Raw genomic sequence first — 57,671 nt, forward strand, 5'->3', positions numbered from 1 at the left:
CCAGATTATGGATGGGAGTGCTAAATAATTATGTCAGTCCCCCGCATAGTTGTTACACCGGGCGAACCGGCAGGAATTGGTCCGGATTTAATTCTGACCCTCGCCGAGCAAGCATGGCCTGTGGAACTGGTGATCATGGCCGATCCAGCTCTGTTGCAACAACGAGCCGACCTGCTGGGTAAAAACATTACCATCCGTTTCTACGATCCCGGTCAGCCCGCTAAGCCTCAGGCCGCCGGTGAGTTGACTGTTTGCTCAGTGCCGTTGCTTGTTCCTGCGACAGCCGGGGTACTGGATAAGCGAAATGGCAAATACGTTCTGGCCACTTTGCAGCGTGCCGCAGAAGGTTGCCTGAGTGGTGAATTTGCCGCTTTAGTGACAGGACCCGTGCATAAAGGCGTCATTAATGATGCCGGAGTCCCGTTCAGTGGACATACCGAATTCTTTGCCGAACAAGCCCGTGTAGCACAAGTCGTCATGATGCTGGCTACCAATGGCTTGCGGGTTGCCTTGGCCACCACGCATCAGCCGTTACGTGATGTGGCCGATGCGATTACACCTGACAGTTTGCAGCGAACCATAGAGATCCTGCAACACGACCTGCAAACCCAATTCGGTATCACAACGCCGCATATCTTGGTGTGCGGCCTGAACCCGCATGCCGGTGAAAGTGGCCATATGGGACGCGAAGAAATAGACGTGATCGAACCCGTGTTGGAAAAATTAAGAGCACAAGGTTACTCACTGGAAGGCCCTCTGCCGGCAGATACGCTTTTTCAGGAAAAATATCTCCAGCGTGCTGATGCCGTATTGGCCATGTATCACGATCAGGGTTTACCCGTACTCAAATACAAAGGTTTCGGCCAGGCTGTCAATATTACGCTGGGATTACCGTTTATTCGGACATCCGTCGACCATGGTACAGCCCTCGAACTAGCTGGCAGCGGGAAAAGCAATAACGGCAGTCTGCTGACTGCCTTACAACAAGCGATTTTAATGGTATCTCATAAGCAATGATTAACGACAAAGTTCATCTCGGTCACCATGCCCGTAAACGGTTTGGGCAAAATTTCCTGCACGATCAGTATACGATCGATTCCATCGTTTCTGCTATCGCGCCCCGTCAGAATGATGTCATGGTTGAAATCGGCCCCGGGCTCGGAGCCTTAACAGAACCTGTCTGCGATCAAATTGATAAATTGCATGTTGTTGAACTCGACCGTGATCTGGCCGCCCGCTTGCGGGAACATCCAAAACTAAAAGAAAAATTGATCGTCCATGAAGCCGACGCCATGAAGTTTAACTTCGATGAACTGGCACAACCCGGTCGTCCTTTGCGTATCTTCGGTAATTTGCCATATAACATTTCGACGCCACTGATTTTTCATCTGCTGGAAAAATCACAACATATCACTGATATGTATTTCATGTTGCAAAAGGAAGTCGTTGAACGGTTAGCTGCCGGTCCAAACAGCAAGGATTATGGCCGACTGACGGTGATGACACAGTATTATTGCCAGGTTGTCCCCGTGCTGGAAGTCGGGCCACATGCCTTTAAACCTGCGCCGAAAGTAGATTCTGCGGTCGTGCGTTTGGTGCCTTACCAACAGCGTCCTTACGAAGCATTGAATGTCGCCGATTTACATCGTGTCTGCCAGGAAGGATTCGGACAGCGCCGAAAAACCATTCGCAACAGCTTCCGCAATTTTATCACGGCCGAGCAGTTAGAAGAGTTGAAAATTGATCCAAACCTGCGTCCGGAAAACTTGACGTTGGCTCAATTTGTCAGTATTGCTAACTGGCTGACAACTCACCGTTGAGGATGCATCATGCCAAGCATACAGATCATGACACGGCCATTTTATATTGCTGAACAATCTGCACCTGAAGATGCTCAGTATGCTTTCGGTTATGAAATCACCATCACCAATCAAACCAATGAAGATGTACAACTCATGGATCGTCATTGGTTGATTAGTGATGCCAATGGTCAGCATACCGAAGTGCAAGGACAAGGCGTGATAGGCCAACAACCCGTCATTGCTGCAGGCCAGTCATATACATACCAGAGTGGTGTTTTATTGAAGACACCGTTTGGCTGTATGCATGGTAGTTATACATTCCACAATAAGCATAGTGAGCAATTGTTTGAGGTAACAATTGCCCCCTTCGCATTGGCAATTCCCAACTTGATTAACTAAATCAGATTTGGACATTCATGAACCCAAAGCAGAATAACTGCCTGACCTACCAAGTAGAGCGTTGATGTATGGCAACCTATTTTGTTGGCGACGTCCAGGGTTGTAATGATGAATTACAACAGTTACTGGCTTTAGCACAATTCAACCCCCGACAGGATGAACTCTGGTTAACAGGGGATTTGGTAGCACGTGGGCCAAAATCGCTGGAAGTATTACGATTCGTCTATGGATTGGGTGAGCGTGCGACGACAGTGCTGGGTAATCATGATCTCAACCTGTTGGCTGTTGCGGCTGGTCATGCCCAGCCCAAGAAAAAAGACAAAACTGAAAATATTCTGACTGCGCCAGATCGACAGGAGCTCATGGATTGGCTGCGCACACGACCAATGATGGTGGAACATCCGACCCTTCCAGTCATGATGACGCACGCCGGTCTTTCTCCACAATGGGATCTCGTAACAGCCCGTCATTGCGCTCGGGAAATTGAGATGCTACTGAGTAGTGATCAGGGAAACTGGCTGTTAGGACATATGTACGGTGAAGAACCATCCCATTGGGATCCCCGCCTGACCGGTCTACCTCGCTGGCGCTATATCATCAATAGCTTTACCCGTATGCGCTTCTGTCGTGCCGATGGCAGTCTTGAATTCAAATGCAAGGAATCGCCCGCTGACAAACCCGCTCAGCTAGCACCTTGGTTTGAGGTGAGAAAAGCAATGGAAGATGAACCGCATCTGGTATTTGGTCATTGGGCCGCCCTCATGGGGAAATGTCCATTGCCAACGATTAAAGCACTGGATACTGGCTGTGTTTGGGGAAATCAACTGACATTGTGGCGATGGGATGATAATGCCATGTTTAGTCTGAACTGCCCCGCCTATGCCAGCGGTGCTGAGTAAATAACAAAATGACCCGAACATGTCGGGTCATTGTCAATTAGCCTCGACGACGCTCCAGAGTTGCAAAACAATACGCATAAGGATTTTTTTCATCCGCCTGGTGTTTGTCTTCAGCAACCTGTTCCCAGTGGAATACCAAATAATCGGGAAACCAAGTATCTGCATCATCAACGGTTAACTCAATCTGCGTCAGATAAAGTCGATCCGCGAGCGGTAACGCCTCTTGATACAACTGTCCACCGCCAATGATCATAACCTCGGCTTCCTTATTCACCCGTTCTAAGGCGGCCTGCAGACTTTCAACACGTTCAACGCCGTCTGCTTGCCAGTCACTATTACGGGAGATCACAATATTCCGACGTCCCGGCAACGGGCGACCGATAGACTCAAAGGTTTTACGCCCCATGATTACGGGTTTGCCGAAAGTGACATTTTTAAAATGACGTAAATCAGCAGGCAAATGCCACGGCATCTGGTTACCCCGGCCGATGACGCGATTTTTTGCCATCGCCACAATTAAAGAGATCAACATAACGTTATACAATCGGCCTGTTTCGATAAATAAATAAAGAGGGTACTGCCAGCCCAAAACAAAGAGCAAACAAGATAAACAACGTTTTCAAACCATTCTCGATGCTGGCTTGCAATAACTTATCAGTCACGCCACCACTGTTCATGCTTAACACCGCAATAATGGTGTTAAATGCAAATTTACCGGGGATCATCGGAATAATGCTCGCAACAGTAAAAACAGGGCGTGGTGCTAACAAGCGACGAGAAACATAAACAAAAATTAAGCCAATCAGTGTAGTGGTAATAAAGGTCGCCCACTCAATCGGTATGCCAAAATGGATTTGCAACATCCGCAAGCTATGAGCAAAAGCCCCGCCAGCAGCGCAATATTTTAGCATGCGGGGCGGAACTGCAAAAATCATCGCAAAACCAACAGCCGGAATCGCGGACCAAAACGCATCAAATATGATTGCCCGTAACAATTCCATTATGGATTCCATCCCCATACGCCAGTTAATTTCATTGCCAGAACGATCCCGGCAGTAGCGCTTAATGTCAGTAATGTAGCCGTGCCCCAACGAGCCAGCCCCATATTAAAATAGCCCTTAACCATATCGAATAAAGCATTCACCAACGGAAACCCCGGAACCAGCAGCAAGACACAGGCCGCCATCGCCAGATACGGTTGTTCGCTCCAGTGATAGACAGTTGCCATACTGGCAATTGAGGTCGCAATAAATGCTGTTGTAGCAAAATTGATCAACGGGCTAAAATGACGATGCGCAATTTCCTGACGAACAAACATACCCACAGCAGATGCTGTGCAGGTAGTAAAAAATACTGGCCAATCGCCGCCAAATAACAAACTGAATGCACCACATGATAAACCAATCATAAACACTACTAACCAGCGGTTATATCGAAATGGTTTAATCTCGCTTAAGTGTTTATTGACATCGTCTGCTGTCGTCAGCAGCCGTTTTTCACACAGAATGCAGATCCGTTGGATAGCACACAGAACATGCATGTTAATACCCAACTCATGTATACGCCGTGTCGTAGTAATACAAGAACCATGATTTAGTGTTGTTAAAACAACAGCACTAGGGGAAATCGCCATTTCCACACTTTCAACACCCAATGCAGCGCCAACACGACATGTCGTTTGTTCTATCAAACGACTTTCAGCACCACACTGAGCCAGCATTTGTGCAGTTCTCACTAACACCCGGGTGATTTTGGTTTGTTCCTCCCGGGACAACAGCGCTCCTTGCTCCTGCATACCCTGATTCCTGCCTTCTATATTACTAAGTTAAATAACGCAGGCTCAGTTTATACCATTTTCGTATATCACCATGAACTAGATTTTGTCTCATTCGTTAGATCAGTTGCCAGAGTAATGCGCCTGATCAAACTATTGATATGCTCCATCTGTAATCCAGCCTGATAAACGAGCCACGCGTAACCATTTGCATTTAGATAAAAACTACTTTGCTCAGATAGTTTGAGCTGAATTTCCTTTTTATAATTAACAAGTAATTCTTGCCGTGATGGAGGTAATAAATCGCTAAAACCAGCACAAAATCGCGACAACTCATACATGTCCTGGCCTAATTCTCTGCCAGCAAATCCCAACGAAAATAGCTCGTGGATCACCAAGGCACTGCGGCTATTCTCCCAGCGCGTCTGAGCTAATAGTTCCAATAACAAGAGACAACGCGTTTGCGCAGCAACCAATTCCTCCAAAATATCACCATGATGACGCATCGATTTTGACTCGATCATGACGGATTTATGCAATGATCTTTGTCGCTGTATAGCACGCTCAACACCCTTCAACATATTGCGCGTCGCAAGTGGTTTAACCACATTAGGTGATAAATGGGCCTGCCAAATCTGTCCCATTCGTCTCAATGACTCAGCTAACTGCCAGCGCCATTCATTCCGAGCTCTCAGTGGCAACACAAAAAGTGAGACCAGTAATGCAATTATGCATCCCAGCAATATCGTTCCGGTTCGCCATAAGGCTTCATTGAATGATTGCCGGCCACCATCCAAAACCATGATCAGTGTAAAACCAGCAACCAGATAGGCATATCCCATTTTACTGGTTGCCCGATAGGCTGTTATTGCAATCCCCAGCATTGCCAGTAATGCAATCAATAGAGGGTTATGCGTCAGCAATAAGATAATAATGCCGTAACACGCCCCACTGATGGTTCCGATGATTCGCTCAATCGATTTTTCTAATGCACCACCGACCTGTGGCAATGTCAGCATGATGATGACAATAGTGACCGAGGTCCACGCAAAATAAGGAACAGGGAAAAAAGCATTAATAAGATGAGCAATCAACAATGCCAAACAAATTTTAATGACATGGATAATGCGGATATGGCGATATATAAACAGTGAAAATGGTGATGCGCTTGAGAATACGGACACTAATTACCTCAAAACAAAAATCCCTCACGATGTGAGGGATTATTATCATTCACGAGTATAGATTATTTCAACACCATCATCGTCGTCTTCGTCCCAATCATCATCGTCAAAATCATCTTCAACGATAGCCTGAGACAACTGTTTCTTATGGTAATCATCCCACATAAACTCAACAGCTTCGGGTGCTGCCGTAGGCTGCTCGATTTCTTTGGGCAATGATTCCAGAAATTCAGCCAGCTTATAACAAATAGGATCGGTACCATCTTTATTGAATGCTGAAATGCGGAACACTTCCCCACTCCAGTCCAATGCAGAGATCACGCGCTGGATCACCTCTTCAGCTTCATCTTCCAGCATCAGATCCATTTTGTTAAACACTAACCAACGCGGTTTCGCAGCCAGTTTCGGACTATATTTTTCCAACTCATGAATGATGACTTTGGCATTTTCCGCAGGATCAGATTCATCCATCGGGCAGATATCCACCAAATGAATTAATACACGACAACGTTCCAAGTGCTTCAGAAAGCGAATACCCAAACCAGCGCCTTCTGCCGCACCTTCAATCAGACCCGGAATATCAGCTACAACAAAAGAACGTTGCGAACCAACACGAACAACACCGAGATTTGGCACTAAGGTGGTAAATGGATAATCAGCTACTTTAGGTTTCGCTGCGGAAACAGCACGAATAAAGGTCGATTTTCCTGCGTTAGGCAAACCCAACATGCCCACATCCGCCAGCAGCAGCAACTCCATTTTCAGGTTCCGCTGCTCACCTTTAGTCCCCATGGTTTTCTGACGCGGTGCCCGGTTCACAGAACTTTTGAAACGCGTGTTACCCAATCCGTGAAAACCGCCTTTGGCAATCAACAAGCGATCACCATGCTTAGTCAAATCACCTAATACTTCACCGGTATCTTCATCAGTTGCTCGGGTACCAACAGGCACAGTCAATACCAGATCTTTACCTCGAGCTCCGGTACAATTAGCACCACGACCATTTTCACCACGTTGTGCCATATGAAAACGCTCAAAGCGATAGTCGATCAGCGTATTCAGGTTTTCATCAGCCAGCAAATAAACATCACCGCCATCACCACCATCACCACCGTCCGGCCCACCATTCGGTATATATTTTTCACGACGGAAGCTAACGCAACCATTACCACCGTCACCGGCTTCTACCCGGACCAGGACTTCATCAACAAATTTCATGACGTCAGGCTCCCCTGTCTGCTTCCTGTTACATTATAGAGAATAACCAACCATTGTTGGTCGCATTACAGCCATTCTCTTGAGAACAAACCCTACTCATAATGATATTCACAGAGAACAGAAGAGATCAGGCTTGTCAGAAATTGATATAACGCTGTGTTTAAATGCCGAAAATAACAAAGCCCCGCCAAACGGCAGGGCTTTTATGTCTGACAACTTTAAAATTATTCAGCTACGATGCTGACATATTTACGGTTGTTAGGACCTTTAACTTCAAACTTTACAGTACCAGTTGCAGTAGCAAACAGAGTGTGGTCTTTACCACAACCTACATTCGCACCAGCATGGAACTTAGTGCCACGTTGACGGACGATGATGTTACCTGCCAGTACACTCTCACCACCGAAACGTTTAACACCCAGGCGTTTGCTTTCAGAGTCACGGCCGTTACGGGAGGAACCGCCAGCTTTCTTATGTGCCATTTAAAAACTCTCCTGAATTACGCGTTGATACCAGTGATTTTCACTTCAGTGAACCACTGACGATGGCCCGCTTGTTTGCGGTGATGTTTACGACGACGGAACTTAACGATATGAACTTTATCGCCACGACCGTGTGCAACAACTTCTGCAACCACTTTACCACCAGCCACATATGGCGCGCCGACTTTAACGTCTTCACCATTAGCAACCATCAAAACTTTATCAAATTCAACGGCCGCACCAGTAGCAACTTCCAGTTTTTCCAGGCGCAGAACCTGACCTTCAGCTACACGATGCTGTTTTCCACCACTTAGGATAACCGCGTACATGTTTAAAACTCCGAATTCGGCATACAGCGTCTTTTGTATTTCTATAAACGCTGATGCACTTAAACTTAATGACAATGGCCGCGGATTCTACGCAAGTTATAGCCAATACGCAATAAGCAAATTACTATCTTGTGTAATTTCGCGCCATAGTGATGATGAGTATAGGCCAAATGTTACACTTGAAATTTGTTTCATGTAGAATTGATAACAATCTTTAGCCCGTACGTTAGCCAGAGAGCATATTAGAACGCACATGGATCAACAAGTTATCCGCACCCTTGCCGATGACGATATGCAAGCAGTAAATCAATTGATTTATCAACGTTTGCAATCGGACGTCGCCCTGGTTAATCAGCTCGCCTATTACATTATTAGCGGTGGTGGTAAACGTATACGACCTTTACTGGCCGTACTCTCTGCGAGAGCGGTTGGCTATGAAGGTAAGGCCCACACTCATCTGGCAACCATCATTGAATTTATCCATACCGCCACCTTATTACATGATGATGTTGTCGATGAATCAGAAATGCGCCGGGGACGGGATACCGCCAATCAATTATTCGGTAATGCAGCAAGTGTTTTGGTGGGTGATTTTTTGCATACCCGTGCATTTCAAATGATGGTAGAACTTGGCAATATGCGGGTTATGCAATTATTGTCTGACGCTACCAATTTGATTGCTGAAGGCGAAGTCATGCAATTAATGAATTGCAATGACCCGACGACCACGGAAGATAACTATCTGCAGGTTATTTACTGTAAAACGGCAAAATTATTTGAAGCAGCAACGCATTGTGCAGCAGTATTGGCCGGACAACCTGTTCATGTAGAAGAAGCCTTGCGTGATTATGGTAAATATCTGGGCACGGCATTCCAATTGATTGATGATGTAATGGATTACTCATCCAATAGCGAAACCATGGGCAAAAATATTGGTGATGACTTGTCCGAAGGAAAACCGACATTACCACTGATACATGCTATTGCCAAAGGATCGGCTGAACAGAAAAAGCGGATCGAACAAGCGATTACAGAAAGAAATGGCATGGAATATCTTAATGAAATACTCGATATTCTGCAGCAAACGAATGCGCTCGGCTATACCGTAGCAAGAGCCGAACAAGAGGCACAAAAAGCGATTGATGCTTTAGCAGTGCTACCAGAATCGACTTATAAATCAGCATTAAAGGCATTAGCCTCTCTCGCTGTTCATCGTCAAGCCTGATATTGCGATTATAATTGCTGATTTCTGTTTGGATTAATATCTAAAAAAATGCCGGTCATCGACCGGCATTTTTATTCTGAGTGATTAATCAATTAATCAGCAAACGGATGACGTAAGATCATCGTTTCGTCACGATCTGGTCCAGTTGAAATGATATCAATTGGTGTACCTGTGATGGCTTCGATACGATGAATATAGTTGATAGCAGCCTGAGGCAACTCCGCCATACTCTTCACACCAAACGTGTTTTCTTGCCAACCAGGCATTGATTCATAAACAGGAGTAACCAGTTCATAACCATCAGCGGCCATTGGCGGAATATCACGAATAATGCCATCTGCACCTTTATAGCCGACACAGATTTTTACTTCATCTAATCCATCCAGCACATCCAACTTAGTCAGACAGAAACCAGAAATGGAGTTGATCTGAATCGCACGCTTCATGGCAACCGCATCAAACCAGCCGCAACGACGTTTACGACCGGTAGTGGCACCGTATTCATGGCCTTTTGCACACAAACGTTCACCGATTTCATCAAACAATTCTGTCGGGAATGGACCGGCACCAACACGAGTGGTATAGGCTTTTGCAATACCCAGCACATATTCAACAAAACGGGGGCCGTAGCCCGAACCAGTAGCAACACCACCAGCCGTTGTGTTTGAGGAAGTTACATAAGGATAGGTACCATGATCAATATCCAGCAACGTCCCTTGTGCACCTTCAAACATGATTTTATCGCCACGTTTACGTGCCTGATCCAGCATTTCGGTAACGTCAACGACCATGGATGTCAGCAACGAAGCGTAGCCTTTCACTGCTTCTAACACTTCATCATAAGATACCGCTTCGGTACCGTAGAATTGTGTCAGTTGGAAGTTGTGATAGGTCATCACCTCTTTCAATTTCTCAGCGAAAGTATCCATGTTAAACAAATCGCCAACACGCAGACTGCGGCGAGCAACTTTGTCTTCATAAGCAGGACCGATACCACGACCAGTTGTACCAATTGCTTTATTTCCGCGAGCTAATTCACGCGCTTTATCTAAAGCAACATGATAAGGCAGGATCAGCGGACAAGCTTCACTTAAGTACAGGCGTTCACGGACAGGATAACCATTGCTTTCCAACTCATTCATCTCTTTTAACAGAGCATCAGGAGCAAGAACCACACCATTACCAATGATGCATTTGCAGTTATCGCGCAAAATGCCTGACGGAATAAGATGCAGAACGGTTTTTTTACCATTGATAACCAGGGTATGACCGGCGTTGTGTCCTCCCTGATAACGTACTACGAATTGGGCTTTGTCAGTCAGCAGATCGACAATTTTACCCTTCCCTTCGTCACCCCATTGGGTGCCCAAGATAACAACGCTTTGACCCATTTTTTTCTGTCTGAAGTGTGGTTAAAAAAGGATTCTAACAAAATTTGAGCAGAGCAGAAATGCTATATGTGAAGTTTATCCAAGAAATTTGCCATAGAAAAAGAGGGCCTTTGGCCCTCTTCAACTTGAAACATTATTTTGTAGTCACGGGTTGTGAATTTTTGAGGTATTTAAAGAAATCATTCTCGGTACTCAGCACCATGAAATCCCGGCCACTTTTAAAGCTGTTTTTATATGCATCCAAACTGCGTAAAAATGAAAATAATTCCGGATTTTTACGGTACGTGTCGGCATAAATTTTAGCAGCTTCAGCATCACCTTCACCGCGCGTTTCACGTGATTTCCGTTCGGCATCTGCAAGCATGACCGTGACTTTTCGATCCACATTGGCACGCAGTACTTCTGCTTTCTCTCTACCTTGCGAGCGATGCTCACGAGCCACAGCATTACGCTCAGCTCTCATCCGCTGATAGATAGAATTAGAGACTTCCAACGGTAAATTGATCTGTTTAATGCGGACATCCACCACTTTAATACCCAGTTCTGATGAACGGGCCATTTGCCGTAACGCATCTTCCATGACTTCCGTCCGTTGACCAGACACAATATCCGTTATGGTACGAGCACCGATCTCTGAACGTAATCCGTTATTGATCTTCCGTTTGAGCAGTGATTCAGCCTGAATACGGCTGCCGCCTCCGGTTGCCAAATAGTATTTTGAAAAATCTTCAATTCGCCACTTCACATAGGAGTCAATAATGAGATCTTTCTTCTCTGAGGTCACAAACCGGTCAGCCTGACCATCTAACGTCTGAATCCGAGCATCCAGTTTGCGCACATCATCAATGAAAGGCCATTTCCAATGTAAACCTGGTTCATAAACCTTAGGAATATCGCTATCCCCTTCGCGCATCACTTTACCAAATTGCACAACGATACCACGCTGGCTTTCATCGATAACAAATAAGGAAGATGAACTCAGCATGCCTGCAGCGACTAATCCAATAATTATATAATTTCTCATTAGTATCTCCCGCTCATACGGCTACTATCTCGTAAAGGCTGGCTATCCGTTACGTTATCTGTACCGCTATCACTCTCGGCTGGCGAATTAGCAGACTGATTACTGTTGGTGGTAGTGTCAGTTTGCGAAGCGATTGCAGGAGTAATGTTATCTTTTTTGGTATTTGTATTTGTCTGTGCCGCATTTATTTTATCGAGAGGCAGATAAATGACGTTGTTGTTGCCTTTAGGTACATCAATCAGGATCTTGTTGGTTTTTTGATATAACTCTTCCATGGTGTCCAGATACAAACGTTCACGAGTCAATTGTGGTGCGGCAATATACTCAGGCAACAGCTGGTTGAAACGAGCGACTTCCCCTTCAGCTTTTAATACCACCTGTTCTTTATAGCCTAAAGCCTCTTCCTCCAGTCGTTTAACCTGACCACGGGCTTTAGGTTCTGTTTCACGCGCATACGCTTCAGCTTCGCGGATAAAACGTTGTTCATCTTCCTGTGCAGAAATGGCATCGTCAAATGCATCCTTAACTTCTTCAGGAGGACGGGCAGGCAGGAAGTTGACGTCAACAATCGTAAGCCCCATATGGTATTGATTAATAATATCTTCCAATACCTGCCAGGTACTCTGGCGAACTTTTTCTCGTCCTTTCGTTAACAGATCATCCATCGTGGTATGGCCAACCACATAGCGCAATGCACTATCCGTGGCTTCACGTAAACTATTATCCGCATCTGTCACACTGAAGAGATATTCACGTGGATTCTCAATACGATACTGAACATCCATTTCGACGCGAACAACGTTCTCATCTTCTGTCAGCATGAATCCCGAGGATGGCATTGATTTTACCGATTCAACATCAACAGGAATGACTTTATCAATAAATGTCCATTTCCAACGAAGGCCAGGTGCTACAGTTTCATGATATTTACCAAAACGTAATACAACACCACGCTCTGCTTCTTCAATGGTATAGAAACCACTACCAATCCAGATGATGACCGCTAACAAAGCAAAAATGGCAAGACCTGTGCTAGTACCGCCTGAACCTTGGACGCCAAAAGTTCCAGTCAGACGCCTCCAAATACTTTTCAGTAACTTATCTAAATCAGGTGGGATCTGACTCTTTCCTGTGTTTTTCCAGGGGTCTCGATCTTTGTCATTATTGTTTCCAGGCTCATTCCAGGCCATTCGAGTCTCCGTTGATTCTCATTGAGTGTTTAATGCCAACAATTAACACATTATTGATTGATGATGAAATTAAGAACTCTGGGCCCTTCCTGTTTCACAAGACGCAGCCATTCCACCTCAGGAAGACGGATTTGTACGATACAATCACCGTCTTCAGCATAATTTTCTCGTTGTATTGCCTTGAGTTCATAGAGACGACTCCGCAGCCGGGATTCGGTCGCCGGCAACTTCAGCAGATGCTCAACAATTTGAACGCTGAGCAATTCATCCAATACATTGAGTAGTAGATCGGTTCCTTCACCCGTAAGCGCCGATAACCATACCGCAATAGGCTTGCCGGTGTCATCTCGCTCAATTCGTGGCATCCCTTCGGAAAGACGATCAACTTTGTTGTATATCAGTAATTGCGGCACTTCGTCTGCTTCAATTTCATGCAGTACTTCGTTTACCTGCGCCATATTATCTTGTACCCGTTCGTCCGCACAATCGATCACATGCAATTGCAAATCGGCTTCGCGAGTTTCTTGCAGGGTAGCCTTAAACGCAGCCACCAGATCATGAGGCAGATGTCGGATAAATCCAACCGTATCAGCCAATACGACAGGCCCCAGCTTTGACAGTTCGATTCGACGCAAAGTGGGATCGAGCGTAGCAAATAGCTGGTCTGCCGCATAAACTTTAGATTGCGTCATGCGGTTAAAGAGTGTCGATTTACCCGCATTGGTATATCCAACCAGTGACACCACAGGGATCGCATTGCGGACACGAGCCCGGCGTCCTTGTTCACGCTGTTTTTCAACCTTCTCTAATCGCCCCAATATATTGGCGATTTTTTCTCTGATAAGACGACGGTCTGTTTCTAACTGTGTTTCGCCCGGGCCACGCAGACCAATCCCGCCTTTCTGACGTTCGAGATGGGTCCAACCACGAACCAGTCGACTTGATATATGACGCAATTGAGCCAACTCAACCTGAAGTTTCCCTTCATGAGTACGTGCTCGTTGGGCGAAGATATCAAGGATAAGCGTGGTTCGATCCAATACGCGACATTCAAAGATGCGCTCGAGATTTCGCTCTTGTGCCGGTGTTAATGCATGATTGAATATCACCAAATCGGCTTGTAGACGATGTACTTCCTGGGCGATTTCATCGGCTTTGCCTGTACCAATAAAAAACTTAGCTTGCGGGGAATCTCGGCGGGTAGTAATCGTGCCCAAAATCGTAGCACCGGCGGACGTGGCTAACATTTCCAGCTCACGCAAATCTTCTCTGGCTGTTTCGTCCCTGAAATCGACATGCACAAGAAGAGCCTGTTCTCCGCCTTGATAGCGTTCAAACAAGAGATAACTCCTCAGTAACAGACAACAAAATCCCTGCTGTAACAGCAGGGAAAAGCAGGTTACTCTTCAGACTGTGACTCACTTTCACCTGTGGCGGGTGCGGTATGATGCGCTACCGGACGAGCAGGAACCACGGTAGAGATTGCATGTTTGTAAACCATCTGGCTGACCGTGTTTTTCAGCAGAATAACAAACTGGTCGAAAGACTCGACCTGTCCCTGCAATTTAATGCCGTTAACCAGATAGATAGACACTGGAATACGTTCACGACGTAACGCATTCAAAAATGGATCTTGTAAGGATTGCCCCTTAGCCATGTTATTGTCCTTATACTTTTGTTTTAATTGAGCAAGGCGTTAAGTCTAAAGTAGCAGATATTATTGAGAACGTCATGTGCTTGTCATGCTCTGAATGAGAATATCTGCATTCTCAATGGCGCCTGTTTCAAGCCATGTCACGTTTTGCCAGCCCCGCAACCAAGTCATTTGACGCTTGGCTAACTGGCAGGTTGCTACAATGCCACGATAAACCATTTCATCATAGCTGATTTGCCCGTCAATATACTCCCACATTTGCCGGTAACCGACACAGCGAATGGAAGGCAGATCAGGATTTAAATCACCGCGTTGATACAGAGCTCTGACTTCTTGCTCAAACCCCTGCTGCAACATTAAATGAAACCGTTCACTAATACGTTGCCGTAATACGTTTCGATCAGAAGGTGCTATTGCAAATTGTAAGGTGCGATAAGGCAACCCCTCACCTTTGGTTTGTGTCAGTTCGGTCAACGTCTTACCACTGACACGATAGACCTCCAGTGCACGCGATAATCGCTGAGGATCGTTCGGATGAATGCGAGCTGCAGCAGTGGGGTCTATCGCTTGTAATTGCGCATGCAACTGCTGCCAGCCAAATTGTACCGCTTCCTCTTCGATTGCCTGCCGGATCAGTGGATCGGCCGGTGGCAATGGTGACAAGCCTTCCAGCAAGGCTTTGTAATACAGCATCGTTCCACCAACCAGCAAAGGTATGCGCCCCTGTGCGACAATGGATTCGATCTCTTGTAACGCGTCATGCCGAAAGTCTGCGGCAGAATAAGCCTCAGCCGGATCACGAATATCCAGCAAACGATGGGGAGCCTGCGTTAATTCATCTAGCGTCGGTTTTGCTGTACCGATGTCCATTCCCTTATAAATCAATGCGGAATCAACACTGATGATGTCGCATGGCAGACGTTTAACCAGTTCAATCGCAAGGGCAGTCTTGCCAGAGGCTGTGGGCCCCATTAAAAAAATAACAGGAGGATGACGCTGTTCAGGCACGAGAAAAAGCCTCAATAATCTGGGTCACATCGACAGCACGGGTAAAGTGCGCGTTTGTTTGCCAATCGGTGATATTTTGTTGCAGCCAGGACCATAATAAGCGGGCTGACTCCATAGAATAGACAGACGGGAGTATGCCGGGCATCTGCAGCCATTCACTAATAAAACGCTGCCAATCTGACTCTGTACAATGAGCCGGATAAGTTTCGAGCTGTTTCAGCAGCGCCGGAACAGCTACCGCCAGATCGGTCTGTCTTAAATAGGCAGGAACACCTTGAACAATCAGCTGGTGATGATTATTCCGTTTATAGCTGAGGCCCAGTTTTTGTAACCATGTCTGATATTCCATTAACCATTCGTCAGACTGAGTTATTTCCAGTCGCAGCGGAATAAGTAACGGTAGCGATATTAAGCCCTCCGTAAACGCGGAGTGACACTGTTCCTGCCATTGTTGCGCTTGAATAGCCGCAAGATCCGAGAGTAACAGCAGATCCTCTTGTACAGATAACAGATATCGCTGCTGAACTATCTGTAATAGGGTGCCATCCGGATTTTCAGGCGTAAACACCCGATCCGTTTTCAATGCTGCACCTGACGACCATGGCGAATTGAGTAATTCGTTATAACGATTTAATTGCTCGGAAGACGGTGGTATATAACGATTTGTCGGTGCACTGTACTGATGTTGCCCTGTGCCCCGACTCTTTAAGGGGGTAACCGGATAATCAGGCGCGGTTTCCTCTATTCTGGAAAATCCGGAAGGCGCCGTGTCTGTGCTGCTAACTGCCTGGAATGCCTGACCGATGACCTGAACGATAAAATCATGCACTTGTCGGGATTCATGAAAACGCACTTCATGTTTGGACGGATGAACATTGACATCCACTTGATGTGGGTCCAGCTCCAGATACAGAATATATGCAGGCTGAAAGGTCATGCCGGTATATTCTGTGTAAGCCTGTCTGATTGCGTGATTCAATAATTTGTCGCGCATCATCCGACCATTCACATAGCAATATTGCACTTCACTGATGTTCGTCAGCGGATGCGGCGATAACCAGCCATACAGATGCAAACCCAGGTGTTCACTGTCGATGCGAAGTGCTGCCTGCATGAATTCAGTGCCACATGCTTGAATAACACGCTGTTCTTGTTGTTGAGGTGTTTCTGCCGCCCGATATTGTCGCAGTAATTTACCGTTATGTTTCAGACTCAATGCGACATCAAAACGACTGAGTGCCAAGCGACGCAACAATTCATCGATATGAGAGAATTCGGTCTTTTCACTGCGCAAAAAACGACGACGGGCCGGAGTGTTAAAGAAAAGATCCAACACTTCGACAGTAGTACCCACAGGATGTGCGGCCGGTTTGACTGTCACCGCCATCTCCCGTCCTTCTGCATAAGCTTGCCAGGCTTCATGTTGAGAGGCGGTACGGGACGTTAATGTCAAACGCGAAACAGAGCTGATAGATGCCAGCGCTTCCCCACGAAAACCTAAGCTGGCGATATGTTCCAGATCATCTAAGGTGGCCACCTTAGAGGTAGCATGTCGTGCCAAAGCCAGCGACAGTTCGGAGCCACTGATACCACTACCGTTGTCTCTGACGCGGATCAGCTGACAACCGCCTTTTTCCAGCTCAACGTCTACGCGGGTTGCCCCCGCATCAAGACTGTTTTCAACCAACTCTTTAATGACTGATGAGGGGCGTTCAACGACTTCCCCCGCCGCTATCTGGTTAGCCAGCATCGGCGGCAAAATTTGAATAGGCATATCAGAGCGTCGGTATGATGATCACTTGCCCAATCAACAAGTTATCTGTTTTCAATTTATTTTTGGTGCGGAGTGCATGTTTGCTTACGCCATATTGTAAGGCTAAACCTGAAAGGCTCTCGCCATTTTTCACCACATGCCGATGAACGCGGTTATCCGTCTTGCCATGTGATGGCTCTTTTGAACCGGTCGACTTCACAAACGTACCACCCGGTTTTGGCAAGCTCCGGCCATAGTAATCCATCACCCCGTGGAAAATGGCTTTCGCCAGTTGGGATTGATACTGAGCCGAAGCCAGCAAATGTTCCTCTTGCGGATTGGTAATAAATCCGGTCTCGATAAGCAATGACGGAATATCCGGTGCTTTTAACACGGCAAGGCTGGCATATTCCGGTCGTTTTTTATGCAGACGGGCAACATCACCGATACAGCGCAAGACTCGTTTACCAATGTCATAGCCTTCACTGCGAGAATTATCCCAGGAAAGATCCAGAATGGTTTGTGCCAGATACGCATTAGGTTCTGTTTCAGCAATCACCTTGCCGGCACCACCCAGTAATTCGGTATGATTCGCCTGCTGATCGAGTAACTTGTTCATTTCTTTATCTGCACGTTTAGCAGACAGGATCCAGACCGAAGCACCACGGACAGCGTTGCTTGGGCCACTGTCAGCATGAATCGATATTAAAAGACGTGCTTTCTTGCGACGCGCAATTGCAGAACGTTCGTCCAGTTCGACAAAATTATCCCGCGAACGCGTCATCACAGCCTGCATACCCGGCTGGGCATCAATCAGTTTTGCCAGATTACGGGCAATCGCCAAAGTGACATTTTTTTCGTACGTGTGACCCGGCCCAATCGCCCCCGGATCTTTCCCCCCGTGACCGGCATCTACCGCCACAATGAACGGCGCACCATTGGACGGCATTACCGCCTTGCTGGTATCGGGCGAATTATCTGGTTCATCGGTGGCCGATGATGAATCGGGTGCAGCCAATTCTTCTTTAGAAATCAGGTCACTCATCTGTATGACGCGACCCGCCACCGCTTTATCGATTTTTGCTGTTGGTGAGACCGCCTGCAAGACCGCTTTTGATGCGGTTGGGGTTGATGTTGTTGCAACGGTGGTTGGCTTGGGTTCTTGGGTCGCTTTTTTCGCATCAGGATGCTCATTTTGAGCAACGGCATTCTCCGGTTTGGATTCAGGCACAGAAGCGGTCGCAGTCATGGTGACACCATGCCCGGAGACACCAGACCTAGAGACCAAGGTTCCATGTTTTACATCAATGACCAACCGGTAATAGTGATAGTTAGCCAAAGGCGCCAGAGTGAAGATTTGTGGCTTTACACCATCGGCCAGCGCAAATTCCACCCGAACAATATTATTAGGCAAAGTGGTACGACGGATACTTTTCAGAAAACCTTCACAACCCGCAGTCCGAGGCACAGGAAAGGGTTGACCGGTAATATCCTGAAAATCAATTGTCAGGCTATTCTTTGCCGTATCAATGGTAAAACTGTAATTAGGCTGAGAATCTAAATCGAACACCATCCGGACCTTGTCCGGTGTCGGAGAAATACGCAATTTTTCGATCTGATTGGCAGCAGCAGGCCACGCCCATATCACTAATAAAATAAGTAAAATTCTGATCTTCACGATAAATTCAATCTAGCAACGACGGTTTCACCGATGTCAGTCCGAGGGGTAATTTCCGCTCGTCTGGCTCCATGTTCATAATGCAAGGTGATTTCCAGATCGGGGGCTGGTAACCAACCCATCCCTTTTTCCGGCCATTCAATCAGGCATAGACAATCCGGCGCAAAATAATCACGGATCCCCATAAATTCGAGTTCTTCCGGATCGGCCAAACGATATAAATCGAAGTGATACACTTGCCACTGAGGTAATTCATACGCCTCGACCAGCGTGTACGTCGGGCTCTTTACTTTGCCCTGATGCCCCAGAGCAACAACAAACCCTCGCGATAGTGTTGTTTTACCAGCACCAAGTTCACCATGCAAAAAAATGGTGGTCGCCTGCTGGCAGGCATGGGCCAATTCGCTGCCAAGAGCAACGGTGGCCTCACTATCATTCAGTGTTCGTATCAGCGTTTTTACCATGTTGATACCTTTGAGGATTAGCTAGTCTTTGTACCCAGAAAAACAAATCTGAAGCCAGCATCCCGCGTTCACCAGATGCCTTAGCGACTTCATTCGCTGCCTTACCATGCAATAAGGCACCACAACAGGCAGCCTGAAACAGGGATAATCCCTGAGCTAAAAGCGCGGCTATAATGCCAGAAAGTACGTCCCCCATGCCACCACTGGCCATGCCTGGATTACCTTCCGTGCAAATTGCCATTTGTTTACCATCGTAAATCAGTGTTCCCGGGCCTTTTAATAATATCACGCCACCATAACGATGCTGTAACTCTTGAATCGCCGCAAAACGATCATTTTGTATATCGTCAATGGTACAACGTAGCAATCTAGCCGCCTCGCCCGGATGGGGAGTGAGTATCCAGTTTTGGCGCTTCTGGGTAGTCAGGGCCAATAAATTTAACCCATCCGCATCGACAACCCAATGACCGTTATATGACAAAAGAGATTGCCAAACGGTTTGCCCCCACTCATCGGTGCCTAATCCCGGCCCAGTGATCAGTACATCCGGCCATGCTAACGCTTGGGGATCTAACGCCAGACATAACATTAATTCTGGACGGCCATTAAATACCAATGAGCGGTTATCTGGATGACAAAAAACTCTGACCAATCCGGCTCCGCTTCGCAAGGCAGCTTCCCCAGCTAACCGTATGGCCCCCGGCATTCCTGGTCCGCCACCCGCAAGCAGAACCTTCCCGCAATCGCCTTTATGCGCCGTGCGCGCTCTCGATGGGAGCCAATGATACAGATAGTCATAATTCATGACCTGAATACCACCGCTATCACAATAGTCGGTGTGTTCATTTTTTAAATCTGCAAGATATAGCTTGCCAATATAATCAGCGGCCAATCCGGTTAATAAACCACATTTCAGGCCCACAAACGACAAAGTGGTAGCAGCATGTATCGCCCCGCCGAGCGGCATACCGGTATCCGCATGTAATCCACTTGGAATATCAACAGAAAGAATGGGCACGGCCTGCCGGTTGATAAACTGGATCCAGGCAAGCAATTCACTACGTAACGGCGTGGAGGGACCAATCCCCAGTAACGCATCAACAATCAGATCGGGTTTCCCAGTTAAGGCATTCAGCTCTGTGCAATGTCCGCCGGATTTTAACCAGTCCCGTCTGGCCTCTTCTGCTGGAATCCCCGGCACCGGTTCATCAAACGCAACAACGACAACCTGATAACCTGCATTTCTAGCCAGTTTTGCCAGCACATACCCATCACCGCCGTTGTTACCCTTGCCACAGAAAATCCAGAGCGCTCGCGCCGCCGGCCAGCCTGACCGTACCATCTGCAGCAGCGCCTCTCCCGCCCGTTGCATCAACTGATACATCGACAGATGCTGTGTCGCAATCAACTGTTGTTCCATCAGCCGGATCTGTTCGGTCCGCCAACTGTAGTGTGGTAAACTATCGCAAATATTGGTGATAACCGGTGCGCTGTGATTCATGACGTCCACAATCGATCTGCAAAAGTTAGCTCACGATATCAAGCTATGGGGACAAGAGCTAGGCTTTGATCAGGTCGGGATCACAGACTGCGATCTCACCGACGAAGAGCGTCGATTGGAGAACTGGCTGCACCAAGGTTATCACGGCGAAATGGAATATATGGCTCGCTATGGCCTGATGCGAGCCCGACCCGCCGAACTACAGCCCGGAACAAAATCCGTCATTTCCGTACGCATGAACTATCTGCCGCCGCTGGCAAAAATAGCGGCCACACTGGATACCCCCACCCAAGCGTATATCAGCCGTTACGCTCTAGGACGCGATTACCATAAGGTCTTGCGCAACCGCCTGAAACAATTAGGGGAACGGATCCAGCAAGCCTGTGGCGAACTGCAGTTTCGCCCGTTTGTTGATTCCGCGCCGATCATGGAACGACCACTTGCCGACAAAGCCGGGCTGGGCTGGACCGGAAAACATACCTTATTGTTGAACCAACAGGCGGGATCGTTTTTCTTCCTCGGTGAACTGTTAGTTGATCTGCCACTGCCGACGGATCAACCGGTTGAAAACGCGTGTGGCCACTGTACCGCGTGTTTGCAAATCTGCCCAACCGGTGCCATTGTCGCCCCTTATGAGTTAGACGCACGGCGTTGCATTTCATATCTGACCATCGAATTAGACGGGCCCATTCCAGAAGATCTGCGTCCACTGCTGGGCAACCGCATCTACGGTTGTGACGATTGTCAGTTGATTTGCCCATGGAACCGATATGCGCTTGTCTCCGCAGAGAGCGATTTTTTACCCCGTAATGAATTGCATACGCCCGACTTATTAGCCCTTTGGGCCTGGGATAAAACAACCTTCCTGAAAGTCACGGAAGGCAGCCCAATCCGCCGGATTGGGTTTGAAAAATGGCAGCGAAATATTGCCGTAGCACTGGGTAATGGTCCGACGACAGAGGCTGTTATTCAAGCTTTACAGCTCAGTCTGCCCCACGCTAGCGATTTAGTTCAGGAACATATCGAGTGGGCCTTGCGCCAGTTACAGCACAGACAAAACACAGAAAATAAAAAACACGCTCGTTTAATTCGTTGTATTTATAAAGGATTACCCGAGCATGCCTGAGGATAATCCATGCAAATTTTAGGTGTAGATATTGGTGGTACAGGCATCAAGGCAGCCGTCGTCGATACTCAGAACGGTACTTTGATCAGTGAACACAAGCGGGTGGCCACGCCCCGGCCAGCAACACCAGAAAATATCGCTAATACCCTGAAACATCTGGTCGCAGAATTAGCATGGACGGGCCCGATTGGTTGTGGTTTTCCCGCGACGGTACAACATGGTATTGCCTACAGTGCCAGTAACATCGATCCCTCTTGGATCAATACTGACGCGCAGACACTGTTTACCGAAACGACAGGTCAACCCTGTTTCGTCGTCAATGATGCCGATGCCGCCGGCATGGCGGAAATGCGCTTCGGTACCGGTCAAAATCAGCAAGGCGTCACCATATTGCTGACCATCGGTACCGGCATTGGTTCTGCCGTATTCGTCAATGGAGAGCTACACCCCAATACCGAGCTGGGGCATTTGAAATTTGCCGGCGATATCGCCGAACGCTACTGTGCGGAATCAACCCGCATCACTCAGCGTTTGGATTGGGCAACCTGGGGCCACCGCTTTAATGACTATCTGAACCATCTGGAGTTTATCTTCAATCCAGATCGCTTCATCATTGGTGGCGGTGTTGCCGAGCAGATGGCGCAATTCGCCCCGTTCCTCACAACCAAAGCGCCAGTGCTGGCCGCGAAGAGTTTGAATCAGGCAGGGATCATTGGTGCCGCCCTGTTTGCTGAAAGCAAGCAGAGATAAGCCAAGCTGAGATAAGCATTTTTCCGATGTAAGAAGGGAGAATGTTTTTTCAGTAGTCTGAACAGAAGAGTGAATCAGGATCTTTAAATAAGATTTTTTATTTGGAGGTCATAAAGATTGGAGCGGGAAACGAGACTCGAACTCGCGACCCTAACCTTGGCAAGGTTATGCTCTACCAACTGAGCTATTCCCGCGTCGCATGATATTGATTCGGAGATTGGAGCGGGAAACGAGACTCGAACTCGCGACCCTAACCTTGGCAAGGTTATGCTCTACCAACTGAGCTATTCCCGCACAATGTCTGAATCAATCAAATTTTGAATTGGAGCGGGAAACGAGACTCGAACTCGCGACCCTAACCTTGGCAAGGTTATGCTCTACCAACTGAGCTATTCCCGCGTCGCAATTTGTGAAGAGATGATTTGGAGCGGGAAACGAGACTCGAACTCGCGACCCTAACCTTGGCAAGGTTATGCTCTACCAACTGAGCTATTCCCGCAATCAGTGCTCTTGCACAGGGCCCGCATTATAGGATGGCAGACTCCAAATGCAAGAGCTTTTTCAAAAAGAACCGTTAAACGCACATTTCGCGATCAAGGCGTTTAAATTGTAAACACCTGCTTGCGATAGAACTGCATTTCGGCAATTGATTCTCGAATATCATCCAGTGCCTGATGGGTGCCAGTTTTGGTAAATTGCTCCAGAATTTCCGGTTTCCAGCGACGCACCAGCTCCTTTACTGTGCTGACATCAATGTTGCGATAATGGAAATAACGTTCCAGTTCCGGCATATATTTCACCATGAAACGGCGATCCTGCCCGATACTGTTACCACACATCGGAGTCTGACGCTCTGGCACCCATGCCTGCATAAACGCCAGGCATTCAGCCACCGCCTTTGCTTCGTCATACTGACTGGCACGGACGCGGGCAACCAATCCCGACTCCCCATGCGTACGGGTATTCCATTCGTCCATGGCTGCTAAAACCTCATCCGACTGATGGACCGCAATCACCGGACCTTCAGCCAGCACATTCAGTTCTTTATCCGTCACAATCATGGCAATTTCCAGAATACGGTCGGTTTCTGGTTCCAGACCGGTCATTTCCATGTCGACCCAGATCAGATTCTGTTCATTTTGGCTCATCGTATGTCCTTGTTATCGGGAAAATCGGTAATCAGGTGTATCATAGCGACTTTCTCGATTATTGCGAAATTGACACAGTGGCGAAAAAACCAAAACTCAGTCATGGCCAACAGCGCCGGGTAAATGCCAATCACCAGAAACGATTGCAGAAACCTCAGACCGACATTGATGACAGCCTGTTAGGCCCCGCGTTGGAAGGTCTGGTGATCAGCCGGTTCGGTAAACATGCCGACATCGAAGACAGCAATGGCAATATCCACCGGTGCAACCTGCGCCGCACGATAGACAGTGTGGTGACGGGTGATCGGGTGGTCTGGCGTGCAGGCAATGACGCACTGCAAGGAATTAGCGGTGTTGTCGAAGCTGTTCATCCGCGCACATCCGTACTCAGCCGCCCTGATTTTTATGATGGTATTAAGCCTATCGCCGCCAATATCGATCAGGTCGTCATTGTTTCCTCGGTGTTGCCCGAGTTTTCTACCAACATAGTGGATCGTTATCTGGTCGCTGCGGAGCACGTCGAAATTCCGCCGTTGCTGGTGCTCAATAAAATCGATTTGCTCAGTGATGAACTGCGGGCGTTACTGGAAACGCAGCTGAATATTTATCGCAATCTGAATTATCCGCTGCTCTGTGTCAGTTGCCAAACCGGTGAAGGCATTGAGGAACTGGAGCAACACCTGAAAGATAAGGTGAATGTATTTGTCGGTCAGTCCGGGGTGGGAAAATCCACGCTCATTAATGCCTTACACCCACAAGCACAAGCACTGACCGGTGACATTTCAGAGATGTCCGGTCTAGGGCAGCACACGACAACCGCGTCCCGGTTATACCGATTCCCTAACGGTGGCACGCTGATTGATTCGCCGGGTGTTCGCGAATTCGCACTATGGCACCTGGAAAATGAGCGGGTGACCTGGTGCTTTAAAGAATTCCGTGATTATCTGGGTGGTTGTAAATTCCGCGATTGTAAACATGGCAAAGATCCGGGGTGTCTGATCCGGGAAGCTGTGGAACAGGGAAAGATCGCCCGTGAGCGCTACGAGAATTACCACCGGATTTTGGAATCCATGCAGGATGCGCGCAATCTGCGACATGTCAGCCGCGAATAATTTCCCCTCTGGCTATGAAGTGGCGTAGAATTCGCGCCTTTTATTTATTACTGATTTTGTTTGAGGTCCACCATGAAATTGCTGGATATGCTGAAAATAGCAACCCAATATCTGTTACCAAAACATGCGGTGTCCCGACTGGTTGGTTATCTGGCAGCCGCAGAAGCTGGCTCACTGACTACTTTCCTGATTAAAGCGTTTATCAAACGTTTTAATATCAATATGAGCGAGGCCGAACAGGAAGATCCGGCTCAGTACAAAACCTTCAACGCCTTCTTTACCCGAAAACTGAAAGACGGTTTGCGCCCTGTGGTGGCAGAATCGAACGCAGTTGCACTGCCAGTTGACGGTTGTGTCAGCCAGCTTGGTGATATTCAATACGGTCGTATCATTCAAGCCAAGCGTCATGATTTCAGTGCCCGTGAATTACTGGGCGGTGATAAAGACCTTTCAGATCAGTTTCAAAATGGGAAATTTGCCACCATTTATCTGTCACCTCGCGACTACCATCGCATTCATATGCCGTTGGATGGTGAATTGCAGAACATGGTATATATCCCCGGTGATCTGTTTTCCGTTAACCCGCTGACAGCTCAGAATGTACCGAATCTGTTTGCCCGCAACGAACGCGTCGCCTGCATCTTTAAAACACCGTATGGCCCAATGGCCTTAGTACTGGTTGGTGCCACCATTGTGGCCAGTATTGAAACCGTCTGGGCCGGTACCGTCACCCCACCTGCCGGTAAACTGGTAAAACGCTGGGACTTCCATGGCAACACCCCTATCACGCTGAAAAAAGGTGAAGAAATGGGCCGCTTTAAATTAGGAAGCACCGTCGTCTGTTTATTCCCGCCCGCCATGCTGGAATTTGCCGAGCACCTGCAAGCCGGCACTGACACTCGCATGGGTGAAATTTTTGCAACGCTCAATAACAGTACCACAGCATAACGATTACATTCTGCAGACCTGACGGCAGGTCTGCAGTTTCCCACTCAACACCCTCCTCGCTCCACCATATTCACAACGCTTTGATGATAAACAAGTTCTAGTCTGACGATTTCTGGCAAAATATCGTGCATGTCAGGAGGACTATCCAGATAAAAGAGAGCTGATTCTCATTTTTACGCGTGTGCTTTCGCTACAATTTTTTAACATGTTAAAAATTAACCATTAATTACTTATTCCCGTCTGAACAAATAAGTAGATGATGGTTGTACAGAATGAGTCTATTGTTAACTAGACCATGCAAGAGTCGCATAATAAAACGCTTGGATTTATGAGCCAGAGGAGGCCTAAGTGGACATTATCAAGACCGATGTCGCGATTGTCGGAGCAGGAGGCGGTGGATTACGAGCTGCGATTGCGATTGCAGAAAAAAATCCCGAGTTGGAAATAGCCCTGATATCTAAAGTCTATCCGATGCGCAGTCATACGGTAGCAGCCGAAGGTGGTGCCGCCGGGGTAGTCCGTGAGGACGATAGTCTGGACATGCATTTTCACGATACGGTATCTGGCGGTGATTGGCTGTGTGAACAGGATGTGGTCGAATACTTTGTCGAACATGCGCCGAAAGAACTCACCCAACTGGAACATTGGGGATGCCCGTGGAGCAGAAAAGAGGACGGGAAAATCAACGTCCGTCCATTTGGCGGCATGAAAATTCCTCGAACCTGGTTTGCTGCAGATAAAAGCGGTTTCCATATTCTTCATACCCTGTTCCAGACTTCTATTAAATACCCTTCTATCAAGCGTTTTGATGAGCATTTTGTACTCGATTTGCTGGTACATGATGGCCGTCCGCAAGGTGTTGTCTGTTTCGATATTCAAAATGGTGTCACCCGTATTATTCAGGCGAAATCCGTCATCATTGCCACCGGTGGTGGTAGCCGCGCTTATCGTTTCAATACCAATGGCGGCATCGTCACGGGTGATGGTATGTCACTGGCTTACCGTCATGGCGTTCCACTGCGGGATATGGAATTTGTTCAGTACCACCCAACAGGCTTACCCGGCTCAGGCATCCTGATGACTGAAGGGTGTCGTGGCGAAGGCGGTATTCTGCTGAACAAAGATGGCTATCGTTATCTGCAGGATTACGGTCTGGGCCCGGAAATTCCGGTTGGCGAAACCAAAAACAAATATATGGAACTCGGACCACGAGACCGCTTATCACAGGCCTTCTGGCAGGAACAACAACGTGGTCGCACCATTGAATCCCCATTTGGTGATATTGTGCATCTGGATCTGCGCCATCTGGGCGAGAAGAAACTGTTGGAACGTCTGCCATTTATTTGTGAACTGTCTCGCGCCTATATGGGTGTCGATCCGGTTAAAGAGCCGATCCCGGTTCGTCCGGTCGTTCACTACACCATGGGTGGTATCGAAGCTGACGGACAGTGCGCAACACGCATGCCGGGTCTGTATGCTGTTGGCGAATGTGCGTCAAATGGTCTGCACGGAGCCAACCGTTTAGGTTCAAACTCCCTGTGCGAAATTGTGGTATTCGGTAAGGTCGCTGGTGAACAGGCTGCATTGTTTGCTAAAGAACACGGTCATGTCGACAGCAACATCCTCTACCGTCAGGGGATGGAAGTGGTTGCGAAATCAGTGTCTCTGATGGAAAACGGTGGCACAGAAAATCCGGCGGATATCCGAAAAGAAATGGGCGATGCCATGGAAGCTGGCGTAGGTATCTATCGTACGGCCGAAACAATGCAAACCACGATCGACAAGTTGAAAGAACTGAAAGACCGCTATCAACATGTCCGCGTCGCAGATAAATCCTCTGTCTTCAACACTGACTGGCTCTACACCATCGAATTGGGTTTCCTGTTGGATGTTGCGGAATCGATTGCTCATTCAGCCATTCAGCGCAAAGAATCGCGTGGTTCACACCAGCGCATTGATGGCTATGAAGAGCGTGATGACGTGAACTACTTAAAACACTCATTGGCTTTCCACAATGAAAGTGGAACTCCGACCATCCAGTACAGTGATGTCAAAATTACCAAGTCACAGCCAGCAAAACGTGTGTATGGCTCAGAAGCAGAGAAGGGAGCGAAATAATGGCTGAGATCATGGAAATTGAAGTGCTGCGCTATCGTCCTGAAGAGGACAATGAGCCATGGACACAGCGCTATCAGGTGCCATTTACTCATGAGATGTCCATACTGGAAGCACTGACCTACATAAAAGACCATCTGGATTCAACCCTGAGCTACCGCTGGTCTTGCCGGATGGCTATTTGTGGTTCTTGCGGCATGATGGTCAATGGTAAACCGAAACTGGGGTGTAAAACCTTCCTGCGGGACTATGTCAGTGCCGGTAAAATTAAGCTTGAACCTCTGGCTAACTTCCCGATCGAGCGTGATTTAGTGGTTGATATGTCAGACTTCATGCAGAAACTGGAAAAAATCAAACCCTACATCATCCCCAAAGAAGAAAAAGATCTTTGTGATGGTGAATACATCCAGACTCCAAAACAGCTGGCGCAATACAAGCAGTTTTCACAGTGCATCAACTGTGGTTTATGTTACGCAGCTTGTCCGCAGTATGCACTGAAACCGGAGTTCCTCGGCCCGGCAGCACTGGCACTGCTCTACCGCTATAATGAAGACAGCCGTGATGGTGCAAAAGCAGAACGCATGAAACTGGTAAATCAGGAATCCGGTGTCTGGAGTTGTACTTTCGTCGGTTTCTGTTCAGAAGTTTGTCCGAAAGGCGTTGATCCTGCGGCGGCCATTCAGCTTTATAAAGCTGAAAGCGCTAAAGATTACGTCATTGCTATGTTCAAGCCGGAGGACTAATCATGGATATTTCTCAAAGCAAGCGTAAACCCTATGTCCGTCAGGTTAAAAAGAGCTGGTGGTTGCGCAACAGTTTCTATACTGGCTACATGTTACGTGAAGGCACCTGTCTTTTCGTTGGCGCTTATACCGTGATTTTACTCTGTGGCTTACTGCGTCTGAGCCAAGGACCGGAAGCATTTGCCGGTTGGTTACATGCCTTGCACAGCCCATTGGCCATTCTGTTTCATCTGGTCGCCTTGGTAGCCTGTTTGTTTCATGCCAAAACCTGGTTCTCTCTGGCCCCTAAAGCAGTTCGCCTCTTCAAGGGCGCCGAATTGATGCCGGAAAAACCAATTATTATGGCCCAATACATCGGTCTGGCTGCTGTCAGCGTGATCGTGTTATTGATTGCCATACTGGCCTGATAAGGAGCATTTGCCATGAAACGTTCTGATGAACCCGTATACTGGTTATTATTTGGTGCCGGTGGTGTCGTCGCCGCCGTGTTGCTGCCTGTACTGATCCTGATCACCGGGATACTGGTACCGCTGGGTATTCTTAATGCCGATACCCTGAGCTATGAAAAAATGCATGCTTTGGCGACATCCTGGTTGGGTGCCCCGATCTTGTTAGCCGTGATTGCATTACCTATCTATCATGCCATGCATCGTGTTTATCATGGTCTGCATGATCTTGGTATTCATCCAACCAAATTCCTGCACTATCTGTTGTATGGATTTGCATTTTTGGTATCTGTGGCAGCATTAACATTGTTGATACAAATCCACTAACCGACTATTGAATATCGCCTTAACCGGCGTATGATGTCCAAAACCGGAGGCCTTAAAAACCTGCCGGTTTTTTTGTGCCCGATTTTCAGTACCACTTGAGGCAAATGACCCATGCGTATCGAAGAAGATCTGAAACTCGGTTTTAAAGATGTTTTGTTCCGCCCTAAACGTTCCACATTGAGCAGTCGCTCACAAGTCGAATTACATCGTGAATTTCGCTTTCGCCATACCCAAACCAACTGGCGTGGTGTGCCTATCATTGCCGCCAACATGGATACTGTCGGCACCTTTGCCATGGCAAAAGCACTGGCCAGCTTTGATGTGATGACGGCAATACATAAACATTACACAGAACAGGAATGGCAAGCCTTTGTGCAAAACAGCAGTGATGCCTTATTGCAGTTCTGCATGGTATCGACCGGTACATCCAACAATGACTTCTTGAAACTGCAACGCATTCTGGCTCTCTCACCGGCATTACGTTTCATCTGCGTGGATGTGGCTAACGGTTATTCCGAGCACTTTGCTGATTTTGTAAAAACAGTAAGAGAAACCTTTCCGCAGCATGTCATCTGTGCAGGTAATGTCGTGACGGGGGAAATGGTCGAAGAGCTGATCCTCTCTGGTGCCGATATTGTCAAAGTAGGCATAGGTCCCGGTTCTGTATGTACCACCCGGGTCAAAACCGGCGTCGGTTATCCGCAGCTTTCAGCCATCATTGAATGCGCCGATGCAGCTCACGGCTTAGGGGGACAAATAGTCGGTGACGGCGGTTGCACTTGCCCCGGCGATGTCGCCAAAGCATTTGGTGGTGGCGCTGATTTTGTCATGTTAGGCGGCATGTTGGCCGCCCATGAGGAATCAGGCGGAAATAAATTTGAGCGGGATGGAAAAAGCTACATGCGCTTCTATGGTATGAGTTCATCGACCGCCATGGAGCAACATGCCGGAGGTGTGGCTCACTATCGAGCATCTGAAGGCAAGACAGTTGAGTTGCCGTTCCGTGGCCCGGTATCTGCCACCATTCAGGATATTCTCGGCGGTGTTCGTTCCACCTGTACGTATGTGGGGGCAGCCAAACTCAAAGAGCTGACTAAACGGACGACCTTTATTCGCGTCAGTGAACAAGAAAATCAGGTTTACGGACAGGAATAATGACAAACGGGGCTAAAAGCCCCGTTTGATTTGCAAACGCATATATCAAACCATGATATTGACGTTCGAGCCCACACGTTCATTGGGAGAACTTTTTGAAGATTCAACCTGTGTTGGCTGGGGAACAGTAACAGCCGTACTTTCGATCAACTGAAGAGCTGTTTGTCCCTGCGCTTCCTGCTGTTTTTTGGCCAAACTGGCAGTCAATGCGATTTGTCCATAATCAGCACTACTTGCAGTGACATTCATTGCTGTTTCTCCTAAAACCACACTGTACTTTTAATATAGCAGAAAGCCGGCATGTTTAAAAAGTAGCCATTTATAAAAATCGTACCAGCGCAATGACAATAGGCATCGTCACGGCACTCAACAGTGTCGATAGAAACACAGTTTGAGAAGCAAAATCAGGATCGGATTTATATTCGATGGCCAGCAAGACGGTATTCACCGCCGAAGGTGCTGCAGCACAAATCACCATCACCTGCGCCATAACGCCACTGATCCCCCAGACCAGACACACCAAGGTGGCAATGAGCGGGCCTACGAGTAAACGCATGCCATTAGATACCAGCACTTTGAAATTTCGGACATACAACCTTGTGCTGGCTAATTGCGCTCCCAGTGTTATCAATGCCGTCGGAACCAATCCTTGCGCCATCAGATCTAATGATGTCCAGAGTGGTTTCGGCACCTCCACGCTTAGCCAGCGACAGAGCACCGCAATCAATACGGCATATGTCATCGGCATGCGGAAATTTTCCAACAGCGCCTTCTTCCATGAGCGATCCGAACTGCTCGCATTCATTACACCGATGGTATTGGTCAGTAGCTGCTGGATCAGCATCACCACAATCTGTATCGAAAACGCAAATGCCGTGTGATACATCAATTGCACTAACGGAATACAGTAATTACCACTATTGTAGAAACATACTGAATTGATAAACGCACTGCGTTTGCTGCTATCCAGTTTCAGGAGTCGGGTGCAAACAAGACATGCGCCCCAGAGCAAAACAAACAAGACCAGATTGGCAAGAACCAGATCCCGTAACAATGCACTATTCAATTCAGTCTGATAAATGGTGGTAAACAATAAAGCAGGGATAAAAATATAAAACTGTATCTTTGTTAATGTAGAAACATTCAGCGGGAATTGTCGTTGCAGTAAATAACCGGCACCAATAGGAATAAAAATAGGCAGGATAATATTAAAAAAGAGAAAGCTCACCGTCTGCATGCCACCCTCCGGTGGTTCGGTCATAGAGATATCTTATTACAACATATACCGGTAACATCAGCTTTCTGTTTTACAGAAAAACGCGAAAAATTATTCAATATCCAAATATTTATGAAGTTGTACTGACAAGCGCCAGTTACGCTGCATACAAACGTTCATCGCCAATTCAGTCGCACGCTCTTTCTGGCTGATCGGTTGCAGACAAATTACTTTCTGGGATATATCGATATCAGCCAACAAGGCATCTAATTGGGCTATATGCTTTGCCGTTGCGACTGGGTGTTTAATTTCATTCGCGCGGTTCAATGCTTCCGCTAATACATGGTAGCCGCCAGCCATATTGATTTTGGGTGATACAGTTACCCAACAGGCTTCATCGGCACGAATAGGCTGTGTACCACTGGTTTCAATTTGAACCCGATAACCATGTGCAATCAAGGTCTGAGACAATGCCACCAAATCATAATCACAGGGCTCTCCTCCCGTGATCACCACATGTTTGACGGTGTAACCTTGCTCAGAAAAACATCGCAGGATTTCCTCTGGCGTAAACCAGCTCCAGCCTGCTTTTGGTTTTTTTTCAGTAAATAACTGTCGGACTGGGATCAGATGATCGGAATCCAGTTTCCATGAGTGTTTCGTATCACACCAGGAACAGCCAACTTTGCATCCTTGCAGACGAACAAAAATTGCCGGAACACCAGAAAAATAGCCTTCTCCCTGAATGCTCTGGAATATTTCATTGATTGGATAATGATTGCTCTGCATTGCTTTATTTACCGAAAATGAAAAGACCAATCCCAAGGGATTGGCCTATTCAACAGATGCCTACTGAATGAAATTATTCAGCAACAACAGCCACTTTAACAGTGGTGTTTACATCAGTGTGCAGGTGAACAACGATGTCGTATTCACCAACGCTGCGCAGAACGCCGTTCGGCATACGAACTTCGCTCTTAGCAACAGCAACACCAGCAGCAGTGATCGCGTCAGCGATATCACGGGTACCCACTGAACCGAACAGTTTACCTTCGTCGCCCGCTTTGGTCGCGATGGTTACATTGGTCAGTGCAGACAGCGCAGCAGCACGAGCCTGAGCAGCAGCCAGAACGTCAGCCAGTTTGGCTTCCAGTTCAGCGCGGCGAGCTTCGAAAGCAGCCAGGTTGTCTTTAGTAGCCATTACAGCTTTGCCTTGTGGGAACAAGTAGTTACGAGCAAAACCGCTCTTAACAGAAACTTTGTCACCCAGACCGCCCAGATGAGCGATTTTGTCTAACAGAATAACTTCCATTACCTTTCCTCGGTTTAGGTTGAGTTAGGCCAAGTGCCGATTACTTGTTGTGCAGATCGGTGTACGGCAGCAGAGCCAGGTAACGAGCACGTTTGATAGCACGTGCCAGTTGGCGCTGATATTTAGCACGGGTACCAGTGATACGGCTTGGTACGATCTTGCCAGATTCAGTGATGTAGTTTTTCAGTGTAATGGTATCTTTGTAATCGATCTCAGTTACACCTTCAGCAGTGAAACGGCAGAACTTACGACGACGGAAATAACGTGACATGACGATTATCCTCTATATGACTGGAATTATTCAGCTGCTTCTTCAGCTGCTTCTTCACGCACATCTTCACGACGTGGACGCTCTTCACGTGCTTTCAGCATCGGAGATGCTTCAGTCACAGCGTGTTTGGTGCGCATGATCATGTTGCGGATAACCGCATCGTTGAAACGGAAGTTGGTTTCCAGTTCGTCGATAACGCTCTGCTCAGCTTCTACGTTCATCAGAACATAGTGAGCTTTGTGCAGTTTGTCGATTGGGTAAGCCAGTTGACGACGACCCCAATCTTCCAGACGATGGATAGTACCACCAGCCGCTTTGATAGCGCCGGTGTAACGCTCGATCATGCCTGGAACCTGTTCGCTCTGGTCCGGATGAACCATGAATACGATTTCGTAGTGACGCATGAGTTGCTCCTTACGGGTTATAGCCTTCGTGATGGCTCAGTCAAACCGTCGAAGGCAAGGAACTTAAAAAAAGTGACTGATTTTTGAAGGGCTGTATTCTATGCAGCGTATACTTTAATAGCAATCAGATTTTATCGTTTTGCCGATGAATTAACGCAGAGGTCAGGCTATGCATACTCGAACCCGCATGATAGCTCCGGTTGAAGCATTACCGGGCCGTGAAACACCGATGGTGCTGGAACCCTTACATTTCGTAAAAAAAGTCAGCATGTTCCCTCCTTATCCTGAGGGTTTGGATATTGCACACTTTGCGATGGGCTGTTTCTGGGGGGTAGAACGTTTATTTTGGGAACTACCCGGCGTCTATGTGACCGCGGTCGGCTATCAGGGCGGATATACCCCCAACCCAACTTATGAAGAGGTTTGTACCGGTTCAACCGGGCATACTGAAAGTGTATTGGTGGTTTATGACCCCCAAATCATCAGTTATTCCACGTTATTGAAAATATTCTGGGAACACCACAACCCGGCTGAAGGCTTCCGTCAGGGCAATGATGTTGGTACACAATATCGCTCTGTCATTTTCACGCACTCTGAGCAACAGCAGCAATTGGCCATTCAGACCCGGGATCGTTATCAATCAGCCATGTGGGCTTATAACGATAACCGAACGATTACGACAGAAATTACGGTCGCGAAAACATTTTATTTTGCAGAACAATATCACCAGCAATATCTGGCTAAAAATCCAAATGGATATTGTGGCATCGCGGGATTAGGCATCTGTCTGCCTAATAAATAAAACGAAATAAAACACAGGGTATCAGTACCCTGTGTTTTCAGTGGGTTATCAGCGTGAACCGATCTGAACCAGTTTCCCACTGCCACTGACATTAAAACCACCTGCAGCAGCCGGTACAAAACAGGATTCCCCTGCCTGTAGCGTCAATGTGTCTTCCCCGCTGTTGATCACAGCCCGCCCATCCATACAGAACAGGATCAACGCTGTAGCGGTTTCACTTTCCAACGGTTCATTGGCCAAATCAACCAGTGAAAAGGAGAAATCAGTCACCGGAATAGGGTAATCACTCACCGGACCTAACACCATCGGTAACATGGGTAATTCCGCGGCCGGTTTAGCCACAAAATCGACATTCGCCAGCAACGCATCAATATCCATGTGTTTTGGTGTTAACCCGGCCCGCAAAACATTATCGGAACTGGCCATGGCTTCCAGCCCAATCCCTTGCAAATAGGCATGTGGCGTGCGTGCATACAGGAACATCGCATCCCCTGGCTGTAAGGTGATCACATTCAGCAACAACGGCGCAAAAAGCCCCATGTCTTCCGGGTAAAACTCTGCCAGACGTAAAACTTCAGCAAAGGCAGTCTGTTGCTGACGTTGTTTCGCTACCGACAACAGGCTAGCCACGGTATCGCGTCGGGCATCGCCCTGCAGACGCAATGAGGCACCAAACAAAACACGCAATGTTTCACTGTTCGGTTGCTCGCAAAACGCATCCATTTCTGTCTGTAGTGCAGGCAGCTTTAGATCCCGAATCAAGGAAACAATTTCATCAAATTCACGAAAACCATTCATGGCCCGATAGGGGGTCAATGCATACACCAGCTCAGGCTTGTGGTTGGGATCTTTGAAATTACGATGAGCAGCGGAAAGCGCAACTCCCGCCGTGTTTTCGGCTGCAAAACCGATCTCGGCGCTGGCTTTATCTGGATGTACCTGAATGGATAAAGGTTCTGCCGCCGCCAGGACCTTAAAAAGATAAGGTAATGCACCAAAGTTTGCTTGTGCATCACCCAGTACGGCCGCTGGATTTTGTGCAATAAACGTGTCTAACCGCAGCGTGGCACCGCTTGTTTCGTCTATCAGTGAAGAACAACCATTAGGATGGGCCCCCATCCAGATTTCAGCTTGTGGTTTACCATCTGGATTGGCAATGCCATACATGTTCTGTAGTGCATCTTTACTGCCCCAGGCATAGTTCTGGATTGGGTTCTGCATCCGATAGATGCGGTTGGAGGAAAAGCTCATTATGTGTCCCTTCTACTGTGTTTATTAACGACATCTCGGGATTCCCCGAATGTTATTTCAACCTCAATGTGCCGGTCACATCCCATGAGTGCCCCCCACTACACAGAATTTGACGCTAACGCTGCCTTCATCTGAATCGGCTGAGCAACGGATTAAAGCATAAATACTCAGCCGATTTCATGTCATGAATTAATGTTGACGATAAACCTTAATATTATTGAACCCCTGTTCCTTCAGATACAGCGCTTGTAATTTGCTCATCACCCCACGCTCGCAATACAGCAGATAGGTTTTACTCTGATCCAAATCACCGAACTGGGTCGATAATTTGTAAAACGGCAGATGGATCACTGTCATGCCAGCCGGTTCAAACGGTTTATCTTCATGATCATCCGGTGAGCGAATATCCAAAATCACTTCATTGTCAGCTAATGCCGACGTGGTTTCCACTTCCTGTACCTGCACGGCCGTTTCATTGGCAATGTCACGAATATCGATCAGCTTGGAGTTGGCAATGACCTCCTCCAGTACATCGAAATTAAACTTGGCTTCATTTGCCAGAACATCTTCATACGGCGCTTTGACATTCGGCTTATTGGAAATAACACCGCAATATTCCGGCATGGTTTCAGCAAATTCCAGCGTACCGATCGCGCGAGCCTGATCGATGATGTCTTGTTTATCACTGACAATCAGCGGCCGCAGGATCAGCGTTTCAGTGACACGGTCAATTACCGACAGGTTAGTCACGGTCTGACTGGATACCTGACCCACGCTTTCACCGGTAACCAGCGCTTCAATGCCCAACCGTTCAGCAACACGAGAAGCGGCGCGCATCATCATGCGTTTCAGCACAACACCCATCAGACCGTTGTCAATTTTCTCCAGGATCTCGCCAACGACCGGTTCAAAAGGCACAGAGATAAATTTAACCCGGTGCGACTGGCCATATTTGCTCCACAGGTAATAGGAAACCTGCTTCACCCCAATTTCATGGGCCGCACCGCCGAGGTTGAAGAAACAGTAATGCACCCGGCTGCCGCGCTTGATGAACTGATAGGAAGCCACACCGGAGTCAAAACCGCCGGAAATCAGGCTCAACACATCTTCCTGAGTAGAAAGCGGGTAACCACCCAGCCCTTTATGAATATTTGTGACCAGATAGAGCTGATCATCTTCAATCTGCAGGTTGATTTGCAGGTCTGGATGAGAAAGCTTCACGCCATTCGACGGAAAGTTCTGATTCAGACCACCACCGACATAACGTTCAATTTCGATGGAAGAAAACTCATGCTTACCTTTGCGTTTCACGCGCACACAGAACGTTTTATTGACCAGTGTGCTGCCATATACGGCTGCCGTCTGTTCATAAATGCTGTGTAAATCGGTAAACGGCTTTTGAGTCACTTCCAGAAAAGCCTGGATCCCTGGCGTACAACTCAAGCGTTCCACCAGCAAATCACGGTTTTCCAGCGAGTCATTTTTGCTGGACACAACCAACTTATCCCAGTCATTACGGACGGTGACGGTTTCATCTACCTTCTGTAATACATTGCGGATATTGCCTTGTAAAACTTTCACCATACGCTGGCGAACAGACTTACTTTTGATTGTGATTTCTGGAAACAGTTTAATGATGAACTTCATGACACGCTCGTTTAGCTGGCGGAAAGGGGCGCATTATAATCCAGCCGACCGCAGAAACTAAGCCTTACAACATGAGATCGCAGAGTTTATACGCCTGACGGTCAGACAGTGGTAAGATAGACAAATTATCTATCTCTGATCTGAACCCGCTATGGCCGCGAAAAAAAACGAATCATTAAGTTTTGATGCTGCTCTTGGAGAGCTGGAACAAATTGTACAACAGCTGGAACAAGGCGATTTACCACTGGAATCAGCACTGAAACAATTTGAGCGAGGCATTCAACTGGCTCGGGTGAGCAAACAAAAATTAGAACAAGCGGAACAACAGGTACAGATACTGTTGCAGCAGAACGGCCAGGAAAAACTGGTTCCCTTCTCATCAGAACAGCCATCTGACCAGACCGCAGAGGAAGAATAAGTGTCATTGCAGACCTTTTCGCAGCATTACCGGCAGCGTATTGATGCGCTGCTGTTGCAACACATTGAATCATTACCTGAGTTATCCCCGAATCTGAAAGCAGCGATGCGTCACGGCTTGGTATTGGGCGGTAAACGGGTTCGTCCATTCTTGGTTTATGCGACCGGCAACATGCTGGGAGTAGAAGAAGCCCTATTGGATGGCCCGGCAGCGGCGATCGAATGTATCCATGCCTATTCCCTGATCCATGATGATTTGCCGGCCATGGATGACGATGATTTACGACGTGGGCACCCTACCGTACACAAAGCATTTGATGAAGCCACTGCGGTGTTAGCCGGTGACGCACTGCAAACACTGGCTTTTTCGATCCTGGCCGATCATGCCTTTCCGGAAGCTTTACTGGCGCAACAAGTCAAAATGTTGAGCATTCTGGCAAAAGCATCCGGTTATGCCGGTATGTGTGGCGGACAGGCATTGGATCTGGCCGCCGAAGGGCAACAGGTCGGTCTGCAGGCACTGGAACAGATCCACCGTCATAAAACGGGCGCCTTAATTGAATGTGCCGTCATGCTGGGGGCACTGTGCCAACCTAATGTTGCGCATGACACCCTTGATGCATTAAAAAAATATGCCGCCGCGATTGGTCTGGCATTTCAGGTACAAGACGACATTCTTGATGTAGTGAGTGATACCGCAACACTGGGTAAACCTCAGGGTTCAGACCAGGCATTAGAGAAAAGCACCTACCCCGCCCTGCTCGGATTAGATGCTGCACGTGAGCTAGCACAAGATCTTCATGCACAGGCTTTAGCTGCATTAGCAACTCTTCCTTATAATACTGAAATCTTGTCTGCGTTCGCTGACTACATCATTGAGCGCTCATACTAATGCCGGATAATAATAAACGTATGACGATTGATATGACCCAATTCCCGACGCTGGCACAAATTAATTCGCCAGCGGACCTTCGCCAATTACCAGAAGACAAACTGGCACCATTGTGTGAGGAACTGCGTACCTTTTTGCTCCATTCCGTAAGCCGTAGCAGTGGCCATCTGGCGTCAGGCCTTGGCGTGGTTGAACTCACCGTGGCCTTGCACTACGTATATCAGACCCCTCAGGACAAACTGGTGTGGGATGTCGGGCATCAGGCTTATCCGCATAAAATTCTGACCGGCCGCCGCGAGCGCATGGAGACCATCCGTCAGAAAAACGGGATACACCCTTTCCCATGGCGGGAAGAGAGTGAATATGATCCATTAAGTGTCGGCCATTCCAGCACCTCGATTGGTGCCGCTTTGGGGATGGCCGTCGCCGCCAAACAGCAAGGGTTGCCTCATAAGGTGGTTGCCGTCATCGGTGATGGAGCGCTCACCGCCGGTATGGCTTTTGAAGCGCTGAATCATGCCGGTGATCTGCACGAGGATATGCTGGTGATCCTCAATGACAACGAGATGTCGATTTCAGAAAACGTAGGTGCCCTGAATAATCATCTGGCTAAATGGCTGTCGGGCTCGCTCTATACCACGCTGCGTGAAGGCGGGAAAAAAGTGCTTTCCGGCCTGCCGCCCGTCAAAGAGTTAGCGCGGCGAGCGGAAGAACATATCAAAGGCATGGTCATTCCCGGCACCCTCTTTGAAGAGTTGGGTTTTAATTATATCGGCCCGATTGATGGGCACGACATCAAATCGCTGGTCAAAACACTGAAAAACATGCGCCAGCTAAAAGGGCCGCAATTACTGCATGTGATGACCAAAAAAGGGAAAGGTTACGAACCCGCCGAAAAAGATCCTATCGGTTATCACGGTGTGCCAAAATTTAATCCAGATGATGACTGTCTGCCCAAGAATAAAGAAGGAAAACCCACCTTTTCCAAAATCTTCGGGCATTGGTTATGCGATATGGCAGAAGCTGACAGCAAACTGGTGGGCATTACGCCAGCAATGCGTGAAGGGTCTGGGATGGTGGAGTTTTCACAACGCTACCCTGAGCGTTACTTTGATGTGGCCATTGCCGAACAACATGCCGTGACATTTGCAGCCGGCCTTGCCATTGAAGGGATGAAACCAGTGGTAGCTATCTACTCCAGTTTCATGCAGCGCGCTTATGATCAAATCATCCACGATGTTGCCATCCAGAATTTACCGGTGCTGTTTGCTATCGACCGTGCCGGATTAGTCGGTGCCGATGGCCCTACGCATCAGGGTGCATTTGATATCAGCTTTCTGCGCACGATCCCCAATATGGTGATCATGACGCCGTCCGACGAAAGCGAATGTCGCATGATGCTCACCACGGGTTATCAGCTCAATCAGCCAGCCGCCGTGCGTTATCCAAGAGGCTCCGGCTGTGGCGTAACCCCGACGCCAGAACTCACTACCCTCCCGTTAGGTAAAGGCCAGATCGTGCGTCAGGGACAAGGCATCGCACTGCTCTGCTTCGGCACTTTACTGCATCAGGCAAAATCGGTGGCAGAAAAACTGGATGCCACGCTGGTCGATATGCGTTTCGTGAAGCCACTCGACACGGAATTACTGCAAACGATCGTCGCACAACATGATGTCTTGGTCACGATTGAAGAAAATGCCATTCAGGGTGGTGCCGGGTCAGCGGTGAATGAATGGATGATGACGCAACGCGTATTAAAACCAGTGCTGAATATTGGTCTGCCGGATCGCTTTATCGAGCAGGGCTCGCAGGAAGAGATTTATCATGATCTAAAACTGGACAGTGCTGGTATCGAGCAGCAAATCCATGCGTTTATGGCATGATCCATCACGGAAAAAGCAGATGAAAAACTAAGGCTCCGAAACAGGAGCCTTAATTTTATGTCTTTCAGATTAAACGTTTACCGTCTGCGTCGACCACCTTTTCCCCATCTTCTTTGGTAAAGGCGCCTTTTTGTGCCGCTGGCAAAATATCCAGAACCAGTTCAGATGGACGGCACAATTTAGTACCCAGCTCGGTCACCACAATCGGACGATTGATCAGGATCGGATGCTGCATCATAAAGTCCAGCAACTGTTCATCTGTCCATTTCGGATCATCCAGCCCCAGCTCGGTATAGGGATCACACTTCTGACGCAAGGTTTCCCGCACGCTGATCCCCATGTCGGCAATCAGCTTTTCCAGTGTTGCCCGGCTAGGAGGCGTTTCCAGATAGAGGATCACGGTGGGTTCAATACCGGCATTGCGGATCATTTCCAGTGTATTCCGGGAGGTGCCGCATTTCGGGTTATGATAAATCGTTACTTCAGACATGCTCAGTTTCCTTTCATGTTCATCAACATTGTTCTTTGGTTACACCGGTTCATTTTTTTCATTTTGAGCCAGTGGCGGTAATACGGCCTCAGAACAACAGGAGTGCGCGCGTAAATCGGCACACTGTGCTGTATTGCCACCACAACACTCTTCTGTAATATAGGCAATCAAATCCAGCATCAGTGGAATATTGGCGCGATAACGCTGATAGCGCCCTTCCTGCTCAACCGAAAGTAAGCCGGCATGCGTCATCGCCTTCAGATGAAAAGACAGATTATTGGGTGGCAGCCCCAGTGACGCCGCAATTTGTCCGGCGACCATGCCCTCTAATCCGCATTTTACCAACAGGCGATAGATATCCAGCCTGATCCCTGAAGCCAGCGATTCAAATATAAGTGTTGCGGATTCTTTTTTCATAGTTCGATACTACAAGAGCAGTTGAAATAATCAAGTCAATAAAAGCCAGCATAACGTGCTGGCTGATAAAATTCACCCCGAAAGCATGACACAGAGCGGTGTGGTGATCGCCGCCATGACGGTCGAGAGTAACAGACTGGTCGCCATCACCCCTTCCATTGCTTTGAATTGTCGAGCCATCAGATAGACATTGACACCGGTAGCAATCGACGCCAGTAATACGATGGCTTGTGTTTCCATCACCGGTAAACCGATCAATCGGGCGATGCCCCACGCCGCCAGTGGATGCCCGATCAGTTTCAGCAAACAGACACTGATCGATTGCCCCCAGTTCCCGCCGATGCCATATTCAGCCAGCCCCATCCCTAAAGAGAGCAAGGCCATCGGTGCCGCTGCGTTACTGATCATGCCGACCGTGTTATCAATCAGCAAAGGCAATTTCCATCCGGTCAGCCCCCATGCTGTACCAGTCAAAATACCGAAAACAATTGGGTTGCGCAGAACTGTTTTCACGGTTTTGAAAAATCCGCGAAATGAAAAACTGCCGTGCTTGGCCAGTTCGACAGAGATCGTCACCAGTGTCCACAGGATTAAAGAGTTAAACACCAGCACCAGCGCAACCGAAGGCAGTGCTGCATCACCCAGCATCATCTTTGCCAACGGAAGCCCGAGCATCGAGTTATTGGAAAAAATCCCGCCCAACGCAAAAACCGATTGGGATACGCCATCCAGCTTGAAAAGCTTCCAGGCCAGAAAACGCCCCAGAATAAAGACGATCAGACAGCCACCAAAGAAAGCAATCAGAAGACGCGCATCCACCGGCGGCAACTTTGAGAAATCACTCATCAAGTGAAACAGCATGGCCGGTAATGCCAGCGAGAAAACAAAACGGGACAGTGATTCCGACATGACTTGAGGCCAACGGGCCCACCGCATCACGCCATAACCCAGAAATACCAGAATAAACAATGGGGTTGAGAGATAGATTTGATGTAATAAAGCGGACATGGCACCACCATCAGACAACGGGAGGCAAAGTCTAGCATGACGAATATCACAAATATTGCGCCATGTTAATTTTCAAACGAAATCTAAAAATTCGCCAATGAGTACGAAGCCTGATTTCTAAACGCCAAACTGGTATGCTAGAACAAACAATAAAAACTCATTTGAAACACAGGAGTTTCAGGTTATGCGTAACTTTCCATGGTGGCGGGCGCTCTGGCTATCATTCTTTTCCAGAACGTTGTACCAGTCTGTCGCTCGCCAATGGCAAGGAGTGGGATCACTTTATTTATTCATTGTGTCAGCGCTGGTCATGATGCCCCTGGCGATACAGATCCATGAAGGCTATGTCAGCTTTGTGAAGCAAGAACTGCCAGCCTATCTGGATGAATTGCCCGAAATCACCATCGAAAATGGTCAGGCATCAACGCCGGAAGATCGGCCGTATGTGATCAATGAAAAAGGCACGACGGACCCGTTTATCGTGGTAGACACCAGCGGTCAGTATAACACCCTGGATCAGACTTCAGCCGCTGTCTTAATTACGGCAGACCGGATCTTCGTTCGCAAAGATGATGTCAGCTCCCAATCCTATCCTTTTGCCGATTTTGTCGATATGAAGATTGACCGCTCGCTGGTCGAAGCCTTTCTGAAAGTATTAGGGCGCTTTATTTTACCTTTTACCTATTTCATTCTGGTCGCCATGGCTTGGTTCTGGCGGTTCTCTCAGGCCATGACATACGCCTTTCTGGCTAGCTGGTTGGCAAAACGACAAGGATTGGCCCTTCGTTATCATTCGTTTGTACGCATCAGTGCCGTAGCGCTGACACCGGCCATAATTATCGACACGTTTATCGGATTGTTCGGTTTACCCCTGCCCTTTGCCGGCGTGTTATTTCTGATCCTGGAAATTATGTATATCCGCTTTGCCGTACAGAGTATCTGTCAGTTACCACCGAATCAGCGAGATGATGAAGGCTCCATTATTGCCTAGATGAAACTGAAAACGGGGCGAAACTAGCCATTAGTGAAGCCACAAAAAAAGGGAAGCAACGGCTTCCCTTTTTATTTGCGTACGAAAACTTAATCTTTATAAATCTTCGGATTAAAGAGATCGCGCAACCAATCGCCCAACAGATTGATCACCAGCACCAATACCACCAGACAAACGCCGGGGAATGCCGTGATCCACCATGAACCAGAGAAAATATAGTTAAAACCGATACTGATCAGCGAGCCAAGTGACGGCTTGTCGACCGGCATCCCTAATCCTAAGAATGACAATGCCGCTTCTGACATGATGGCATTTGCCACTTGTACCGTCGAGATAACCAGAATCGGTGACAGACAATTCGGCAGAATATGACGGAACATGATGCGTGGCGCTTTGAAGCCCATGACACGCGCCGCTTCCACATATTCTTTCTTCTTCTCTGATAACACCGAAGCACGCACAGTCCGTGCGTATTGCGGCCATTCCGAAATACCGATAATCAAGACCAACATTAAAATGGCATAGTGCGAGTAAAACTCGCCACCCAACATTGCCTGAAAAATAGCAGAGACAATGATGGCGACCATCATGGTGGAGAATGAAAGCTGAATATCCGCCAAACGCATCAACAGGTTATCGACACGGCCACCGGCATAACCGGCAACCAGCCCGATCACGACACCTAATGTTAATTGTAAGGCGACGGCACACAGGCCGATAATCAGCGAAATGCGAGAACCATAGAAAATGGTACTCATGATATCGCGCCCCTGATTATCGGTACCCAGCACAAAGTTGGAACTGCCGCCATCCATCCACATAGGAGGCGTTTCCGCATCCATGATGTCATAACTGGATGGATCATAAGGGTTATGAGGTGCCAGCCACGGCGCCAGAACAGCAATAACCACATACAGAACAAAAATAACAAAGCAGGCGATGGCAACTTTATCTTTCAGAAAATAGTAAACCAAATCTGACTGACGAAAACGCTGCCAGCGGCTCATGGTTGCTTGTTGTGACATATTAACCTCCCTTGGCCGTGAGTTTGACAGTAGGGTTGATGATCCCGTAAAGCAGATCGACCAAGGTATTAGTGACGACGAAGACCAAACCGACAAAAATCACGTAAGCCGTTATCAGGGGTGTATCGACCCGAGTGATGGCTTCCAGAAACATAAAGCCGGTACCCGGCCACTGGAAAACTGTTTCGGTCAGTATGGTATAAGCCACCATAGAACCGATCTGCACCCCACCGACCGTGATCACTGGCAGCATGGTATTTTTCAAGGCATGCCGGAACCAGACTTTGTTTTTATCCAGCCCCTTTGCCCAGGCAAACTTCACATATTCAGCGCCCAGAGCTTCCAGCATTTCTGCCCGAACCAGACGAATGAACAACGGTAACATGATGGATGACAAAGCAATGGAAGGTAATAACAAGTGCTTTAAACCATCCAGCGTAAAGAACCCGGAGTCCCATCCCAACAGATTGGCAGTTTCCCCTCGGCCATATGACGGCAACCAGCCCAACTGTATTGAAAAGACGTACATCAACAGGATCGCCGTCAGAAACACTGGCACCGAAATACCAATGGTGCTCACGCCCATGATCAGCTTACTGCCCAGACTGCGGGGCTTGATGGCGCAATACACACCAGCCGGAATGGAAATGGCGATGATCCAGAAAGTGGCGGCAAACACCAGTTCCAGTGTCGCGACCAGCTTGCCAAGAATAATATCCAGAGCCGGTTTTTTATAAATAAAGGAGGTTCCCCAATCACCGTGCATGGCATGAATCAGGAAACGGGAATATCTAACCATGAAAGGATCGTTTAATCCTAACTGATTACGCAATATTTCGCGTTGCGCTTCAGACACACCCTGTCCGACCATTTCACGCAACGGATCACCTAAATTACTCTGGATCGCAAAGGCGACCAGACTAATCACAAACATTACCACGACGGCTTGAGCCAATCGTTTAAACAAAAAAGTCAGCATGCACGAAGACCCTGCATTTTAATTAAAAAGGATTTAAAGCCGGTGTGTTCACACCGGCTTCGCATCACAATTACTCTTTAACTTTCAGATCGCCGTAGTATGGGAAGTCCAGACCATTGACGATTGGCTTGATGTTCAGGTTGGTTTTCGCCGCCCACGATAGGTTTTGCCATTCCAATGGCAGATAGGCTGCATCCTTCACCAGAATTTTTTCGATCTGCTGCAGCATGGCGGTGCGCTTAGCCACATCTACTTCAGCATTAGATTCGGCAATCAGCTTATCCACTTCTGGGTTGGAGTAACCACCGCAGTTGTATTGGCCTTTGCCGGTTTTGGCATCTTTAGTCTGCACCAGATATTCAAAGTAGTTACCTGAATCCTCTGTATCAGACTGCCAGCCAATCAGCTGCATACCGGCTGCGCACTTATCAAACTCAGGCCAGTACTGCGCTTTCGGCATCGTTTTCAGCGTTACTTTGATGTTGATTTTAGACAACATGTTGGCAACCGCTTCTGAGATCTTGGCATCGTTGATGTAGCGGTTATTGGTTGCGATCATGGTGATCTCAAACCCTTTTTCCTGACCCGCTGCTTTCATCAACGCTTTGGCTTTCGCCAGATCATATTGCGGCACCAGATCTTTCGTATATCCCAGATAACCTTCTGGGCTCATCTGACCAGCCGGTGTCGCAAAACCCTTCATGATCTTCTCGACGATGCCTTTCTGGTTTACAGCCAGATTCACCGCTTCACGTACGCGCTGATCTTTAAACTGTGGCACCACGTTCTGGTTCAGTTCAAACATCACAATACGGTTACTGGTTTCAGTCACCATTTGCAGTTTTTTATCTGATAGCACGCGATTCTGATCGTTCGGTGCAACAGGTGCAATCATGTCAACATCACCGGAAAGCAGTGCGGCAACACGGGTCGCATCCTCTTTAATCGGAACGATGGTCAGCTGATCAACATTCCCTGGTGATTTTTTATCCCAGTAATCTTTGTTACGTTCCAATACTAGTTTCACGCCCTGTTCACGGGAAACCAGCTTGAACGGACCGGTACCGGAAACATGGTTAGCCGCATAGGTGTTGGCCGCTTTTACGATCTCATCCTTGGCTTTACCATCGGCAGTTTTACCGGTGTAGAACTTAGAATCCATGATGAACAAGTAAGTCGCATTCTGCAGCATCAATGGATATGGCACTTTGGCAACCAAATCCACAGTGTAGTCATCAACCTTCTTCATGCCCTGATAGACTTCAAACAAGCCTTTGAAATCTTCAGATTTCAGCAGGCGGTTGAATGTCCAGACCACATCATCGGCAGTAAATGGATTGCCAGAGTGGAATTTCACACCTTTACGCAAATGGAAACGGATGGTTTTAGGGTCCAGTTGTTCCCATGATTCCGCCAGACGACCTTCAAATTTCATGTCTTTGGTGAAACGCACCAGCGGATCAAACGCCATATGGGAAAATTGCAGAATACCGCCTGACAACTGTTCATGAATATCCAGTGATTCTGGATCCGCATCCAATGCGACTTTCACATTGGCTGCATACAATGGCATACAAAGACCAGCGGCCAACATCAGCGCGGCAATCTTGCTCATTCCTGTTTTCATCAATTAGCTCCCTGTAGATTAATTAGAATACTGATTCACAACTGCCGATTCGTCCGCGATCTGTAACCCAGCGCGGCTCATACCTTTGAATTCAGGCATCAGTGAAATCAACTTGCGGCTGTACTCATGCTGTGGTGACAAGAACAGTTCTTCTGTCTTCGCCACTTCCAGCAAAGTTCCTTTTTGCATCACACCAATCCGGTCACACATCTGACGGATCACCGGCAGATCGTGACTGATGAACAGCATGGTGAGTTTGAGTTCCTGCTGCAGATCTTTCAGCAGGTTGAGAATTTGCGCCTGTACCGACACATCCAGCGCAGACGTCGGTTCATCACAGATCAACAAACGAGGACGTGTTGCCAGCGCACGTGCAATCGAAATACGCTGCCGCTGACCACCCGAGAATTCATGCGGATATTTCAGCCCAGCTTTGCGACCCAAGCCGACGTGATCCAACAGATCCCCTACGATATCAGCGATCTGGCGTTCACTTTCCGCCAATCCGTGAAAACGGATCGGCTCCGCAATGATATCTGCCACTTTCATGCGTGGATTCAGTGAGGAATATGGGTTTTGAAAGACCATCTGCATCTGACGGCGGAATGGGCGACGTTCTTTTTCTGTTTTCAGTGCCGTCAGATCAATCCCTTCAAAAATGATCTGACCTTCATGTGGCGGATAAAGCCCAGTGATAACACGGGCAATGGTTGATTTACCAGAACCGGACTCACCAACCAGACCAAAGGTTTCCCCTTCATTGATTTCAAAGCTGACATGGTTATTGGCCTGAACATATTCGCGGCGTGACGGGAACATTGAGTCTTTCGTAATAAAACGCAGACTGACATCTTTAACCTGCAACAGCGCGCCCCGATATTCACGATGTTCCTGCTGCTGACCCAGCCAGTGATTTTTCAGATCGATCGATGCAAGCGGTTCTGCCTCTTCAATGTATGAAACCAGCGGAAAACGCACCAACTTGACATCAGAACGCGGGACCGCAGAAATCAGACTCTGCGTATAGGGATGATTCGGCGCACCCAAGACTTGTTCGGTAGTCCCGATCTCCACCAGCTCGCCACGATACATGACGGCCACACGATCCGTGATATTGGAAACCACGCCCATATCGTGCGTGACCAGCATGCAACCGACCTGACGTTCTTTACACAGTTTCCGGATAAGTTGCAGGATCTGATCCTGAATCGAAACGTCCAATGCGGTAGTCGGTTCATCGGCAATGATCAGATCCGGGTCGCAGCAAAGTGCAATCGCGATAACCACTCGTTGTCGCATACCACCAGAGAATTGATGCGGATATTGTTTAATGCGCAGATCAGGTTGCGGAATACCCACCGCTTCCATCAACTCCAATGCTTTCTCAAACGCTTCGTCCGGTTTTAATTCCGTATTCGCCAGCATAGTTTCCACTAACTGCTGCTCTACCGTGAACAACGGATTCAGTGACGTCATCGGGTCTTGAAATATAAAACCGATTTTAGCACCACGGATTTCACGAATTGCATCCGGAGATAAACCAGAAATTTTTTCACCATTCAAAAAGACATCACCCCGGGCAATACGGCCAGGTGGGCTTAATAAATCAATGACAGCATTACCAATTGTCGATTTACCGGCACCCGATTCACCTACCACACCCAGAATTTCGCCTTTTTCAATTGAGAATGACAGATCTTTCACTGCCGCCATCACCCCATGACGGGAAGGATATTCAATTCTTAAATTTCTGACTTCCAGCAGAGACATCCGTCAACCTCTAATCTTGCAACAAAAATACGGTATTGGGAGACCAGAAGTGCACACTTCAGGCCAAGATAAGCGAACCATCTTATAAGGAAGATAAATTCATAGAAACAACAAAAAACAGGATTTGATTCCAGAAGACTAGCTATTTCACAAAATTAAATAAAAAAGGAGATAAATTGCTGATTTTCTAAAGTAGAAAAAGAAAAAATGCGCTTTCCAGCAAAAATTTAATGAGGTCAGGATTGAATCCTTGTTGATTTATAAATAAAAAATCAACCATGTAGCAACATTTTCACAACAAGAAACAAAACATTATGCTTATCAGTGAGCACCAATATTGTGCAAATGGAACTGAACTGTGCAACTGGACTGTCATCGCATAACCATTATGAAAAAATGAGAAGCAATGGTGCTGGTATCAGTCTATGAACTATAATTTGAGAGAAAATCAACTGAATATACTGACAGGATGAAACATGCACCGGATGCAAACTGCGTCAGCAGCCCATCGCAGACCACGAGGTTTCACACTCCTCGAATTGATGATCGCCGTCGCCATTGTGGCGATAGTGGCTGCTATCGCCTATCCATCTTACCAAAGCCATCTGATCAGCAGCCGGCGGGCGGCGGCACAATCTCATTTGATGGATATTGCCCAAAATGAACAGCAGTATTATCTCAATGCACGTAGTTATGCGGCCACAGTAAGCGCAATGAATATGACAACCCCCAGTGAAGTCTCCAGTTATTACACCATCTCGATTGCTGCCACTTCAGGTGCTCCGCCTACCTTTACCGCTACAGCAACCCCGATTACCGGAACCTCACAGGCTACTGACGGTGCGCTGAGCATCAACAATTCTGGTGTGAAAACATCCAGTAACAACTCTTGGTAGCTATATGATGAAAATAACTCGCCACCGCTCACCAAATGCTCGCCTTGCCGGATTCACGCTACTCGAACTGATGGTGGCCATTATTATTATCAGTATCTTTGCTGCATTAGCTGGCCCATCCTTTTCCAGTCTCATCGCCAATCAGCGCGCCAAACGTGTAGCATCAGACATGTTTGGCAGTTTATTAATTGCACGCAGTGAAGCCATCACACGTAATGCAAATGTGACTATGTCGCAAAAAAGTGGAGATTGGGCTAATGGCTGGCAAGTGACCGCTTCTGACGGCACTGTGCTCGATGACAAAAATCAGGCAACCAGCGTCACCATTACGCCGTCACCCAGTACCAGCAGTGTTGTCTATAATGCATCGGGCCATCTCTCGACCACCGCCCCCTCCTTTGTTATCACCACCACCGCAGGCTCAGACACCATTTACCAATGTGTGTCAGTGAGCCTCAGTGGTCGTCCCTATATGAAGGCGGCCTCGTCATGTTGAAATCACGTTCTTTTAATAGCCAATACCAGCAAGGGATGACACTTTTAGAGGTGTTGATATCACTCGTTATTTTAGCATTTGGCATTCTGGTGCTGGCAAATCTACAAGGTAAGATCCAGCTTTCTGATATTGAGTCTTATCAGCGCACGCAGGCCATTCTGCTGTTATCGGATATGACCGATCGTATCAACAGCCATCGCCTGAATGCAGCCAGCTATGCATCTGCCACTACCATAGGTACGGGCGATAGCCAGCCTTCAGACTGTACCGGGATTTCAAGTACTGTCAGTGCTGCTGCACGCGATATCTGCGAGTGGAGTAATGAGTTAAAAGGCGCGAATGAAAAAATTGGATCAACCAATACCGGTGCCATGACGAATGCCCGGGGTTGTATTACGCAGCTTCAAGCACCGGATTCCACAGCCGGTATTTGTACACCTGGTATTTATCAGATCGCCGTCGTCTGGCAAGGCATGGTTTCAAGTGCCACACCCACCATCACTTGTGGGCAGAACTTATATGGCTCAGAAGCTTTACGTCGTGTCATTTCCTCTCAAATTACGGTAGGGTTGACGTCATGCCAATAATCAATCATGCGTTAAAGAGAGCAACCATAGGCGTGAACACGCAAACACATCAGGGCGGTTACACGATCATCGAACTGATGATCGCGGTCACTTTAGGATTGTTGCTTCTGGCCGGTCTCACCACGGTGTTTGTACAGAATAATCAGTCATCCAACGAAATTGAACGCGCCAATCAGCAAGCGGAAAACGGGCGTTATGCCATGCAGTTACTGACGTATGATCTGAGCAATGCGGGTTATCTGGTAGAATTCAACCCCACAGCACTGACCACACCGACAGCCAAACCCGATCCTTGTCTGACCGCCGTCAGTGATCTCAAATCAGCACTGCCGCTCTCAATACAAGGTTATGATAGTGATAACGCAGCCAGCACACCAACTTGTATCAGTAGTGACCTGCGTTTAGGGACGGATATTCTCGTCGTCCGTCGCGCTAGCAATTGCGCAGTCGGTGACACAGGTTGTGATGCTGTGGTCAGTGGTGCCCCTTATTTTCAGGCTTCAACCTGTGGCAGCGCAACGGAGTTATCATCTTCAAACATAGCCAATTATTATGCGCTGGATACCAATACGGCCAATCTGACTTTGCATAAAAAGGATTGCAACCCACCGACAGTGACAGGAACCGTTGCCCCCTACCATCAATACCTGACACATATCTATTTCATTGCCAATAACGACAAAACGGGGGACGGTATCCCTACGCTGAAGCGGGCCGAACTGGGTAGTAGTGGTTTTACGATTGTTCCACTGGTCGAGGGTATTGAAAACTTACAGATAGAATATGGCATAGACGGTATAAACACTGATGGCACGGTTGCGGCGACTAAAACCGGCAGCCCTGCCATGTTTACAGCTGATCCCGATAGTCTGCACAGTTGCAACGCTGCCAGCTCGCCAACCTGTACTTTCTACTGGCGTAATACGGTAGCAACCAAAATCTATCTGCTGGCTCGTAACCTCACCACGACTGCGGGTTATAGCGATAACAAAACTTATTATCTAGGTTTAAAAGCCGACGGCACCACCGCCAACACAGTCAGTTCATCGTCTGATGCCGTTGCCTATCCCTCTGCCTATAAACGCCACGTTTACACTTCTGTAGTGCGGCTGAACAACGTAGCCGGAAGGAATACACCATGAAAACGACATTAGCGCATCAACGTGGCAACGTGACTCTCCTGGTCAGCCTGATCATGCTAATCTTAATGACCTTAATGGCCGTGACATCCTTTAAGCTCAACAAGGGAAGTCAGCAGATTGCCGGTAATATGCAACAACGTAATCAGACGATGAATGCCGCCCAAAGTGCCATTGAAAACGTCATCAGCAATATTAATTTCACCACAACACCCGGTGTTTCCAATACAACCGCTGCTTCGGTTAATAGCAGCGGCACCAACGATATCAGTATTGTCACTACACCAACCTGCTCCGCCATTGTTCCGATACCAGCGTCGGCTCTCGATCCCGCCAACGCGAACGATGCTGGCTGCATATTGGGTAACTCTCAATCATTTGGTATTAGCGGCTCGAACAATGCTCCTTCTAGCCTGTGCTCAAATGCACTGTGGGACATCAGTGCCGCAGCCACGGATCTCTCCAGTAACGCGCAAGTCAGTATCAATCAAGGTACCGCTGTCCGCGTAGTTTCGACCACCCTCTGTCCGTAATTACGGAGGAAATTGTCATGATTAATTTAAACAATCTGAAACGCTTAGCACTGTTAAGCCTTTTCTCTCTCAATCTGACACCTGTCGCGGCCATCGCGGATGATATTGATATTTTTACCGGAGCTTCCGGTGGTGATGCAGCAGCACCCAATGTGATGTTTTTACTCGATACCACTGCTGATTTTGACTCAAATGCAACCAACCCTCTTGCTGGTACAGCAGGCTATAATACGTCAGCTACTCAGGGTGGCGTTGAATTAAACTCAATAATTAATGAAATCAATGCATTATCAGCAAAAAGCACCTTGGTGGACATTGGTGTGTCCGCATTCAACGGCACATCAGCCGGCGTTTGGTATGGTGCACGTGACATCACTAATTCATCCAATTTGAATGTCTTAAAATATCTGTTAGCCAACTATTCTGTACATACAGGAGCATGGAAACGCTCACAAGCCGAACGAACCGAGAGTGGTGCCTTGTATGAGTTGTATTTGTATTTCAACAGCCAGACACCATACGGTGGAACCCCCGGTACAAGCGGAAATGATTTGGTTGACTATTCAACGAATACGAACACAGGTTCAACCGTAAGACCTTCATCCAGCGGCACTCCGGCTGGGCTCACCGACAATTTCGCGGTCGTCAGTGGAAAATATGTCAGCCCATCAACCGCCTGCTCAAAAAATTATGTCATCTATATCGTCAATAACAGTAATAACGATAACCCTAAATTTGATGCGCTTTCCTATGGAGGTTATCCCAGCCCTGCTCTGACTTACATTCCCGCGAATGCAGGCGGTGACAAAAGAGACCTCATGACGTGGGCCGATTACCTGTACAAACAAGGGATCACACTCTATGTCATCGATGTGCAAAATGGCCACTCCAGCTCATCTTATACAAATAACCTGCAGCAGGCCGCTAAGCTGGGTGGTGGCAAATGGTTTAAGGTAGACGCAACGACAAGCACTTCAGTCACGGATCTATCCAGTACTTTATCTCAGATATTCACAGAAATTCAGGCGGTTAACTCAACCTTTGCCTCCACCAGTCTGCCTGTCAGCACCACCAACCGGGCTCAGGAAAAAAATCAGGTCTTCATTCCGATGTTTCGCCCAGACTCTCAAGCCTATCCGCGCTGGATGGGTAACATGAAACAGTATCAATTAATTACTGTCGGTGGTTCCGTCGAGTTGGGGGATTCGTCTTCACCATCACAACAGGCCATCAACAATAACACCGGGTTTCCGACCGACTGTGCGGTGAGTTTCTGGACAACCACAACCACGACCGATACTACCAGTTTATATTACGATTACTGGAATCACATTACCGAAACACCATCACCAAAGGGTGCATGCGCGGTAGCAACCCAGTGGTCAGATTCACCTGATGGCCCTGTTGTTGAAAAAGGCGGCACCGCCGAGGTCATTCGTAAAGGCAATAATCCGCCCACAACCAATACCACACCAACTTGGGCGGTTAACCGGACGATTTATACGCAACCACTGGCTGGCGGTACACTAACAGCATTCAATACCACCAGCTCCGGACTCTCCTCTACGGTGGTTAATTACACACAAGGTCAGGATGTTAATCTCGAATATAATGGTCGCACGGATACCTCGCTAACCAGACCCTCCTTGCATGGTGATACCATTCATTCCCGTCCTTTACCAATTGATTACGGTTCCAAGGTCGTGGTGTATTACGGCTCCAATGATGGCATGTATCGGGCTGTGGACTCTTCGAATGGCAAAGAGCTTTGGGCTTTTGTGGCACCAGAACATTATTCCAAACTTCAACGTTTGTCATCGAACAGTCCGAAAGTCAAATATCCTAATTCGATAGATACCACCACCACCCCGAAAGATTACTTTTTCGATGGTTCCACTGGCATTTATCAGAACAGTGATAACTCTAAGATCTGGATTTATCCATCCATGCGCCGTGGTGGCCGGATGATCTATGCATTTGATGTGACCAACAATACGACACCAGTATTTAAATGGAAGGCTGGCTGCCCAAATTTAACCGATGATACGGGTTGCAAAACGGGTATCGCCACTGATAGCAGCATGAGTGGTATCGGTCAGACTTGGTCAACCCCGCAGGTGGCAGAACATATTTCAGGTTATGACCACCCCGTTGTTATCATCGGTGGTGGTTATGACAGTGGCTCAGTTGCTGCGGCAAATGCTTCTGCACGTAACTGTGAAGATACAAATAGCGTAACGCTAACTGGTTGTTCAAGCCCAGAAAAAGGAGCTGCATTTTATGTGTTTGATGCCGATACCGGCGCACTGGTTAAATCATTCACAACTGATCGCAGTGTCGCTGGTGATATAGCGCTGATTGCTATCACCACCCCCAATGTGGTCGATCATGCTTATGTGGCCGACACGGGCGGCAATATCTACCGGATCGATTTTAAATCCAGCGGCACCACAGACTGGGTCATGACCAAAATCGCCTATACCAATGGCGGTGGACGGAAATTCTTTTTCCCGCCAGCACTGTTGTCTGTCGGCACCAGCACTGTCTATCTGGCTCTGGGCAGTGGCGATCGCGAACATCCGTTATATTCACAATACCCCTATGCCAACGTGACCAACCGCTTCTATGTTTACAAAGATAATCCACAGCTAATACCCGCTAGTGCTTATAACCTTGATAGCACCGACACTATGTTCGACAACACTACGGATGGCGGTTGCAGTTCATCCAGCGTGGCTAGTTCAGATAAGAAAGGCTGGTTTATGAATTTGAATCAGTATGGACAGGGAGAACAAACCGTGACATCCGCCCTCATTGCTTCGGGCTTGGTGGCATTCAGCACCAATCGCCCGATTGCCCCTGCTGTCGGCAGTTGCACTACTACCTTAGGTGAAGCTCGTGGCTACTGGGTGAATCTGTTTAACGGTTCCGGTGCGGTAAATGTGGCAGGATCTTGTGGTGGTGACAGGTCGGCTATCTTTGTAGGCGGGGGGCTGCCACCATCGCCTATTTTTGGTGTGGTGCCAGTTGATGGCGTCGCTACCCCTGTTGTTATTGGCGCGGTACAAAAAGATGGAGGAACAAACAGCTCGATTGCCCCACAAAAAGTGACCCCGATAACCAGCCCGGAACGCAAACTCATCTACTGGAAATCTTCCGGTCAGAACTAAACTGATCGTCATTAGATGAATGGCATAAGACCACCAATCTGAATTGCAATACTGCATTCAGATTGGTGGTCTTCTTGTAGAAAGAAATAGAAAGAAAACCGTCAGGCTAACCAGTAAGTTAAACCCTGCATCACAATCAGCCCGAACACCCCGGCCAGCACATCATCAACCATGATGCCTAAGCCGCCTTTGACATAGCGGTCCAGCCAGCGGATAGGCCAAGGTTTGATGATGTCAAACGCACGGAAGATAAGAAATCCGGCCAGCAACCACAGCAAGCCCTTCGGGGCGGCAATCATGGTGATCCAGAAACCGACAAACTCATCCCAGACAATCGAGCCGTGATCGTCTTGGCCAATCGCATCAGTTGCGGATTGGCAGATCCAAATCCCCGCCACAGCCGCAATGACTGTGACTGTAATATAAAGCGACACCGGCAAATTCATCATTAACCCATAAAATGGGATCGCGGCCAGTGTACCGAAGGTTCCTGAAGCGACAGGGGCCAGACCAGAGCCAAAACCTGTAGCTAGCCAATGCAATGGATTTCGCCAATTTAAACGCTCCATCGCATCACGGCTTTTATGATGTTTTTCCAATTTTGCCATGGTGAAAGTGCTCCCAGCCATTAATATGTAATTCAACAAGGTTGCCTTGATGTCGCCAGTTGATTTGTGGCGAACCCGCCTTGATCACACCAATTCGCGTCAAGGATATCGCTAATGATGCAGCTAACGTATTGATCATTCTCTCTTTGTCAGCTGGCACCGTAAAACACAATTCATAATCATCCCCCCCGCCTAACGCTAGCTGCAAGGCTTGTTCTGACGTAGTGCTACTGCTTACTGCCGGATGTATCGGCAATGCCGTTAATTCAATGTCAGCCGCCACCGCAGAGGCTCGGAGGATGTGCATCAGATCACCGGCTAAACCATCCGAAAGATCCAGCGCACTCGTGGCGATGCCTTGCAAGGCCAAACCCAATTCGCACCGGGGGTGTGGCAATTCCATTCGTTCGATACAGGCGTGTAATGCTTCCGAAGGAATAGACAAGTGATGAATACGTTGCTGCACAGCCAGTGCCGCCGCCCCCAGGCTACCACTTATGTAAATCGCATCACCCACTCTTGCACCTGAGCGACGTAACGCTTTACTGGCCGGCACAGTGCCTTTAACAGAAACCGTAATCGACAGTGGACCTCGGGTGGTATCACCACCAATCAAAGCAACCTGATGTTTTTGGGCTAAGGTATGAAATCCCCTGGCAAATTCAGCCAGCCAGGCTTCATCCACTTTCGGTAACGTCAGCGCCAATGATACCCAACGAGGAAAAGCGCCCATCGCAGCCAGATCTGAAAGATTGACCGCTAGCACTTTATGTCCCAGTGCAAACGGTTCCACATCGGCAAAGAAGTGCACCCCACTGACCAAGGTGTCTGTACTCACGGCCAGACATTCGCCAATCGGTACATTCAACAAAGCACAGTCATCGCCAATACCCAGTTCCACATCATCCCGGCTTGAATAGTGTGCAGCAAAATAATGCTGGATCAGCTCAAACTCACCCATCAGATACCCCATTAACAAAAATCCCCGCTTCTTC

General features: G+C 47.9%; 60 protein-coding genes, 4 tRNA genes and 1 pseudogene (1 of these 65 only partly in view). 26 read left to right on the forward strand and 39 right to left on the reverse strand.

Translation table 11 applies throughout. The features are described 5' to 3' along the window. The 5 genes from surA to H027_RS0104045 form a co-directional block, all read left to right on the forward strand. A protein-coding gene (surA, locus tag H027_RS0104025; RefSeq protein WP_024871244.1) for a peptidylprolyl isomerase SurA crosses the window boundary here: on the forward strand, positions 1-28 show its end. It extends 1,280 nt beyond the left edge of the window; 28 of the gene's 1,308 nt are visible here — the last part of the coding sequence; its start codon lies off the left edge, out of view; its stop codon occupies positions 26-28. 2 nt (positions 29-30) lie between these two features. After that, positions 31-1,017: a 4-hydroxythreonine-4-phosphate dehydrogenase PdxA gene (pdxA, locus tag H027_RS0104030; RefSeq protein WP_038149158.1), complete on the forward strand. Its 987-nt coding sequence runs from the start codon at positions 31-33 to the stop codon at positions 1,015-1,017. After that, complete coding sequence (gene rsmA / locus H027_RS0104035; RefSeq protein ID WP_152536691.1) at positions 1,014-1,820, forward strand: 16S rRNA (adenine(1518)-N(6)/adenine(1519)-N(6))-dimethyltransferase RsmA; 807 nt, start codon at positions 1,014-1,016, stop codon at positions 1,818-1,820. The genes pdxA and rsmA overlap by 4 nt, the downstream gene beginning before the upstream one ends. Before the next feature lie 9 nt (positions 1,821-1,829). Further along, the gene (apaG, locus tag H027_RS0104040; protein ID WP_024871247.1) at positions 1,830-2,201 is read left to right on the forward strand and encodes a Co2+/Mg2+ efflux protein ApaG; all 372 of its coding nucleotides are present in this window, start codon (positions 1,830-1,832) and stop codon (positions 2,199-2,201) included. 68 nt (positions 2,202-2,269) lie between these two features. Next, positions 2,270-3,100, forward strand: a complete 831-nt coding sequence (locus H027_RS0104045) for a symmetrical bis(5'-nucleosyl)-tetraphosphatase (protein WP_024871248.1) — start codon at positions 2,270-2,272, stop codon at positions 3,098-3,100. A 37-nt stretch (positions 3,101-3,137) separates the two neighbouring features. On the opposite strand, the pseudogene folA reads toward H027_RS0104045, so the two are convergent. The 7 genes and pseudogenes from folA to rplU form a co-directional block, all read right to left on the reverse strand. Beyond that, a pseudogene (gene folA, locus H027_RS0104050) lies at positions 3,138-3,638 on the reverse strand (type 3 dihydrofolate reductase); the annotation flags it as partial. Beyond that, positions 3,637-4,104 (reverse strand): threonine/serine exporter family protein, encoded by a 468-nt coding sequence (locus H027_RS0104055; RefSeq protein ID WP_024871250.1) that lies wholly within the window; start codon positions 4,102-4,104, stop codon positions 3,637-3,639. The pseudogene folA and the gene H027_RS0104055, both read right to left, overlap by 2 nt. Next, complete coding sequence (locus H027_RS0104060) at positions 4,101-4,895, reverse strand: threonine/serine exporter family protein (protein WP_038149159.1); 795 nt, start codon at positions 4,893-4,895, stop codon at positions 4,101-4,103. The genes H027_RS0104055 and H027_RS0104060 overlap by 4 nt, the downstream gene beginning before the upstream one ends. A gap of 68 nt (positions 4,896-4,963) precedes the next feature. Further along, positions 4,964-6,058, reverse strand: coding sequence for an FUSC family protein (locus tag H027_RS0104065; protein WP_024871252.1), 1,095 nt, complete (start codon positions 6,056-6,058; stop codon positions 4,964-4,966). Positions 6,059-6,103: 45 nt separating this feature from the next. Further along, positions 6,104-7,276 (reverse strand): Obg family GTPase CgtA, encoded by a 1,173-nt coding sequence (cgtA, locus tag H027_RS0104070; protein WP_024871253.1) that lies wholly within the window; start codon positions 7,274-7,276, stop codon positions 6,104-6,106. Between the two features lie 224 nt (positions 7,277-7,500). Next, positions 7,501-7,758, reverse strand: a complete 258-nt coding sequence (rpmA, locus tag H027_RS0104075) for a 50S ribosomal protein L27 (protein ID WP_024871254.1) — start codon at positions 7,756-7,758, stop codon at positions 7,501-7,503. Between the two features lie 17 nt (positions 7,759-7,775). Then, a complete protein-coding gene (rplU, locus tag H027_RS0104080; RefSeq protein WP_024871255.1) occupies positions 7,776-8,087 on the reverse strand; it encodes a 50S ribosomal protein L21 in 312 nt (103 codons plus the stop codon). A gap of 253 nt (positions 8,088-8,340) precedes the next feature. On the opposite strand from rplU, the gene ispB reads away from it, so the two are divergent. Continuing rightward, positions 8,341-9,312, forward strand: coding sequence for an octaprenyl diphosphate synthase (gene ispB / locus H027_RS0104085; RefSeq protein ID WP_024871256.1), 972 nt, complete (start codon positions 8,341-8,343; stop codon positions 9,310-9,312). Between the two features lie 92 nt (positions 9,313-9,404). Here ispB and H027_RS0104090 read toward each other — a convergent pair whose 3' ends face one another. The 10 genes from H027_RS0104090 to H027_RS0104135 form a co-directional block, all read right to left on the reverse strand. Beyond that, the gene (locus H027_RS0104090) at positions 9,405-10,703 is read right to left on the reverse strand and encodes an adenylosuccinate synthase (RefSeq protein ID WP_024871257.1); all 1,299 of its coding nucleotides are present in this window, start codon (positions 10,701-10,703) and stop codon (positions 9,405-9,407) included. A 133-nt stretch (positions 10,704-10,836) separates the two neighbouring features. Continuing rightward, positions 10,837-11,727 carry a protease modulator HflC gene (gene hflC / locus H027_RS0104095; RefSeq protein ID WP_024871258.1) on the reverse strand — a complete coding sequence of 297 codons (891 nt, stop codon included), beginning with the start codon at positions 11,725-11,727 and terminating at the stop codon, positions 10,837-10,839. Further along, the gene (hflK, locus tag H027_RS0104100) at positions 11,727-12,917 is read right to left on the reverse strand and encodes an FtsH protease activity modulator HflK (RefSeq protein WP_024871259.1); all 1,191 of its coding nucleotides are present in this window, start codon (positions 12,915-12,917) and stop codon (positions 11,727-11,729) included. The genes hflC and hflK overlap by 1 nt, the downstream gene beginning before the upstream one ends. Positions 12,918-12,967: 50 nt before the next feature. Beyond that, positions 12,968-14,257, reverse strand: coding sequence for a ribosome rescue GTPase HflX (gene hflX, locus H027_RS0104105; protein WP_024871260.1), 1,290 nt, complete (start codon positions 14,255-14,257; stop codon positions 12,968-12,970). Between the two features lie 59 nt (positions 14,258-14,316). Further along, positions 14,317-14,574 carry an RNA chaperone Hfq gene (hfq, locus tag H027_RS0104110; protein WP_024871261.1) on the reverse strand — a complete coding sequence of 86 codons (258 nt, stop codon included), beginning with the start codon at positions 14,572-14,574 and terminating at the stop codon, positions 14,317-14,319. Between the two features lie 72 nt (positions 14,575-14,646). Next, positions 14,647-15,543: a tRNA (adenosine(37)-N6)-dimethylallyltransferase MiaA gene (gene miaA / locus H027_RS0104115; protein WP_038149447.1), complete on the reverse strand. Its 897-nt coding sequence runs from the start codon at positions 15,541-15,543 to the stop codon at positions 14,647-14,649. A gap of 28 nt (positions 15,544-15,571) precedes the next feature. Beyond that, on the reverse strand, positions 15,572-17,353 hold the full coding sequence (mutL, locus tag H027_RS0104120) for a DNA mismatch repair endonuclease MutL (protein ID WP_024871263.1): 1,782 nt from the start codon (positions 17,351-17,353) through the stop codon (positions 15,572-15,574). A gap of 1 nt (position 17,354) precedes the next feature. Beyond that, on the reverse strand, positions 17,355-19,010 hold the full coding sequence (locus H027_RS18255; protein WP_024871264.1) for an N-acetylmuramoyl-L-alanine amidase: 1,656 nt from the start codon (positions 19,008-19,010) through the stop codon (positions 17,355-17,357). Further along, positions 19,007-19,474, reverse strand: coding sequence for a tRNA (adenosine(37)-N6)-threonylcarbamoyltransferase complex ATPase subunit type 1 TsaE (gene tsaE / locus H027_RS0104130; protein WP_024871265.1), 468 nt, complete (start codon positions 19,472-19,474; stop codon positions 19,007-19,009). Before tsaE ends, H027_RS18255 begins: the two co-directional genes overlap by 4 nt. Next, on the reverse strand, positions 19,443-20,975 hold the full coding sequence (locus H027_RS0104135; RefSeq protein ID WP_051448950.1) for a bifunctional ADP-dependent NAD(P)H-hydrate dehydratase/NAD(P)H-hydrate epimerase: 1,533 nt from the start codon (positions 20,973-20,975) through the stop codon (positions 19,443-19,445). The genes tsaE and H027_RS0104135 overlap by 32 nt, the downstream gene beginning before the upstream one ends. Here H027_RS0104135 and queG point away from each other — a divergent pair. After that, positions 20,974-22,101 (forward strand): tRNA epoxyqueuosine(34) reductase QueG, encoded by a 1,128-nt coding sequence (gene queG, locus H027_RS0104140; protein WP_024871267.1) that lies wholly within the window; start codon positions 20,974-20,976, stop codon positions 22,099-22,101. The two genes, H027_RS0104135 and queG, sit on opposite strands and share 2 nt — an antisense overlap. A gap of 9 nt (positions 22,102-22,110) precedes the next feature. Continuing rightward, positions 22,111-22,851 carry a polyphosphate--glucose phosphotransferase gene (ppgK, locus tag H027_RS0104145; RefSeq protein WP_024871268.1) on the forward strand — a complete coding sequence of 247 codons (741 nt, stop codon included), beginning with the start codon at positions 22,111-22,113 and terminating at the stop codon, positions 22,849-22,851. Positions 22,852-22,969: 118 nt separating this feature from the next. Here the strand turns inward: ppgK and H027_RS0104150 are convergent. The 5 genes from H027_RS0104150 to orn form a co-directional block, all read right to left on the reverse strand. After that, positions 22,970-23,045: transfer RNA gene (locus H027_RS0104150), tRNA-Gly, on the reverse strand. Positions 23,046-23,069: 24 nt separating this feature from the next. Further along, a tRNA-Gly gene (locus H027_RS0104155) sits at positions 23,070-23,145 on the reverse strand. A gap of 29 nt (positions 23,146-23,174) precedes the next feature. Then, positions 23,175-23,250 (reverse strand) — tRNA-Gly (locus tag H027_RS0104160). A 24-nt stretch (positions 23,251-23,274) separates the two neighbouring features. After that, positions 23,275-23,350 (reverse strand) — tRNA-Gly (locus tag H027_RS0104165). Between the two features lie 103 nt (positions 23,351-23,453). Next, on the reverse strand, positions 23,454-23,999 hold the full coding sequence (gene orn, locus H027_RS0104170) for an oligoribonuclease (protein ID WP_024871269.1): 546 nt from the start codon (positions 23,997-23,999) through the stop codon (positions 23,454-23,456). Between the two features lie 77 nt (positions 24,000-24,076). On the opposite strand from orn, the gene rsgA reads away from it, so the two are divergent. From rsgA to H027_RS0104205, 7 genes are all read left to right on the forward strand, one after another. After that, positions 24,077-25,111 carry a small ribosomal subunit biogenesis GTPase RsgA gene (gene rsgA, locus H027_RS0104175; protein ID WP_038149457.1) on the forward strand — a complete coding sequence of 345 codons (1,035 nt, stop codon included), beginning with the start codon at positions 24,077-24,079 and terminating at the stop codon, positions 25,109-25,111. Positions 25,112-25,183: 72 nt separating this feature from the next. Beyond that, the gene (gene asd, locus H027_RS0104180) at positions 25,184-26,059 is read left to right on the forward strand and encodes an archaetidylserine decarboxylase (protein ID WP_024871271.1); all 876 of its coding nucleotides are present in this window, start codon (positions 25,184-25,186) and stop codon (positions 26,057-26,059) included. Positions 26,060-26,407: 348 nt separating this feature from the next. Then, positions 26,408-28,177: a fumarate reductase (quinol) flavoprotein subunit gene (gene frdA / locus H027_RS0104185; RefSeq protein WP_024871272.1), complete on the forward strand. Its 1,770-nt coding sequence runs from the start codon at positions 26,408-26,410 to the stop codon at positions 28,175-28,177. Then, entirely contained in the window at positions 28,177-28,917 is a 741-nt protein-coding gene (locus tag H027_RS0104190; protein ID WP_024871273.1) for a succinate dehydrogenase/fumarate reductase iron-sulfur subunit, read from the forward strand. The genes frdA and H027_RS0104190 overlap by 1 nt, the downstream gene beginning before the upstream one ends. A gap of 2 nt (positions 28,918-28,919) precedes the next feature. Continuing rightward, on the forward strand, positions 28,920-29,324 hold the full coding sequence (locus tag H027_RS0104195) for a fumarate reductase subunit C (RefSeq protein ID WP_024871274.1): 405 nt from the start codon (positions 28,920-28,922) through the stop codon (positions 29,322-29,324). Between the two features lie 15 nt (positions 29,325-29,339). Further along, positions 29,340-29,690, forward strand: a complete 351-nt coding sequence (gene frdD / locus H027_RS0104200) for a fumarate reductase subunit FrdD (RefSeq protein WP_024871275.1) — start codon at positions 29,340-29,342, stop codon at positions 29,688-29,690. 111 nt (positions 29,691-29,801) lie between these two features. Further along, on the forward strand, positions 29,802-30,845 hold the full coding sequence (locus H027_RS0104205; protein WP_024871276.1) for a GMP reductase: 1,044 nt from the start codon (positions 29,802-29,804) through the stop codon (positions 30,843-30,845). Positions 30,846-30,890: 45 nt separating this feature from the next. Here H027_RS0104205 and H027_RS18980 read toward each other — a convergent pair whose 3' ends face one another. From H027_RS18980 to rpsF, 6 genes are all read right to left on the reverse strand, one after another. Continuing rightward, complete coding sequence (locus H027_RS18980; protein ID WP_024871277.1) at positions 30,891-31,094, reverse strand: hypothetical protein; 204 nt, start codon at positions 31,092-31,094, stop codon at positions 30,891-30,893. A gap of 70 nt (positions 31,095-31,164) precedes the next feature. Further along, on the reverse strand, positions 31,165-32,106 hold the full coding sequence (locus H027_RS0104215) for an AEC family transporter (RefSeq protein ID WP_024871278.1): 942 nt from the start codon (positions 32,104-32,106) through the stop codon (positions 31,165-31,167). A 66-nt stretch (positions 32,107-32,172) separates the two neighbouring features. Next, positions 32,173-32,850, reverse strand: a complete 678-nt coding sequence (gene queE, locus H027_RS0104220) for a 7-carboxy-7-deazaguanine synthase QueE (protein WP_024871279.1) — start codon at positions 32,848-32,850, stop codon at positions 32,173-32,175. A 73-nt stretch (positions 32,851-32,923) separates the two neighbouring features. Further along, on the reverse strand, positions 32,924-33,373 hold the full coding sequence (rplI, locus tag H027_RS0104225; protein ID WP_024871280.1) for a 50S ribosomal protein L9: 450 nt from the start codon (positions 33,371-33,373) through the stop codon (positions 32,924-32,926). Positions 33,374-33,413: 40 nt separating this feature from the next. Then, the gene (gene rpsR, locus H027_RS0104230; RefSeq protein WP_024871281.1) at positions 33,414-33,644 is read right to left on the reverse strand and encodes a 30S ribosomal protein S18; all 231 of its coding nucleotides are present in this window, start codon (positions 33,642-33,644) and stop codon (positions 33,414-33,416) included. Between the two features lie 26 nt (positions 33,645-33,670). Then, entirely contained in the window at positions 33,671-34,048 is a 378-nt protein-coding gene (gene rpsF, locus H027_RS0104235) for a 30S ribosomal protein S6 (RefSeq protein ID WP_024871282.1), read from the reverse strand. Positions 34,049-34,217: 169 nt separating this feature from the next. Here rpsF and msrA point away from each other — a divergent pair, with 169 nt between their 5' ends. Next, positions 34,218-34,850: a peptide-methionine (S)-S-oxide reductase MsrA gene (gene msrA, locus H027_RS0104240; RefSeq protein WP_024871283.1), complete on the forward strand. Its 633-nt coding sequence runs from the start codon at positions 34,218-34,220 to the stop codon at positions 34,848-34,850. A gap of 48 nt (positions 34,851-34,898) precedes the next feature. Here the strand turns inward: msrA and manA are convergent, their stop codons facing one another. Both manA and thiI read right to left on the reverse strand, forming a co-directional pair. Further along, positions 34,899-36,101: a mannose-6-phosphate isomerase, class I gene (gene manA / locus H027_RS0104245; RefSeq protein ID WP_152536693.1), complete on the reverse strand. Its 1,203-nt coding sequence runs from the start codon at positions 36,099-36,101 to the stop codon at positions 34,899-34,901. Between the two features lie 189 nt (positions 36,102-36,290). Beyond that, positions 36,291-37,748, reverse strand: a complete 1,458-nt coding sequence (gene thiI, locus H027_RS0104250; protein WP_024871285.1) for a tRNA uracil 4-sulfurtransferase ThiI — start codon at positions 37,746-37,748, stop codon at positions 36,291-36,293. Between the two features lie 151 nt (positions 37,749-37,899). Between thiI and xseB the strand changes: the two genes are divergently transcribed. Genes xseB through dxs form a run of 3 tightly spaced genes read left to right on the forward strand, consistent with a single transcriptional unit; the run spans position 37,900 to position 40,940 of the window. Then, entirely contained in the window at positions 37,900-38,166 is a 267-nt protein-coding gene (gene xseB, locus H027_RS0104255; protein WP_024871286.1) for an exodeoxyribonuclease VII small subunit, read from the forward strand. Further along, a complete protein-coding gene (gene ispA, locus H027_RS0104260) occupies positions 38,167-39,057 on the forward strand; it encodes a (2E,6E)-farnesyl diphosphate synthase (RefSeq protein ID WP_024871287.1) in 891 nt (296 codons plus the stop codon). Positions 39,058-39,077: 20 nt separating this feature from the next. Next, the gene (gene dxs, locus H027_RS0104265) at positions 39,078-40,940 is read left to right on the forward strand and encodes a 1-deoxy-D-xylulose-5-phosphate synthase (RefSeq protein WP_024871288.1); all 1,863 of its coding nucleotides are present in this window, start codon (positions 39,078-39,080) and stop codon (positions 40,938-40,940) included. Between the two features lie 64 nt (positions 40,941-41,004). On the opposite strand, the gene arsC is transcribed toward dxs, so the two are convergent. The 3 genes from arsC to H027_RS0104280 all read right to left on the reverse strand — a co-directional run bounded on the left by arsC (position 41,005) and on the right by H027_RS0104280 (position 42,855). Next, entirely contained in the window at positions 41,005-41,430 is a 426-nt protein-coding gene (gene arsC, locus H027_RS0104270; protein WP_024871289.1) for a glutaredoxin-dependent arsenate reductase, read from the reverse strand. 39 nt (positions 41,431-41,469) lie between these two features. Next, positions 41,470-41,847: an ArsR/SmtB family transcription factor gene (locus tag H027_RS0104275; RefSeq protein ID WP_024871290.1), complete on the reverse strand. Its 378-nt coding sequence runs from the start codon at positions 41,845-41,847 to the stop codon at positions 41,470-41,472. A gap of 72 nt (positions 41,848-41,919) precedes the next feature. Continuing rightward, positions 41,920-42,855, reverse strand: a complete 936-nt coding sequence (locus tag H027_RS0104280; RefSeq protein ID WP_024871291.1) for an AEC family transporter — start codon at positions 42,853-42,855, stop codon at positions 41,920-41,922. Positions 42,856-43,039: 184 nt separating this feature from the next. On the opposite strand from H027_RS0104280, the gene H027_RS0104285 reads away from it, so the two are divergent. Next, positions 43,040-43,846 carry a DUF1189 domain-containing protein gene (locus H027_RS0104285; RefSeq protein ID WP_081741373.1) on the forward strand — a complete coding sequence of 269 codons (807 nt, stop codon included), beginning with the start codon at positions 43,040-43,042 and terminating at the stop codon, positions 43,844-43,846. Between the two features lie 89 nt (positions 43,847-43,935). Here H027_RS0104285 and H027_RS0104290 read toward each other — a convergent pair whose 3' ends face one another. The 4 genes from H027_RS0104290 to H027_RS0104305 all read right to left on the reverse strand — a co-directional run bounded on the left by H027_RS0104290 (position 43,936) and on the right by H027_RS0104305 (position 49,247). Further along, entirely contained in the window at positions 43,936-44,871 is a 936-nt protein-coding gene (locus H027_RS0104290) for an ABC transporter permease (protein WP_024871293.1), read from the reverse strand. Between the two features lies 1 nt (position 44,872). Then, complete coding sequence (locus tag H027_RS0104295) at positions 44,873-45,850, reverse strand: ABC transporter permease (RefSeq protein WP_024871294.1); 978 nt, start codon at positions 45,848-45,850, stop codon at positions 44,873-44,875. A 70-nt stretch (positions 45,851-45,920) separates the two neighbouring features. Then, positions 45,921-47,477: an ABC transporter substrate-binding protein gene (locus H027_RS0104300; protein ID WP_024871295.1), complete on the reverse strand. Its 1,557-nt coding sequence runs from the start codon at positions 47,475-47,477 to the stop codon at positions 45,921-45,923. A gap of 18 nt (positions 47,478-47,495) precedes the next feature. Beyond that, positions 47,496-49,247, reverse strand: coding sequence for a dipeptide ABC transporter ATP-binding protein (locus tag H027_RS0104305; RefSeq protein ID WP_024871296.1), 1,752 nt, complete (start codon positions 49,245-49,247; stop codon positions 47,496-47,498). Between the two features lie 476 nt (positions 49,248-49,723). Here H027_RS0104305 and H027_RS19225 point away from each other — a divergent pair, with 476 nt between their 5' ends. Genes H027_RS19225 through H027_RS0104335 form a run of 6 tightly spaced genes read left to right on the forward strand, consistent with a single transcriptional unit; the run spans position 49,724 to position 56,068 of the window. Beyond that, on the forward strand, positions 49,724-50,143 hold the full coding sequence (locus H027_RS19225) for a type IV pilin protein (protein WP_272912521.1): 420 nt from the start codon (positions 49,724-49,726) through the stop codon (positions 50,141-50,143). 4 nt (positions 50,144-50,147) lie between these two features. Then, a complete protein-coding gene (locus H027_RS0104315) occupies positions 50,148-50,639 on the forward strand; it encodes a GspH/FimT family pseudopilin (RefSeq protein ID WP_024871298.1) in 492 nt (163 codons plus the stop codon). Further along, entirely contained in the window at positions 50,633-51,226 is a 594-nt protein-coding gene (pilV, locus tag H027_RS0104320; protein ID WP_024871299.1) for a type IV pilus modification protein PilV, read from the forward strand. Before H027_RS0104315 ends, pilV begins: the two co-directional genes overlap by 7 nt. Beyond that, positions 51,217-52,368 (forward strand): PilW family protein, encoded by a 1,152-nt coding sequence (locus tag H027_RS0104325; RefSeq protein ID WP_081741375.1) that lies wholly within the window; start codon positions 51,217-51,219, stop codon positions 52,366-52,368. The genes pilV and H027_RS0104325 overlap by 10 nt, the downstream gene beginning before the upstream one ends. Beyond that, on the forward strand, positions 52,365-52,898 hold the full coding sequence (locus H027_RS0104330) for a pilus assembly PilX family protein (RefSeq protein ID WP_024871301.1): 534 nt from the start codon (positions 52,365-52,367) through the stop codon (positions 52,896-52,898). The genes H027_RS0104325 and H027_RS0104330 overlap by 4 nt, the downstream gene beginning before the upstream one ends. Before the next feature lie 17 nt (positions 52,899-52,915). Beyond that, the gene (locus H027_RS0104335) at positions 52,916-56,068 is read left to right on the forward strand and encodes a pilus assembly protein (RefSeq protein WP_024871302.1); all 3,153 of its coding nucleotides are present in this window, start codon (positions 52,916-52,918) and stop codon (positions 56,066-56,068) included. A 101-nt stretch (positions 56,069-56,169) separates the two neighbouring features. On the opposite strand, the gene H027_RS0104340 is transcribed toward H027_RS0104335, so the two are convergent. After that, the gene (locus H027_RS0104340; protein WP_024871303.1) at positions 56,170-56,676 is read right to left on the reverse strand and encodes a phosphatidylglycerophosphatase A family protein; all 507 of its coding nucleotides are present in this window, start codon (positions 56,674-56,676) and stop codon (positions 56,170-56,172) included. Then, positions 56,651-57,649, reverse strand: a complete 999-nt coding sequence (gene thiL / locus H027_RS0104345; protein WP_237657922.1) for a thiamine-phosphate kinase — start codon at positions 57,647-57,649, stop codon at positions 56,651-56,653. Before thiL ends, H027_RS0104340 begins: the two co-directional genes overlap by 26 nt. Positions 57,650-57,671: the final 22 nt, after the last annotated feature.

Source organism: Tolumonas lignilytica, from assembly GCF_000527035.1.
GTDB classification, from domain to species: Bacteria; Pseudomonadota; Gammaproteobacteria; order Enterobacterales; family Aeromonadaceae; genus Tolumonas; species Tolumonas lignilytica.

Coding starts and splice junctions, on each gene's coding strand:
- pdxA (WP_038149158.1), top strand. CDS start 31: ATGTCAGTCCCCCGCATAGTTGTTACACCGGGCGAACCGGCAGGAATT.
- rsmA (WP_152536691.1), top strand. CDS start 1,014: ATGATTAACGACAAAGTTCATCTCGGTCACCATGCCCGTAAACGGTTT.
- apaG (WP_024871247.1), top strand. CDS start 1,830: ATGCCAAGCATACAGATCATGACACGGCCATTTTATATTGCTGAACAA.
- H027_RS0104045 (WP_024871248.1), top strand. CDS start 2,270: ATGGCAACCTATTTTGTTGGCGACGTCCAGGGTTGTAATGATGAATTA.
- H027_RS0104060 (WP_038149159.1), bottom strand. CDS start 4,895: ATGCAGGAGCAAGGAGCGCTGTTGTCCCGGGAGGAACAAACCAAAATC.
- cgtA (WP_024871253.1), bottom strand. CDS start 7,276: ATGAAATTTGTTGATGAAGTCCTGGTCCGGGTAGAAGCCGGTGACGGT.
- rpmA (WP_024871254.1), bottom strand. CDS start 7,758: ATGGCACATAAGAAAGCTGGCGGTTCCTCCCGTAACGGCCGTGACTCT.
- rplU (WP_024871255.1), bottom strand. CDS start 8,087: ATGTACGCGGTTATCCTAAGTGGTGGAAAACAGCATCGTGTAGCTGAA.
- ispB (WP_024871256.1), top strand. CDS start 8,341: ATGGATCAACAAGTTATCCGCACCCTTGCCGATGACGATATGCAAGCA.
- H027_RS0104090 (WP_024871257.1), bottom strand. CDS start 10,703: ATGGGTCAAAGCGTTGTTATCTTGGGCACCCAATGGGGTGACGAAGGG.
- hflC (WP_024871258.1), bottom strand. CDS start 11,727: ATGAGAAATTATATAATTATTGGATTAGTCGCTGCAGGCATGCTGAGT.
- hflK (WP_024871259.1), bottom strand. CDS start 12,917: ATGGCCTGGAATGAGCCTGGAAACAATAATGACAAAGATCGAGACCCC.
- hfq (WP_024871261.1), bottom strand. CDS start 14,574: ATGGCTAAGGGGCAATCCTTACAAGATCCATTTTTGAATGCGTTACGT.
- miaA (WP_038149447.1), bottom strand. CDS start 15,543: ATGGGGCCCACAGCCTCTGGCAAGACTGCCCTTGCGATTGAACTGGTT.
- mutL (WP_024871263.1), bottom strand. CDS start 17,353: ATGCCTATTCAAATTTTGCCGCCGATGCTGGCTAACCAGATAGCGGCG.
- tsaE (WP_024871265.1), bottom strand. CDS start 19,474: ATGGTAAAAACGCTGATACGAACACTGAATGATAGTGAGGCCACCGTT.
- queG (WP_024871267.1), top strand. CDS start 20,974: ATGACGTCCACAATCGATCTGCAAAAGTTAGCTCACGATATCAAGCTA.
- H027_RS0104135 (WP_051448950.1), bottom strand. CDS start 20,975: ATGAATCACAGCGCACCGGTTATCACCAATATTTGCGATAGTTTACCA.
- ppgK (WP_024871268.1), top strand. CDS start 22,111: ATGCAAATTTTAGGTGTAGATATTGGTGGTACAGGCATCAAGGCAGCC.
- orn (WP_024871269.1), bottom strand. CDS start 23,999: ATGAGCCAAAATGAACAGAATCTGATCTGGGTCGACATGGAAATGACC.
- asd (WP_024871271.1), top strand. CDS start 25,184: ATGAAATTGCTGGATATGCTGAAAATAGCAACCCAATATCTGTTACCA.
- H027_RS0104190 (WP_024871273.1), top strand. CDS start 28,177: ATGGCTGAGATCATGGAAATTGAAGTGCTGCGCTATCGTCCTGAAGAG.
- H027_RS0104195 (WP_024871274.1), top strand. CDS start 28,920: ATGGATATTTCTCAAAGCAAGCGTAAACCCTATGTCCGTCAGGTTAAA.
- frdD (WP_024871275.1), top strand. CDS start 29,340: ATGAAACGTTCTGATGAACCCGTATACTGGTTATTATTTGGTGCCGGT.
- H027_RS0104205 (WP_024871276.1), top strand. CDS start 29,802: ATGCGTATCGAAGAAGATCTGAAACTCGGTTTTAAAGATGTTTTGTTC.
- H027_RS18980 (WP_024871277.1), bottom strand. CDS start 31,094: ATGAATGTCACTGCAAGTAGTGCTGATTATGGACAAATCGCATTGACT.
- H027_RS0104215 (WP_024871278.1), bottom strand. CDS start 32,106: ATGACCGAACCACCGGAGGGTGGCATGCAGACGGTGAGCTTTCTCTTT.
- queE (WP_024871279.1), bottom strand. CDS start 32,850: ATGCAGAGCAATCATTATCCAATCAATGAAATATTCCAGAGCATTCAG.
- rplI (WP_024871280.1), bottom strand. CDS start 33,373: ATGGAAGTTATTCTGTTAGACAAAATCGCTCATCTGGGCGGTCTGGGT.
- rpsR (WP_024871281.1), bottom strand. CDS start 33,644: ATGTCACGTTATTTCCGTCGTCGTAAGTTCTGCCGTTTCACTGCTGAA.
- rpsF (WP_024871282.1), bottom strand. CDS start 34,048: ATGCGTCACTACGAAATCGTATTCATGGTTCATCCGGACCAGAGCGAA.
- msrA (WP_024871283.1), top strand. CDS start 34,218: ATGCATACTCGAACCCGCATGATAGCTCCGGTTGAAGCATTACCGGGC.
- manA (WP_152536693.1), bottom strand. CDS start 36,101: ATGAGCTTTTCCTCCAACCGCATCTATCGGATGCAGAACCCAATCCAG.
- thiI (WP_024871285.1), bottom strand. CDS start 37,748: ATGAAGTTCATCATTAAACTGTTTCCAGAAATCACAATCAAAAGTAAG.
- xseB (WP_024871286.1), top strand. CDS start 37,900: ATGGCCGCGAAAAAAAACGAATCATTAAGTTTTGATGCTGCTCTTGGA.
- dxs (WP_024871288.1), top strand. CDS start 39,078: ATGACGATTGATATGACCCAATTCCCGACGCTGGCACAAATTAATTCG.
- arsC (WP_024871289.1), bottom strand. CDS start 41,430: ATGTCTGAAGTAACGATTTATCATAACCCGAAATGCGGCACCTCCCGG.
- H027_RS0104275 (WP_024871290.1), bottom strand. CDS start 41,847: ATGAAAAAAGAATCCGCAACACTTATATTTGAATCGCTGGCTTCAGGG.
- H027_RS0104280 (WP_024871291.1), bottom strand. CDS start 42,855: ATGTCCGCTTTATTACATCAAATCTATCTCTCAACCCCATTGTTTATT.
- H027_RS0104285 (WP_081741373.1), top strand. CDS start 43,040: ATGCGTAACTTTCCATGGTGGCGGGCGCTCTGGCTATCATTCTTTTCC.
- H027_RS0104290 (WP_024871293.1), bottom strand. CDS start 44,871: ATGTCACAACAAGCAACCATGAGCCGCTGGCAGCGTTTTCGTCAGTCA.
- H027_RS0104295 (WP_024871294.1), bottom strand. CDS start 45,850: ATGCTGACTTTTTTGTTTAAACGATTGGCTCAAGCCGTCGTGGTAATG.
- H027_RS0104300 (WP_024871295.1), bottom strand. CDS start 47,477: ATGAAAACAGGAATGAGCAAGATTGCCGCGCTGATGTTGGCCGCTGGT.
- H027_RS0104305 (WP_024871296.1), bottom strand. CDS start 49,247: ATGTCTCTGCTGGAAGTCAGAAATTTAAGAATTGAATATCCTTCCCGT.
- H027_RS19225 (WP_272912521.1), top strand. CDS start 49,724: ATGCACCGGATGCAAACTGCGTCAGCAGCCCATCGCAGACCACGAGGT.
- H027_RS0104315 (WP_024871298.1), top strand. CDS start 50,148: ATGATGAAAATAACTCGCCACCGCTCACCAAATGCTCGCCTTGCCGGA.
- pilV (WP_024871299.1), top strand. CDS start 50,633: ATGTTGAAATCACGTTCTTTTAATAGCCAATACCAGCAAGGGATGACA.
- H027_RS0104325 (WP_081741375.1), top strand. CDS start 51,217: ATGCCAATAATCAATCATGCGTTAAAGAGAGCAACCATAGGCGTGAAC.
- H027_RS0104330 (WP_024871301.1), top strand. CDS start 52,365: ATGAAAACGACATTAGCGCATCAACGTGGCAACGTGACTCTCCTGGTC.
- H027_RS0104335 (WP_024871302.1), top strand. CDS start 52,916: ATGATTAATTTAAACAATCTGAAACGCTTAGCACTGTTAAGCCTTTTC.
- H027_RS0104340 (WP_024871303.1), bottom strand. CDS start 56,676: ATGGCAAAATTGGAAAAACATCATAAAAGCCGTGATGCGATGGAGCGT.
- thiL (WP_237657922.1), bottom strand. CDS start 57,649: ATGGGGTATCTGATGGGTGAGTTTGAGCTGATCCAGCATTATTTTGCT.